This window comes from Geodermatophilus obscurus, assembly GCF_900115395.1.
Taxonomy (GTDB): Bacteria; Actinomycetota; Actinomycetes; order Mycobacteriales; family Geodermatophilaceae; genus Geodermatophilus; species Geodermatophilus obscurus_B.
Map to the genome: position 1 here is coordinate 230,687 of NZ_FOWE01000005.1, position 55,033 is coordinate 285,719.

General features: G+C 75.5%; 59 protein-coding genes (2 of these 59 cut by a window edge). 41 read left to right on the top strand and 18 right to left on the bottom strand.

Going from position 1 to position 55,033, the window contains the following annotated elements; genetic code table 11:
- Nucleotides 1-363 carry the 3' portion of a hypothetical protein gene (locus BM165_RS23855; RefSeq protein WP_083427273.1) on the top strand. Its footprint begins 270 nt before the window's first position, so the window shows 363 of its 633 coding nt (coding positions 271-633); its start codon lies beyond the left edge, outside the window; it ends in the stop codon at nucleotides 361-363.
- A 5-nt stretch (nucleotides 364-368) separates the two neighbouring features.
- Here the strand turns inward: BM165_RS23855 and BM165_RS11700 are convergent, their stop codons facing one another.
- The gene (locus BM165_RS11700) at nucleotides 369-1,823 is read right to left on the bottom strand and encodes an amino acid permease (protein WP_075013718.1); all 1,455 of its coding nucleotides are present in this window, start codon (nucleotides 1,821-1,823) and stop codon (nucleotides 369-371) included.
- Between the two features lie 146 nt (nucleotides 1,824-1,969).
- Here BM165_RS11700 and BM165_RS11705 point away from each other — a divergent pair, with 146 nt between their 5' ends.
- Together BM165_RS11705 and BM165_RS11710 are read left to right on the top strand one after the other, a co-directional pair.
- Nucleotides 1,970-2,347, top strand: coding sequence for a hypothetical protein (locus tag BM165_RS11705; protein ID WP_143108136.1), 378 nt, complete (start codon nucleotides 1,970-1,972; stop codon nucleotides 2,345-2,347).
- Nucleotides 2,348-2,373: 26 nt separating this feature from the next.
- Nucleotides 2,374-3,846, top strand: a complete 1,473-nt coding sequence (locus tag BM165_RS11710) for a protein adenylyltransferase SelO (RefSeq protein WP_075013876.1) — start codon at nucleotides 2,374-2,376, stop codon at nucleotides 3,844-3,846.
- A 6-nt stretch (nucleotides 3,847-3,852) separates the two neighbouring features.
- Here the strand turns inward: BM165_RS11710 and BM165_RS11715 are convergent, their stop codons facing one another.
- On the bottom strand, nucleotides 3,853-4,770 hold the full coding sequence (locus tag BM165_RS11715; RefSeq protein WP_075013720.1) for an EamA family transporter: 918 nt from the start codon (nucleotides 4,768-4,770) through the stop codon (nucleotides 3,853-3,855).
- 71 nt (nucleotides 4,771-4,841) lie between these two features.
- Between BM165_RS11715 and BM165_RS11720 the strand changes: the two genes are divergently transcribed.
- The 5 genes from BM165_RS11720 (at nucleotide 4,842) to BM165_RS11740 (ending at nucleotide 8,419) form a co-directional block, all read left to right on the top strand.
- Nucleotides 4,842-5,324 carry an Lrp/AsnC family transcriptional regulator gene (locus tag BM165_RS11720; RefSeq protein WP_075013721.1) on the top strand — a complete coding sequence of 161 codons (483 nt, stop codon included), beginning with the start codon at nucleotides 4,842-4,844 and terminating at the stop codon, nucleotides 5,322-5,324.
- Between the two features lie 216 nt (nucleotides 5,325-5,540).
- On the top strand, nucleotides 5,541-6,038 hold the full coding sequence (locus tag BM165_RS24765) for a hypothetical protein (protein WP_075013722.1): 498 nt from the start codon (nucleotides 5,541-5,543) through the stop codon (nucleotides 6,036-6,038).
- Entirely contained in the window at nucleotides 6,035-6,679 is a 645-nt protein-coding gene (locus tag BM165_RS11730) for an SIMPL domain-containing protein (protein ID WP_075013723.1), read from the top strand. The genes BM165_RS24765 and BM165_RS11730 overlap by 4 nt, the downstream gene beginning before the upstream one ends.
- A 154-nt stretch (nucleotides 6,680-6,833) precedes the next feature.
- Nucleotides 6,834-7,571: a hypothetical protein gene (locus BM165_RS11735; protein ID WP_075013724.1), complete on the top strand. Its 738-nt coding sequence runs from the start codon at nucleotides 6,834-6,836 to the stop codon at nucleotides 7,569-7,571.
- A 5-nt stretch (nucleotides 7,572-7,576) separates the two neighbouring features.
- The gene (locus BM165_RS11740; RefSeq protein ID WP_208976719.1) at nucleotides 7,577-8,419 is read left to right on the top strand and encodes an alpha/beta fold hydrolase; all 843 of its coding nucleotides are present in this window, start codon (nucleotides 7,577-7,579) and stop codon (nucleotides 8,417-8,419) included.
- 7 nt (nucleotides 8,420-8,426) lie between these two features.
- On the opposite strand, the gene BM165_RS11745 is transcribed toward BM165_RS11740, so the two are convergent.
- The 3 genes from BM165_RS11745 to BM165_RS11755 form a co-directional block, all read right to left on the bottom strand.
- A complete protein-coding gene (locus tag BM165_RS11745; RefSeq protein WP_244274177.1) occupies nucleotides 8,427-9,656 on the bottom strand; it encodes an HNH endonuclease signature motif containing protein in 1,230 nt (409 codons plus the stop codon).
- 454 nt (nucleotides 9,657-10,110) lie between these two features.
- Nucleotides 10,111-10,380 (bottom strand): DUF1905 domain-containing protein, encoded by a 270-nt coding sequence (locus BM165_RS11750; RefSeq protein WP_075013878.1) that lies wholly within the window; start codon nucleotides 10,378-10,380, stop codon nucleotides 10,111-10,113.
- A 43-nt stretch (nucleotides 10,381-10,423) separates the two neighbouring features.
- Nucleotides 10,424-11,248 carry an alpha/beta fold hydrolase gene (locus BM165_RS11755; protein WP_075013879.1) on the bottom strand — a complete coding sequence of 275 codons (825 nt, stop codon included), beginning with the start codon at nucleotides 11,246-11,248 and terminating at the stop codon, nucleotides 10,424-10,426.
- A 282-nt stretch (nucleotides 11,249-11,530) separates the two neighbouring features.
- Between BM165_RS11755 and BM165_RS11760 the strand changes: the two genes are divergently transcribed.
- From BM165_RS11760 to BM165_RS11800, 9 genes are all read left to right on the top strand, one after another.
- A complete protein-coding gene (locus tag BM165_RS11760) occupies nucleotides 11,531-12,223 on the top strand; it encodes a prepilin peptidase (RefSeq protein WP_244274178.1) in 693 nt (230 codons plus the stop codon).
- A gap of 185 nt (nucleotides 12,224-12,408) precedes the next feature.
- The gene (locus BM165_RS11765) at nucleotides 12,409-12,624 is read left to right on the top strand and encodes a Flp family type IVb pilin (protein ID WP_083427276.1); all 216 of its coding nucleotides are present in this window, start codon (nucleotides 12,409-12,411) and stop codon (nucleotides 12,622-12,624) included.
- A gap of 94 nt (nucleotides 12,625-12,718) precedes the next feature.
- A complete protein-coding gene (locus tag BM165_RS11770; RefSeq protein WP_075013725.1) occupies nucleotides 12,719-13,114 on the top strand; it encodes a TadE/TadG family type IV pilus assembly protein in 396 nt (131 codons plus the stop codon).
- Nucleotides 13,102-14,064: a pilus assembly protein TadG-related protein gene (locus BM165_RS11775; protein ID WP_075013726.1), complete on the top strand. Its 963-nt coding sequence runs from the start codon at nucleotides 13,102-13,104 to the stop codon at nucleotides 14,062-14,064. Before BM165_RS11770 ends, BM165_RS11775 begins: the two co-directional genes overlap by 13 nt.
- 8 nt (nucleotides 14,065-14,072) lie before the next feature.
- Nucleotides 14,073-14,861, top strand: a complete 789-nt coding sequence (gene cpaB / locus BM165_RS11780; RefSeq protein WP_075013727.1) for a Flp pilus assembly protein CpaB — start codon at nucleotides 14,073-14,075, stop codon at nucleotides 14,859-14,861.
- Nucleotides 14,858-16,048, top strand: coding sequence for a CpaE/TadZ family protein (locus tag BM165_RS11785; protein WP_075013728.1), 1,191 nt, complete (start codon nucleotides 14,858-14,860; stop codon nucleotides 16,046-16,048). The genes cpaB and BM165_RS11785 overlap by 4 nt, the downstream gene beginning before the upstream one ends.
- Nucleotides 16,049-16,076: 28 nt before the next feature.
- Nucleotides 16,077-17,507, top strand: coding sequence for a TadA family conjugal transfer-associated ATPase (locus tag BM165_RS11790; RefSeq protein WP_075013729.1), 1,431 nt, complete (start codon nucleotides 16,077-16,079; stop codon nucleotides 17,505-17,507).
- Nucleotides 17,507-18,448, top strand: coding sequence for a type II secretion system F family protein (locus BM165_RS11795; RefSeq protein ID WP_075013882.1), 942 nt, complete (start codon nucleotides 17,507-17,509; stop codon nucleotides 18,446-18,448). Before BM165_RS11790 ends, BM165_RS11795 begins: the two co-directional genes overlap by 1 nt.
- Nucleotides 18,448-19,338, top strand: coding sequence for a type II secretion system F family protein (locus tag BM165_RS11800; protein WP_075013730.1), 891 nt, complete (start codon nucleotides 18,448-18,450; stop codon nucleotides 19,336-19,338). Before BM165_RS11795 ends, BM165_RS11800 begins: the two co-directional genes overlap by 1 nt.
- Nucleotides 19,339-19,404: 66 nt before the next feature.
- Here the strand turns inward: BM165_RS11800 and BM165_RS11805 are convergent, their stop codons facing one another.
- Entirely contained in the window at nucleotides 19,405-19,767 is a 363-nt protein-coding gene (locus BM165_RS11805; protein WP_075013731.1) for a DUF8129 domain-containing protein, read from the bottom strand.
- 137 nt (nucleotides 19,768-19,904) lie between these two features.
- Here BM165_RS11805 and BM165_RS11810 point away from each other — a divergent pair, with 137 nt between their 5' ends.
- The 7 genes from BM165_RS11810 to BM165_RS11840 are packed head-to-tail and all read left to right on the top strand — an operon-like array spanning nucleotide 19,905 to nucleotide 24,256.
- On the top strand, nucleotides 19,905-21,038 hold the full coding sequence (locus BM165_RS11810) for a baeRF2 domain-containing protein (protein ID WP_075013732.1): 1,134 nt from the start codon (nucleotides 19,905-19,907) through the stop codon (nucleotides 21,036-21,038).
- An 11-nt stretch (nucleotides 21,039-21,049) separates the two neighbouring features.
- Nucleotides 21,050-21,307, top strand: a complete 258-nt coding sequence (locus tag BM165_RS11815; RefSeq protein WP_075013883.1) for a DUF2795 domain-containing protein — start codon at nucleotides 21,050-21,052, stop codon at nucleotides 21,305-21,307.
- Between the two features lie 10 nt (nucleotides 21,308-21,317).
- Complete coding sequence (locus BM165_RS11820; protein WP_075013733.1) at nucleotides 21,318-21,548, top strand: hypothetical protein; 231 nt, start codon at nucleotides 21,318-21,320, stop codon at nucleotides 21,546-21,548.
- Between the two features lie 26 nt (nucleotides 21,549-21,574).
- The gene (locus BM165_RS11825; protein ID WP_280140711.1) at nucleotides 21,575-21,934 is read left to right on the top strand and encodes an acyl-CoA thioesterase; all 360 of its coding nucleotides are present in this window, start codon (nucleotides 21,575-21,577) and stop codon (nucleotides 21,932-21,934) included.
- On the top strand, nucleotides 21,931-22,812 hold the full coding sequence (locus tag BM165_RS11830) for an alpha/beta fold hydrolase (RefSeq protein WP_075013735.1): 882 nt from the start codon (nucleotides 21,931-21,933) through the stop codon (nucleotides 22,810-22,812). Before BM165_RS11825 ends, BM165_RS11830 begins: the two co-directional genes overlap by 4 nt.
- A 5-nt stretch (nucleotides 22,813-22,817) precedes the next feature.
- Nucleotides 22,818-23,249: a ChaB family protein gene (locus BM165_RS11835; RefSeq protein ID WP_075013884.1), complete on the top strand. Its 432-nt coding sequence runs from the start codon at nucleotides 22,818-22,820 to the stop codon at nucleotides 23,247-23,249.
- A gap of 17 nt (nucleotides 23,250-23,266) precedes the next feature.
- On the top strand, nucleotides 23,267-24,256 hold the full coding sequence (locus BM165_RS11840; protein ID WP_075013736.1) for an SDR family oxidoreductase: 990 nt from the start codon (nucleotides 23,267-23,269) through the stop codon (nucleotides 24,254-24,256).
- Nucleotide 24,257: 1 nt separating this feature from the next.
- Here BM165_RS11840 and BM165_RS11845 read toward each other — a convergent pair whose 3' ends face one another.
- Together BM165_RS11845 and BM165_RS11850 are read right to left on the bottom strand one after the other, a co-directional pair.
- Nucleotides 24,258-25,547, bottom strand: a complete 1,290-nt coding sequence (locus tag BM165_RS11845) for a M24 family metallopeptidase (protein WP_075013737.1) — start codon at nucleotides 25,545-25,547, stop codon at nucleotides 24,258-24,260.
- A 69-nt stretch (nucleotides 25,548-25,616) separates the two neighbouring features.
- Nucleotides 25,617-26,783, bottom strand: a complete 1,167-nt coding sequence (locus BM165_RS11850; protein WP_075013738.1) for a GGDEF domain-containing protein — start codon at nucleotides 26,781-26,783, stop codon at nucleotides 25,617-25,619.
- A gap of 132 nt (nucleotides 26,784-26,915) precedes the next feature.
- Here BM165_RS11850 and BM165_RS11855 point away from each other — a divergent pair, with 132 nt between their 5' ends.
- The gene (locus tag BM165_RS11855) at nucleotides 26,916-27,101 is read left to right on the top strand and encodes a hypothetical protein (RefSeq protein ID WP_075013739.1); all 186 of its coding nucleotides are present in this window, start codon (nucleotides 26,916-26,918) and stop codon (nucleotides 27,099-27,101) included.
- A 22-nt stretch (nucleotides 27,102-27,123) separates the two neighbouring features.
- Here the strand turns inward: BM165_RS11855 and BM165_RS11860 are convergent, their stop codons facing one another.
- Nucleotides 27,124-28,239 (bottom strand): glycosyltransferase, encoded by a 1,116-nt coding sequence (locus BM165_RS11860; RefSeq protein WP_075013885.1) that lies wholly within the window; start codon nucleotides 28,237-28,239, stop codon nucleotides 27,124-27,126.
- A gap of 75 nt (nucleotides 28,240-28,314) precedes the next feature.
- On the opposite strand from BM165_RS11860, the gene BM165_RS11865 reads away from it, so the two are divergent.
- Nucleotides 28,315-28,683: a DUF2784 domain-containing protein gene (locus BM165_RS11865; protein WP_075013740.1), complete on the top strand. Its 369-nt coding sequence runs from the start codon at nucleotides 28,315-28,317 to the stop codon at nucleotides 28,681-28,683.
- A 17-nt stretch (nucleotides 28,684-28,700) separates the two neighbouring features.
- Here BM165_RS11865 and panB read toward each other — a convergent pair whose 3' ends face one another.
- From panB to BM165_RS11885, 4 genes are all read right to left on the bottom strand, one after another.
- Nucleotides 28,701-29,531 (bottom strand): 3-methyl-2-oxobutanoate hydroxymethyltransferase, encoded by an 831-nt coding sequence (panB, locus tag BM165_RS11870; protein ID WP_075013741.1) that lies wholly within the window; start codon nucleotides 29,529-29,531, stop codon nucleotides 28,701-28,703.
- Nucleotides 29,528-31,357 (bottom strand): NAD+ synthase, encoded by a 1,830-nt coding sequence (locus BM165_RS11875; protein WP_208976720.1) that lies wholly within the window; start codon nucleotides 31,355-31,357, stop codon nucleotides 29,528-29,530. Before BM165_RS11875 ends, panB begins: the two co-directional genes overlap by 4 nt.
- Before the next feature lie 93 nt (nucleotides 31,358-31,450).
- A complete protein-coding gene (locus BM165_RS11880; RefSeq protein WP_177225174.1) occupies nucleotides 31,451-31,984 on the bottom strand; it encodes a DinB family protein in 534 nt (177 codons plus the stop codon).
- An 81-nt stretch (nucleotides 31,985-32,065) separates the two neighbouring features.
- Complete coding sequence (locus BM165_RS11885) at nucleotides 32,066-32,545, bottom strand: GNAT family N-acetyltransferase (RefSeq protein WP_075013744.1); 480 nt, start codon at nucleotides 32,543-32,545, stop codon at nucleotides 32,066-32,068.
- 147 nt (nucleotides 32,546-32,692) lie between these two features.
- On the opposite strand from BM165_RS11885, the gene glnA (BM165_RS11890) reads away from it, so the two are divergent.
- From glnA (BM165_RS11890) to BM165_RS11905, 4 genes are all read left to right on the top strand, one after another.
- Entirely contained in the window at nucleotides 32,693-34,033 is a 1,341-nt protein-coding gene (gene glnA / locus BM165_RS11890) for a type I glutamate--ammonia ligase (protein ID WP_075013886.1), read from the top strand.
- Nucleotides 34,034-34,261: 228 nt separating this feature from the next.
- On the top strand, nucleotides 34,262-34,999 hold the full coding sequence (locus tag BM165_RS11895) for a type 1 glutamine amidotransferase (RefSeq protein WP_075013745.1): 738 nt from the start codon (nucleotides 34,262-34,264) through the stop codon (nucleotides 34,997-34,999).
- 2 nt (nucleotides 35,000-35,001) lie between these two features.
- Nucleotides 35,002-38,097 (top strand): bifunctional [glutamine synthetase] adenylyltransferase/[glutamine synthetase]-adenylyl-L-tyrosine phosphorylase, encoded by a 3,096-nt coding sequence (locus BM165_RS11900; protein WP_244274180.1) that lies wholly within the window; start codon nucleotides 35,002-35,004, stop codon nucleotides 38,095-38,097.
- A 40-nt stretch (nucleotides 38,098-38,137) separates the two neighbouring features.
- Nucleotides 38,138-38,455 (top strand): CDGSH iron-sulfur domain-containing protein, encoded by a 318-nt coding sequence (locus BM165_RS11905; RefSeq protein ID WP_083427277.1) that lies wholly within the window; start codon nucleotides 38,138-38,140, stop codon nucleotides 38,453-38,455.
- Between the two features lie 63 nt (nucleotides 38,456-38,518).
- Here the strand turns inward: BM165_RS11905 and BM165_RS11910 are convergent, their stop codons facing one another.
- Both BM165_RS11910 and BM165_RS11915 read right to left on the bottom strand, forming a co-directional pair.
- Complete coding sequence (locus BM165_RS11910; RefSeq protein ID WP_075013747.1) at nucleotides 38,519-40,078, bottom strand: methyl-accepting chemotaxis protein; 1,560 nt, start codon at nucleotides 40,076-40,078, stop codon at nucleotides 38,519-38,521.
- A gap of 156 nt (nucleotides 40,079-40,234) precedes the next feature.
- A complete protein-coding gene (locus BM165_RS11915) occupies nucleotides 40,235-41,245 on the bottom strand; it encodes an iron-containing redox enzyme family protein (RefSeq protein ID WP_075013748.1) in 1,011 nt (336 codons plus the stop codon).
- Between the two features lie 75 nt (nucleotides 41,246-41,320).
- Here BM165_RS11915 and BM165_RS11920 point away from each other — a divergent pair, with 75 nt between their 5' ends.
- The 5 genes from BM165_RS11920 (at nucleotide 41,321) to BM165_RS11940 (ending at nucleotide 46,505) form a co-directional block, all read left to right on the top strand.
- Nucleotides 41,321-42,166: an SDR family oxidoreductase gene (locus BM165_RS11920; RefSeq protein ID WP_075013749.1), complete on the top strand. Its 846-nt coding sequence runs from the start codon at nucleotides 41,321-41,323 to the stop codon at nucleotides 42,164-42,166.
- A 7-nt stretch (nucleotides 42,167-42,173) separates the two neighbouring features.
- Nucleotides 42,174-42,713, top strand: coding sequence for a DUF1353 domain-containing protein (locus BM165_RS11925; protein ID WP_075013750.1), 540 nt, complete (start codon nucleotides 42,174-42,176; stop codon nucleotides 42,711-42,713).
- Between the two features lie 134 nt (nucleotides 42,714-42,847).
- Entirely contained in the window at nucleotides 42,848-45,064 is a 2,217-nt protein-coding gene (locus BM165_RS11930; protein ID WP_075013751.1) for a carbon starvation CstA family protein, read from the top strand.
- Nucleotides 45,061-45,255: a YbdD/YjiX family protein gene (locus BM165_RS11935; protein ID WP_075013752.1), complete on the top strand. Its 195-nt coding sequence runs from the start codon at nucleotides 45,061-45,063 to the stop codon at nucleotides 45,253-45,255. The genes BM165_RS11930 and BM165_RS11935 overlap by 4 nt, the downstream gene beginning before the upstream one ends.
- Before the next feature lie 119 nt (nucleotides 45,256-45,374).
- A complete protein-coding gene (locus tag BM165_RS11940) occupies nucleotides 45,375-46,505 on the top strand; it encodes a 5-methyltetrahydropteroyltriglutamate--homocysteine S-methyltransferase (protein WP_075013753.1) in 1,131 nt (376 codons plus the stop codon).
- On the opposite strand, the gene yidD is transcribed toward BM165_RS11940, so the two are convergent.
- Nucleotides 46,496-46,792: a membrane protein insertion efficiency factor YidD gene (gene yidD / locus BM165_RS11945; RefSeq protein ID WP_244274181.1), complete on the bottom strand. Its 297-nt coding sequence runs from the start codon at nucleotides 46,790-46,792 to the stop codon at nucleotides 46,496-46,498. The genes BM165_RS11940 and yidD overlap by 10 nt on opposite strands.
- Nucleotides 46,793-47,079: 287 nt before the next feature.
- Here yidD and BM165_RS11950 point away from each other — a divergent pair, with 287 nt between their 5' ends.
- Complete coding sequence (locus tag BM165_RS11950; protein WP_075013754.1) at nucleotides 47,080-47,427, top strand: hypothetical protein; 348 nt, start codon at nucleotides 47,080-47,082, stop codon at nucleotides 47,425-47,427.
- 200 nt (nucleotides 47,428-47,627) lie between these two features.
- The gene (locus BM165_RS11955; protein WP_075013755.1) at nucleotides 47,628-48,968 is read left to right on the top strand and encodes a dicarboxylate/amino acid:cation symporter; all 1,341 of its coding nucleotides are present in this window, start codon (nucleotides 47,628-47,630) and stop codon (nucleotides 48,966-48,968) included.
- 67 nt (nucleotides 48,969-49,035) lie between these two features.
- On the opposite strand, the gene BM165_RS11960 is transcribed toward BM165_RS11955, so the two are convergent.
- The gene (locus BM165_RS11960) at nucleotides 49,036-49,812 is read right to left on the bottom strand and encodes a transglycosylase domain-containing protein (RefSeq protein ID WP_244274182.1); all 777 of its coding nucleotides are present in this window, start codon (nucleotides 49,810-49,812) and stop codon (nucleotides 49,036-49,038) included.
- A 653-nt stretch (nucleotides 49,813-50,465) separates the two neighbouring features.
- On the opposite strand from BM165_RS11960, the gene BM165_RS11965 reads away from it, so the two are divergent.
- Nucleotides 50,466-51,068: a dihydrofolate reductase family protein gene (locus tag BM165_RS11965; RefSeq protein ID WP_075013756.1), complete on the top strand. Its 603-nt coding sequence runs from the start codon at nucleotides 50,466-50,468 to the stop codon at nucleotides 51,066-51,068.
- A gap of 111 nt (nucleotides 51,069-51,179) precedes the next feature.
- Here the strand turns inward: BM165_RS11965 and glnA (BM165_RS11970) are convergent, their stop codons facing one another.
- Complete coding sequence (gene glnA, locus BM165_RS11970; RefSeq protein ID WP_075013757.1) at nucleotides 51,180-52,613, bottom strand: type I glutamate--ammonia ligase; 1,434 nt, start codon at nucleotides 52,611-52,613, stop codon at nucleotides 51,180-51,182.
- A gap of 199 nt (nucleotides 52,614-52,812) precedes the next feature.
- Here glnA (BM165_RS11970) and BM165_RS11975 point away from each other — a divergent pair, with 199 nt between their 5' ends.
- The 3 genes from BM165_RS11975 to BM165_RS11985 all read left to right on the top strand — a co-directional run.
- The gene (locus BM165_RS11975) at nucleotides 52,813-53,235 is read left to right on the top strand and encodes an RDD family protein (RefSeq protein ID WP_075013890.1); all 423 of its coding nucleotides are present in this window, start codon (nucleotides 52,813-52,815) and stop codon (nucleotides 53,233-53,235) included.
- A 51-nt stretch (nucleotides 53,236-53,286) separates the two neighbouring features.
- Entirely contained in the window at nucleotides 53,287-53,784 is a 498-nt protein-coding gene (locus tag BM165_RS11980; protein WP_075013758.1) for a GNAT family N-acetyltransferase, read from the top strand.
- 79 nt (nucleotides 53,785-53,863) lie between these two features.
- On the top strand, nucleotides 53,864-55,033 hold the 5' portion of the coding sequence (locus tag BM165_RS11985) for an MFS transporter (RefSeq protein WP_075013759.1). 528 nt of this gene lie beyond the right edge of the window; the window shows 1,170 of its 1,698 coding nt (coding positions 1-1,170); it begins with the start codon at nucleotides 53,864-53,866; its stop codon lies off the right edge, out of view.

Genomic DNA, 55,033 nt, shown 5'->3' on the forward strand with positions numbered 1-55,033 from the left:
GGGCCGCTCGACGTGCTCGTCAACACCGCCGGCGGCCCGCCGGTGCTGCGCCACCTGTTCCTCCCCGAGCCGCTGGGCCGGACGTTCTCCTCCGTGCTGCCCTACCGCACCGGCAGCGGGCGGCTGCTCCTCCTGGGCGCCCGCGACGAGGGCACGGGCACCAGCTGGGAGCTGCTCGCCGCGTCGCTCACCGGCTCCTGGACGCGCTGGGGACGGCTGACCCTGGGCCCGGTGCTGTCGGGCGCGGTGTCGGAGGAGCTCCGGTTCCGGCCGACCCTGGGCGCCGACGACCTGCAGCAGGTCGCGCTCTTCCGCGCCGTCCGCGACCAGTCCTACCGGGAGAGCCAGGCGCTGCGCCCCTGAGCCGGTCAGCCGCGGGCGGTCGGCGCGCGGCGGTGGTGCGGGCTGTCCGGGTTGAGCAGCGAGTGCTTCCGGCCGTAGGCGAAGTAGAGGACGAGGCCGATCAGCAGCCAGACCCCGAAGCGCGCCCACGTCTCCCACGGCAGCTGCCAGATGAGGAACAGCGACGCCAGCACCCCGAACGCCGGCACGAACGGCATGAGCGGCAGCCGGAAGGTGCGGGGCGCGTCGGGCCGGGTGTAGCGGAACAGGATGACGGCGACGCAGACGACGACGAACGCCGACAGGATGCCGATGTTGGTCAGGTCGGCCACCGCCCTGATCGGGAAGACGCCGGCGAGCACGGCCGAGCCGATGCCGGCGATCCAGGTGACCCGCTGCGGGGTGCCGTTGCGGTCGACCTTCGCGAACCACGGCGGCAGCAGCCCGTCGCGGCTCATCGAGAACCAGACGCGGGTGACGCCGAGCAGGAAGGTCAGCATGACCGTCAGGATCGACAGCACCGCGAAGACGGAGATGATGCTGGCGACCACCGACAGGCCCACGCCCTCGAAGGCGGACGCGAAGCCGGCGGTCGGGTCGATCTCCCGGTAGTCCTGCATCCCGGTGAGCACCAGGGTGGCGGCCACGTACAGCAGCATCGCGATGACCAGCGACAGGATGATCGCCTTGGGCATGTGCCGCTTGCCGTCCTCGGCCTCCTCGGCGGCGGTGCTCATCGCGTCGTAGCCGAAGACCGCGAAGAAGACGGTGGCCGCGCCGGTGAGCACCGGGCCGAAGCCCGAGGGCAGGAACGGGTCGTAGTTGCCGCTCTCGATGTAGAACACGCCGAGCCCGATGATGCCGAGGATCAGCAGGATCTTGACGCCGACGGCGATCAGCTCGAAGCGGCCGAAGGTCTTCGTGCCGCGGCTGAGGATGAAGGTGACCAGCAGGCAGATGAGGACGGCGGGCACGTTGACGACGCCGCCCTCCTCGGCCGACGCGGTGAGCGACGTCGGCAGGGTGGCCCCGAGGTTGTCGAGCAGTTCCCCGAGGTAGCCGGAGATGCCGATCGCCACCACCGCGACGATGGCGATGTACTCCAGCAGCAGGTCCCAGCCGATGAACCAGCCGATGACCTCGCCGAGGGCCACGTATCCGTAGGTGTAGGCCGACCCGGCGCGCGGGATCATGCCCGCGAACTCGGCGTAGGACAGCGCCGCGGCCGCCGAGGCCAGCCCCGCGATCAGGAAGGCGATGAGCACCGCGGGGCCGACGCCCTCGTTGTCCGCGTCGCCGGCGGCCACCAGCCCGGCGAGGGAGAAGATCCCGACGCCGATGATCCCGCCGACGCCGATGGCGGTGAGCTGCCAGAGCCCCAGGCTCTTGGCCAGCTTCCCGCCGGCGCTGGCCTCCTCGACGTCGTCCATCCGGTCGATCGGCATGCGCCGCCAGACCGACCGGCTCGTCGGAGTGCTCATGGGTCCCCTCCCGCCACCGGCCCCGCGTGGTGCCCGAGACTCCTCGCCCCGGACCGATCCCGCAGGGTCAGCCGGGTGTGACCGGCGTGGGTGACGGCGCGCCGCGCCTGCTGGCCGTCCGCGCCCGGGGAGCCGATCATGGGGCGATGACGGTGATCGCACTGCCGAAGCCGGGCCGGTGGGTGTGGGACGCGCGCGACCACACGCGCGCCGTCCGCGTCTCCACCCACCCCGAGCACGGCCTGCTCAACCTGAGCGTCTGGCGTGACGACGTCTGCGTCGGCACCGTCAAGCTGCGTCCCGACGAGGTATCGGGCCTGGTGGCCGCGCTGTCGGAGGGCCTCGCCCGCCTCGTCCCGCCGCCCCCGCCGGTGCCTCTCCGCGACGCCGACGTCGTCGCCCTGGAGACCCGGCTGGCCGCCGTCGAGTCACGGCTGGCCGCGCCGCGCCCGCCGGTGCGCGTGGTGGCCCGCTCCCTGGCCGCGCAGGTCCGCGGCCGCCTCGCCGACCTGATCCGCGGCTGAGCCGTTCCGCTCGTACATTGGTGGAGGTGACCGCCGCACCGCCGCTGACCGTCGCCCTGGGCGACCGCTTCGCCCGCGCGCTGCCGGAGATGGCCGTCGCGTGGCAGGCCGCGGAGGTGCCGCGTCCGCAGCTACTGGTGCTCGACGAGGAGCTCGCCGCCGACCTCGGCCTCGACCCCGACGCGCTGCGCAGCCCCGCGGGCGTCGGCCTGCTCACCGGCACCGCCGTCCCCGACGGCGCCCGCCCCGTGGCGCAGGCCTACGCCGGCCACCAGTTCGGCTACTACAACCCCCGCCTCGGCGACGGGCGGGCGCTGCTGCTCGGGGAGCTCGTCGACCGCGAGGGCCGGCTGCGCGACCTGCACCTCAAGGGCTCCGGCCGCACGCCCTTCTCCCGCGGCGGTGACGGGCTGGCCGCCGTCGGCCCGATGCTGCGCGAGTACGTCGTCGGCCGGGCGATGCACGCCCTCGGCATCCCGACCACCCGCGCGCTCGCCGTCGTCGCCACCGGCCGCCCGGTCCGGCGCGAGACCCTGCTGCCCGGCGCCGTGCTCGCCCGGGTGGCGAGCAGCCACCTGCGGGTGGGCAGCTTCCAGTACGCGCGGGCCACCGGCGACGACGACCTGCTCCGCCGCCTGGCCGACGAGGCGATCGCCCGGCACTGGGCCGGGGCGGGTGACGGTGGAGCGGCGGACGCGGAGAACCGGTACCTCTCGCTGTTCTCGGCCGTCGTCGCGGCGCAGGCGTCGCTGGTGGCGCGGTGGATGCTCGTCGGCTTCGTGCACGGCGTCATGAACACCGACAACGTGACCATCTCCGGCGAGACCATCGACTACGGGCCGTGCGCGTTCATGGAGGGCTACGACGCGAACGCCTGGTACAGCTCCGTCGACGAGGGCGGGCGCTACCGGTACGGCAACCAGCCGCTGGTGGCCGAGTGGGACCTCGCCCGGCTGGCCGAGGCGATGCTGCCGCTGCTCGCCGACGACCAGGAGCAGGCGATCGCGCTCGCCGTCGAGGCGCTGCACGGCTTCCGGCCGGCCTACGACGCCGCGTGGTCGGCCGGCTGGCGGGCCAAGCTCGGCCTGCCCGCGGACGTGGACGACGCCGTCGCCACCCCGCTCGTCGACGACCTGCTCGACCTGCTGCAGGCCCACCGGGTCGACCTGACCGGCTTCGCGCGCCGGCTGTCCGCGGCCGCCCGCGGCGACGCCGAGCCCGCCCGCGGCCTGGTGCTCGACCTCGCCGGGATCGACGCGTGGCTCGCACGGTGGCGGGCGCTCGGTCCCGACGCCGACGCGATGGACCGCGTCAACCCGGTGTACGTCCCGCGCAACCACCTCGTCGAGGAGGCGCTGGCCGCCGCGACCGCCGGTGACACCGGCCCCGTCGAGCGGCTGGTCGAGGTGGTGAGCCGCCCGTTCGAGGAGCGGCCCGGCCTGGAGCGCTACGCCGAGCCGGGACCGGAGGGCCCCTACGTCACCTTCTGCGGCACCTGACCACCCTCACCCGGCTGGGGCGTCCGCCTCGTCGGTGCGCGTGGACCCTTCCCGGTGCAGCGCGACCCCGACGACGACGAGGAGGACGCCGGCCACCTCCGGGGCGCTCGGGACCTGGGTGAGCACGACGACGCCGATGACGGTCGCGGTGGCCGGGAGCAGGGACACCATCACCGCGTAGGTGGCGCGCGGCAGGCGGGCCATGGCGAGCTGGTCGCTGACGTAGGGGATGACCGAGGAGCAGATCCCCACGCCGACGGCGGCGGCCAGGGCGACCGGGTCGGTGAACGCGGGTGCCGCCTGCCCGATGCCGAGGGGCAGGGCGATGACGGCGGCGATGACCATCGAGAGCGCCAGGCCGTCGATCCCGGCGACCTGGTCACTGCGGGCGACGCGGTGCCCCAGCACGACGTAGAGGGCGAAGAGCACGGCGTTCGCGACCGCGAAGGCGAAGCCGAGCGGCTCGGCGACCAGCCGCACGTCGGTGAGCAGGTAGACCCCGGCCACGGCGGCGACGAGGGCCGTGGCGTTGCGCCGGGTCCGGGCGGCGAGAGCGGCCAGCAGGACGACGGGCAGGAACTCGATCGCGGCGACGGTGCCGAGCGGGAGCCGGTCGATGGCCAGGTAGAAGGCGCTGTTCATCACCGCGAGCACGCCCGCCCAGGCCGTCAGCAGCCATCGCGTGGAGCGGTCGAGGCGCTGCCAGAGGCGCCACGGCCGGCGCCAGAGCGCGAACACGAGCGCCGCGGAGGCGATGCGCAGCCACGCCACACCGAGGACGTCGATGCGGACGAACAGCAGCACCGCCAGCGCCGGGCCGAGGTAGTGGAAGACGGCGCTGACGACGAAGTAGGCGTGCGGCGGCACCCGGCGGACCGCGCCCACCGGAGCGGGGCCGCCGTGGCTGCGAGCTGCGGTGGGCATGTCCTCATCCTCGGAGGAGGATCACCGGGACACCATGCACGATCGAAGGTGCAGAGGGGAGAAGAGCGACGATGTCGCAACCCGGACCGCGCAACGGCTTTCCCGAGAGGAGATCGCTGCTCGACGAGGTCAACGTGCGCCTGCTGGCCGCGCTGGACGCCGATCCGCGAGCCGGTGCCGCCGAGCTCGGCCGGCGGGTCGGGATGTCCGCGCCGGCGGTGCGCGAACGGCTCGCCCGGATGGAGGAGGCCGGCGTCATCCGCGGCTACCGCCTCGACGTCGACCCGGCCGCCCTCGGCCTGCCCGTCACCGCCTGGGTGCGGATCCGGCCGGGACCGGGTCAGCTGCCCAGGATCGCCGAGCTGGCCGCCCGCACCCCGCAGGTCAGCGAGTGCCACCGCATCTCCGGTGAGGACTGCTTCCTGCTGAAGGTCCACGTCCCCGGCATCGAGGCCCTGGAGGCGGTCCTCGACCAGTTCCTGGTCCACGGCCAGACGCACAGCTCGTTCGTGGTGTCCACCCCGGTGCCGCCCCGGAACCCCTCGCCCGGCTGAGGTCCTCGGGGCGTCCGTCAGGCCGACGCCGACAGCCACACCTCGCCGCTGACCTCGTGCCGCGCCTGCCTGCACCGCGCCCAGGCCCGCGACGACCGGATGGTGCCGGACGTTCCTCATCCGTTCGGTCCCGGACGGGGGTCGCAGGGGCTGCCCGTGGCGGCATCCGGACCTACGCTCGGACGGTCGCGGTACCGGCGGAGGGGGACGCACACCATGGACCGGATCCCGGACTCGTTGCCGGTGCTGAGCCGGGGACGGCACCGCAGCCCCGTGCGCGGGGCGTGCTTCCTGGAGTACACGTCGCTGCTGGCCGGCGAGCCGTTCAGCGACGCCCCAGGCTGCGTCGACGCCGAGCTCGCGGCGGTGCTGCGGCACGCCAACGACGTCCTCTCCACCGCCGACCGGCCTCGCCTGCTGCCGCTGCTCGGGCGGGCGATCGGCCTGGTCGCCGCCGGCCCCGGGGCGGCCCGAGTCCGGCTGGAGGTCGCCCGGCGGTTCGCGGCCGAGGTCGGCAGCGCGCTGTCACCGGAGGAACGGCGGTGGGCCGGGACCGGCGCGGTGGACCGGCTGTTCTGGTCGCTGATGCTGGAGCCGGCGCCGGTGAGCACGTCGGCGGCCTGGGTCGACCGGCTGGTCGAGCGGCTCGACCTGCTGCACGGCTGCTACCAGGCGGCGCTGGCGGTACGGGTCGGGGCCGGCCCCCGCGGGTGAGCGCCCCCCGCGCCGTCGTCCGGGTCCGCGGCGAGGCCACCGCCGACTCCCCGCCCGACGTCGCGGTCCTGTCGGTGTCGGCGGCCGAGGTGTCGACCGTCAGCCGCGCCGACGCCCTCAAGCGGGCCGCCGCCGTGGTGGCCGCGCTCCGGTCGGCGCTCGACGGCGCGGCCGGGGTGCGCCGCGTCGCGCTGTCGCGGGTGTCGGTGCACGAGCGCTCCGAGTGGGACGAGCTCGCCGGGCGGTCGAGGCGTGCCGGGTGGGAGGCGACCGTGGGCGGCTGGGTGCGGGCCGACGCCGGGGCGGCCGAGGCGCTGGCCGGGGTCGTGGCCGCCGCCGGGGCGGGGATCGCCGGCGTCGGGTGGGAGCTCGAGGACCCCGCCGTCGCACGCCGGGCGGTGCGCCGCGCCGCCGTCGATGCCGCGCGGGAGGCCGCCGCCGACCTCGCCGACGCCGCCGGCCGGTCGCTCGGGCCGCTGCTCGAGCTGGCCGACGCCGGCCTGTCCTCGGGTGTCGCCGCCCCGGAGTCGACGGTGCTCATGGCCCGCGGCGCGGCGGACGGCGGTCCCGAGCTGCACCTGGACCCGCGGGACGTGACCGTGTCCGCCGTCGTGGAGGCCACCTACGTCCTGGAGAACTGACCGTCCCGTGCCATGATCGGACGGGTCGGCGCCGGCCCCCGCCCGGGGACACCCGCCGGCCCCGACCCGCGAGGCGCTCCGCGGGACCTGCGCCGGCCCGGCAGCCCGCTGCCGGCACCCCGCGGGGACCGCGCGGCGCCCGCGCGAGGACGCCATGACCGCACCCGCTCCACGCCCGCCGTCGCCCTGGCCGGGCTCCCGCCACGAGACCGTGCACCGCTGGCAGCTCGACGACGTCGGCTCGCTGGCCGAGGCCGTCGAGCGGCTGACCGCACTGGCCGCCGAGCTGCGGGCCGCGCACGCCGCCGGCTGGGCGCCGGCCCGACCCATGCGCGACGGCCACCTGCTCGCCACCCGCCCCTCGCGCCGCGAACGGGCCCGCGGCGACGTCGTCGTCCCGCTCGGGGCGGGAGAGGCCCCGCCGCTGCCGCGGTGGCGGGTCCGCGTGGTCGACGAGCCGCTGACGCCGGGTGACGAGGTGCTCGACCTCGCCGCGGTCCCGTCCACGGTGGTGGTGGCCTGGGCGGACGGGGCGCCGCGGCAGGTGGCCGGGCCCGCCGCCGACCTGTCCCTGCTCGGCGAGCTGGGGCGCCAGGTCGCTGCGGCCGAGGCGGCCGGCCGGCGGTGGGCGGTCGTGCCCGCCCGCGTCGGCCCCGTCCACGACCTGGTGGCCGAGGGCAGCGCGCTGCGGGTGCACGGGATGGTAGGCGGAGCGCTGGTCCGCACGGTCGAGGCGCTGACCTTCCGGCACGCCGCCGACCGCGCCGCCACGCTGGCCGACGCCGCGGCCGCCTACGAGCGGCTCGCCGGGGCCGCCGCCACGATGGCCGCGGCCGGTGGGCGACTGACCGACTCCGACGACGGCCTGCTGCACGTCCGGTACGGCCGCTGATGTAGGTGCACCGCGGCGCCGACGGGGCGGTCCTGCACTCCGCCGTCTTCGGCCGGGAGGACGGGCCGACGCTGCTCGTGCTGGCCGGAGGTGCCGCCGCCCACCCGCGGTACCTGGGGGACCTGGCCGGCCTGGGGGAGCGGTACCGGCTGGTGGTGCCGCACCTGCGGGGGGTGGGCCGCTCCGCGGAGGCGCCGCCGACCTCGCGGTGGGACCAGGCCGACGACCTCGACCGGCTGCGGGCGTCGCTCGGGCTCACCCGCTGCGCGGTCGTGGCGCACTCCGCGGGCACCCGCCTGGCGATCGCCTTCGCGGCCCGCTACCCCCAGCGGACGTCCGCCCTCGTGCTGGTGGCACCGCCCGCCGAGTACCTGGTCGACGTGCCCTCCGACGTCCCCGCGCTGGTCGCGGCCCACGCGGGGGAGCCGGCGGTCGCGGCGGCGGTCGAGGCGCTCCAGGCGGGGCCCGACCTCACCGACGACGACACCTTCACCGCCTGGCGGCTGCGGGCCGCGCCGCTCGGCTACGCCCGCTGGGACGCGACGACGCAGGCCCACGCGCGGGGGATGCGCTACTCCCTGGCGGCCGCGCGGGCGTTCATGGCGGGGGAGACGCCGGCGGACCTGGGTGAGCGGCTGCGCGCGGTCACCGCGCCGACCCTCGTGGTCGCGGGGGCGCAGGACGCCTCCGCCGGGGGCGCGCCGGTGCTCGCGGTGGCCGGGCTGTTCCCCCGCGGGGAGAGCGCCGTCGTCGAGGGCAGCGGCCACTTCCCGTGGGTGGAGCGTCCCGATGCGTTCCGCGCCGTCGTGGACCCGTTTGTCGCGCGCACCGTGCACCCGCCGGTGTGAGCACCGGTCAGAAGGGCGGCGGGTCGTGGTCCGGGTCGGTCTGTGGTGGCCCGGCCGCCTCGGGTGGCGGGTCGGGTGCCGCCGGTGGTGGTCGCATGCCCGGTGGGCGGGTCGTGCTGGTGATGCCGGACGGTGTGGTGACGGTGAGGATCCCGTCGGCGTCCATGGTGAAGCGCCAGCCGCGGGCGAAGGTCTTGAGCCGGTGGTGGCTGCGGCACAGGCAGCAGAGGTTGGCGCAGTCGGTCGGGCCACCTGCGGCGTGCGGGATGACGTGGTCGGTGTCGGCCCAGCCGACGCGTTGGCCGCAGGTGGGGAAGCGGCAGGTGCGGTCGCGGGTGCGCACGAACGCCTGCTGGGCCGGCGAGGGGGTGTAGCGGTCGACCCGGCCGGGCCGGTCGAGCACCGGGCAGCCACAGCCGGTGTCGGTGTCGCCGGCTGGGTGGTCGGGGCAGCCGCGGGCGGCGAGCCGGCGCAGCCGGTCGAGGGTGCCGGTGGCGCGCAGGGCGCCGTCGCCGTCGGTGACCGCCACCGTGACCGACGGGCCGTCGGGGGTCTGCAGGCCGAGGGCGTCGAGCCGGGCGAGCAGGTCGCGCAGGTGCGCGGCGGTGACCGGCAGCCCGTTGACCGCACCGCACCCGGTCGAGGACCCGGCCAGCGAGGCGAGGGTGGCGGTGAGCTGCAGGTGCGCGGTGACCGGCGGGCGGCTGTCGTCCCAGGGGCGCAGGATCAGGTCGGCGACCACCTGGGTGCGCAGCTGCCCGATCGGGCGGGGATCGCCGTCGGCCTTGAGCATCGCCGCGAGTGCGTCGATGACCGCGTGGCAGGCCGCGGCCACCTCCGCGGGCAGGTCGGCGGTCAGCTGGGCCATCCCCTCGTCGGGGGAGGGATCGAGGCGGACGTCGGCGTGGCGCTGCGCCTGCGCCCGGCGGCGCCCGGCCGAGTCAGGGTCCAACTCCAGCAGCAGCTCCAGCGCCCGCTTCCTCAGCCTCCCCGCGGTCAGCTGCACGGCCTCGGGCAGCAGCCGCGCCTCCACCCGCCGCGCCAGCCCCGGGTCGGCGTACTCCAAGACCTCGACCAGGATCCGCGCCCGGTACTCGTCCAGGTCCCCGGCGGCCAGCGCCGCCCACGTGGCGGGCAGGCTCTCCCGCAACGTCCAGGCTCGGTGGGCCAGCTTCGCCGCCGCCACCCGGCCGCAGTTGAGCACCAACGCCAGCTCGGCGGGAAAGAACTCCGACACCCCCGGGCAGCTCGGTATCGGGCTTCCACGACCGCGCACCAGGCGTGCCGGGCGGCGGGTCGTCGCAGTCGGGGCGGAGCTCGGCCAGCCGCAGCACCAGCTCCGCCTCGTAGGCGGCCTCCATCGCCCGCCGTGCCTGCACCCGGGCCAGCTCGGCGGCCACCTGGTCGTCCGACAGCAGCTCCACCGGCAACCGAGACACCCGCACCGGCCGCGCCACCAGCGCACCGGCCAGCGCACCCTCGAGGCGCGACCCGCGGACGGCGACCTCCTGCACGACACCCAACCTACGCACGGGATACGACAGAAACCGCAGGTCAGAACGGTGGAGTCGAAGACCGCCCGCCCACTGCGCGCAGCGCACCGACGGTGGGAGTGCACCGTCGCGCACTCGGTCGCCGGACCGTCGCACCGGGACCGGCAGGGACCGCAGCCCGAACGGGGTGTGCAGGTCTCACAGCCGGGAGGTGTCGACGGCGACCTCGGCGGTCACCACGTCGCCGTCGTCCTTGCCCCGCCGGATCCGCGCCGGGACGGGCAACAGCCAGCCGCCCCGGCTGTCCCGCCAGACGCTCGTCGTCCAGGTCCGGCCGTCGACCGTGGCGGTCACCGGCACGCGACCGAAGGAACCTGCCCTGTCGGGTGCGTGCTCGTCCGGGACGGGGGCGAACACCCAGCTCGCCGCACCGGGCCAGCGCACGAGCGTCGCGTCGAAGGGGGTCACGGGCGCACCCTGCCCCACGGGTGCGACATCCCCCGGCGACGGGTCAGGGAGTGGTGAGCGCCGTCAGCACGTCGCGTGTCCGCGTCCACAGCAGCGCACCGGCCTCCCCGTCGAGCACCGTGCGCCGCACGTCGGGGATGCGGGTGGCCAGCGCGGCGCCGAGGTCGGGGGAGTGGACGGTGCTGGTGTCGCCGGCGCCGTACCAGAGGTGGACCGGGACGGCGATCTCCTCGGCGGGCACCGGCCAGGGGCCCAGGGCGGTGACCAGGTCGCGGGCGTAGCCGGCGGCGCCCTGCGCGAAGCCGTCGGTGAGGGCGGCCCGGACGGCGGCGCCGAGACCGGTCCCCTCGTACCGTTCCCGGTCGACCGGCGCGGCGGTGGCCAGGATGACGCCCCACAGCCAGTCGGCGTCCGCGACCCGGGTGATCTCCCGCTCGAAGCCCGCCGGGTCGGCCTCGACGGCGTCGAGCATGCCGGCCACCTCCGGCACCAGGAGGTGCCGCTGGGCGCGGAGGTCGTCCTGCCCGGCGACCAGGGCGACGGCGTCGAGGAGGCCCGCTCCGGCCAGCGCCACCGCGAAGGGGGCACCCTGGGAGAAGCCGACGCCGAGCACGGAGCGCAGGCCCAGCCGGTCGACGAGGCACCGCACGTCGCCGGCCCACGAGGCGTACGTCTTGCCCGGGTCGGGGGAGGAGCGTCCCAGCCCCGGCCGGTCGAGGGCGAGGAGGCGCAGGCCGAGCTCGGCCAGGACGTCGGTGCCGAACCCGAGGACACCGCTCATCCCGGCGCCGGGCGCGAAGAGGACGGGGCGTCCGTCCGGGAGGCCCCACTCGGTCCAGGCGAGGTCGCGCCCGTCGGGGAGTCGCACCGACCGCGCGATCCCGTCCCTCCCCGCAGCCGGCCCGTCCACGATGTCCTCCCGCTGCGTCGTCCGCCCGTCCCGCCCGATCGTCGCAGGGTGCAGTATCTGCTCGCCGAGCCGGACGGATCTGTCGTCGTTTGGGCTTGAGGCGGACGCGGGCCTGGGACGACAGCGCAGTCCGTGACGGGCGTGACGACGCGTCGGACGGGCCTCCGGCGCCGGCCGGGACCGTCCTCGCGGCTGTGTCACCGTCCTCGCCGTGCCCGCCTCCCGCCCCCGGACCGCCCGGTGACCGGCCTCGTGCCGGCGCTCGTGGTGGCCGGCGCGGCGCTGGCCGGCGCGGTCGTCGGCCACCTCGTCGACCGCGCGGCGGCCCGCTTCCCGTGGCCGCGCCCGGCGACCGTCGGCGCCGTCCTCGGCGGCGGTGGGGGAGCGGCGCCCCGGGGCCTCCTGGAGGTCGCGACGGCGGCGCTGTTCGTGCTCGCCGCGCTGCGCTTCGGCCCGACGGCGGAGCTGCCGGCCTGGCTGTGGTTCGTGGCGGCGGGCGTCCTGCTCAGCGTCATCGACCTGCGCGAGCGGCTGCTGCCCAACCGGGTGCTGCTGCCGGCCACGGTCGGCGCGCTGCTGCTGCTCACCGTGGCCGCGGCCGCCGGCGACCGCTGGGACGACCTGCTGCGCGCCGTGCTCGCCGGAGCCGCGGCCTTCGGGGCGCTGCTGGTCATGGCACTGGTCTCCCCGGCCGGGATGGGCATGGGCGACGTCAAGCTGGCCGGCCTGCTCGGGCTGCTGCTCGGCTGGCTCGGGTGGCCGGTCGTGGTCACCGGCCTGCTCCTGGGCTTCGTCATCCAGGCCGTCCTCGGGTTGGCCCTGATGGCGCTGCGGCGGGCCGGTCGGGACACCGAGCTGCCCTTCGGCCCGGCGCTGGCCGGAGGCGCGCTGGCCGCGGCGGTGCTCGCCGGCACCTGGCACGGGCCACTGTGAGGCCCTGCGGCCGATCACGGTGCGTCATCTCGGCTCCCTGAGCTGCCTCGTCCGGCGGAACGGCGTCGCCTGATCCGGCGAAGGGTGCTCAAGCTCGGCTCTCCCGGGCCCGACATCCCTGACGTCCGCCGCGACGCCGGGTCGACCGACCCCGGCCGGACGGCACCGTGTCCCAGGGAGTCCCCGTGCTGAACCTGCTCGCCAACCCGATCGCCGCCGTCGCCACGCTCTACGCCTTCGCCGAGGAGCGTCTCAAGAGCGAGAAGGGCGCCACCGCCGTCGAGTACGGCCTCATGGTCGGCCTCATCGCCGTCGTGATCATCACCGTCGTCGCCACCCTCGGTGAGCAGCTGGGGGCCCTGTTCCAGGACGTCAGCGACGAGCTGCCGGCCGCTCCCTGACCGACCCCGTTCCCCCGCACCGGCGCAGCGGCCCCATCCGGGGCCGCTGCGCCGCGGTGCACCCGACGAGCCGTACCCCCGGAGGTGAGCACGGATGTGGAGACGACTGCAGGACCAGCGTGGTGCGGCAGCGGTGGAGTTCGCCTTCATCGTCCCGCTGCTCGTCCTCCTCGTCCTCGGCATCGCCGAGTTCGGGCACGCCTTCCAGGTGCAGGGCACGCTCTCGGCCGCCGCCCGTGAGGGCGCCCGCGTCATGGCCCTGCAGAACGACCCGGCCGCGGCCCGCGCCGCCGTCCGCGATGCCGCCCCGACGCTCGACCCCGCGGTCACGAACGCGCAGATCACCGTGACTCCGGCCGCCTGTCCCACGACGGACGCGACGGCCTCCAACGTGCGCGTGACCGTCGAGTACCCGATGCCGTTCCTCACCGACTTCTTCGGCGCCGGCATCACCCTGACCGGGACGGGGGTCATGCGGTGCAACGGCTGAGCTCTCGCACCCGGCGCCGGCTCGCCGGCGAGCGCGGCGCCACCGCGGTGCTCCTGTCCCTCCTGCTCGTGCCGGTCCTCGGCTTCACCGCCGTCGCGGTCGACATCGGAGCCCTGTACGCGGAGCGCGCCAAGCTCCAGGTCGCGGCCGACGCCGCGGCGCTGGCCGTGGCCGCCGACTGCGCCAGGGGCGCCTGCGGCGACATGCAGGCGACCGCCCAGGGCATGGTCGACGCCAACCTCGGCGACGCCACCGCCGCCCCGCCGGTCCTCGCGTCGAACCCCAACCGCGTCACCGTCTCCGGCCGTACGCCGCGGGAGCACTGGTTCGCTCCGGTCATCGGGCACGACGCCACCGAGGTCTCGGCCACCGCCACGGTGGCCTGGGGCGGCCCGAGCGGGGGCACCGCCGTCCTGCCGCTCACCTTCTCCTGGTGCGAGTTCGAGCAGCAGACCGGCGGTGGGCTGCCCTCGGGCACGATCCAGCGGACCATCTACCTGACCAAGTCCTCCACCACGATCCGGGACTGCACCGGCCCGTCGGACAACGTCGTTCCGGGCGGCTTCGGCTACCTGGTCAGCGACCCCGGTGACTGCCGCGCGTCGAGCGCCCGCGACGAGCGCTCGACGTCCTCCACCGGCAACACCCCGCCGTCCGAGTGTTCGGCCGCCGACTTCGCCTCCTGGGTGGGGAGGACGGTGCTGCTGCCGATCTTCGACGAGTTCGGCGGCACGGGCAGCCACGCCTGGTACCGCGTCTACGGCTACGCCGCGTTCCGGCTGACCGGCTACCACCTGGGCGGTCACTTCAGCACCACGCCTCGACCGTGCGGCGGCAGCGAGCGCTGCGTCACCGGGTACTTCACGCGCTTCGTCGATCTCGGCGAGGCCTTCGACTACGACTCCGGCGCACCCCAGATGGGCGCCTGGGTCCTCCGACTCGTCCGATAGGGGCTCCCGTGAGACGACGACTGCTCGCCGCCACCGTGGCGCTGCTCCTCGCCGCCGCCGGCGCCGTGGTGCTGCTGGCCTACGTGCGCGGCGCCGACGCCCGCGCCCTGGCCGGCACGCGCACCGTGGACGTCCTCGTGGTCGACCAGGCCATCCCCGAGGGGACGCCGGGCGAGGAGGTCGCCGACCTCGTCCGCACCGAGCGGCTCCCGGCCAAGGCCGCCGTCGAGGGCGGGATCACCGACCTCGCCCAGCTCGCCGGGCAGGTCGCCACCGCCGACCTGCAGCCCGGCGAGCAGCTGCTGGCCGTACGCTTCGCCGCCCCCGAGGACCTCGCCGTGCCCGGCACCGTCCCCCCGCCCCCGGGCGCGTCGGAGGTCAGCATCCTGCTCGAGCCGCAGCGCGCCGTCGGCGGCCGGCTGGCGGCCGGTGACGAGATCGGGGTCTACGTCTCGATGAAGCTGGAGAACGAGGCCGGCAAGACCGTCGGCACTACCCACGCGACCCTGCACGGCGCGCTGGTGACCCAGGTCCAGGGCGCACCGGCACCGGCGGGTGAGGACGTCGACACCGAGACGGTCTCCTCGGGCGGGGCCGCGCCGACGGGCAGCCTGCTGGTCACCGTGGCCCTGCCCGCACGGGACGCCGAGCTGGTCGTCTTCGGCATGGAGCACGGCACCGTGTGGCTGACCCTCGAGCCCGAGGGCGCCGACCTGGACGACACACGGATCGTCACCCAGGGCAACGTCTACGGGGACCTCTCCGGCCTGGGCACCGTCTACGGGGAGTCGGAGTGAGCCGCGTGGTGCTCGGCGCGGCGGGCGAGGAGCTCGTCCTGCGCGTGAAGGAGGCGACCGACGGCGACGTGTACGTCCTGCCGCCGGGCCGGCTGCCCGCCGATCCGGCGCGGCTGTTCGAGCAGCTGGTCGACGGCGAGCTGCCCGAGGTCCTGCTGGTCGGCCCGCAGGCGGCGTCGCAGGAGGTGTTCGGCCTGGCCGCGCGCCTGGACGTGCAGTGCCCCGGCATCACCGTCGTCCTGGTCGCCGACCCGACCCCGGAGATCTGGCAGGAGGCCATGCGCGCCGGGGTCCGCGACCTCCTGCCGCCGACCGCGGACGCCGGTGCCATCCGCGCCGCCGTGGAGCGCGCCGGCTCGGCCGCGGCCGAGCGGCGGCGGGTGCTGCGGCCGGTCGAGGAGACCGCCCGGTACACCGGGCGGGTCATCACCGTGGCCTCTCCCAAGGGCGGCGTCGGCAAGACGACGGTGGCCTCGAACCTGGCCATCGGGCTCACCGAGACCGCACCGCAGTCGACCGTGCTGGTCGACCTCGACGTCCAGTTCGGCGACGTCGCCTCGGCGCTGGGCCTGGTGCCCGAGTACGTGCTGCCCGACGTCGCCCACGGTCCCGCGGCCGAGGACACCATGGTCCTCAAGACCTTCCTCACCCAGCACCCCAGCGGCCTGTACGCCGTGTGCGGGGCGGACTCGCCGGCCGCCGGCGACACCGTGACGGCGGCCGACGTCACCCGGCTGCTCACCTCGCTGGCCCGCGAGTTCCGCTACGTCGTCGTCGACACCGCGCCGGGGCTCTCCGAGCAGACACTGGCCGCCCTCGACCGCGCCACGGACGTCGTGATGCTCAGCAGCATGGACGTCCCCGGCGTCCGCGGGCTGCGCAAGGAGCTCGACGTGCTGCGCGAGCTGTGCATGATCCCGGCCGGCCGGCACGTGGTCATGAACTTCGCCGACGCCAAGGGCGGTCTGTCGGTGCGCGACGTCGAGACCGCCATCGGGACCGGGGTGGACGTCGTCGTCCCGCGCTCGGCGGCGGTGCCGGCGTCGACCAACCAGGGCGTGCCGATCGTCGCCGGCAGCCGCCGCGACCCCGCGGCCAAGGAGCTGCGCCGGCTCGTGGCCCGCTTCGCCGCCACCCCCATCGTCCGGCCCGGCCGCTACCGGGCCAAGCACCGGGCGGCGTCGTGACCTCCGCCTCGATGCACCGGGCGGCATCGTGAACCTGGCCTCCCGTCTCGCCGCCGCCCAGGGCCGGCACTCCGCCCCCGAGGCGGCCACGTCGGCGTCGGTCCCGCTGCCCCGGCCCGTGGCGCGCACCGTGACCCCGGCGCTGCCGTCGCCGCCGCCCACCCCGCCCACCGACGCCCTCGCCCGGCTCAAGGACCGGGTGGCGAAGGCGCTCTTCGAGCGCATGGGCAACCGGATGAACGACCCGTCGCTGTCCGAGGAGCAGCTGCGCACCCTCGTGCTCGGCGAGCTCGACCAGGTGGTCGAGGAGGAGCGGGTCCCGCTCTCGGCCGAGGAGCGGGCGCGGCTGACCGCCGAGCTGGCCGACGACGTCCTCGGCTACGGCCCGCTGCAGCGGCTGCTCGACGACCCGAGCGTCACGGAGATCATGTGCAACGGCCCGGACGCGGTCTACGTCGAGCAGGAGGGCCGGCTGGTCCGCACCGGCACCCGGTTCACCTCCGAGGAGCACCTGCGCCGGGTCATCGACCGGATCGTCTCCCGGGTGGGACGGCGGATCGACGAGTCCTCGCCGCTGGTCGACGCCCGTCTCGCCGACGGCTCCCGTGTCAACGCGATCATCCCGCCCCTGGCCTTCAGCGGCTCGACGCTGACCATCCGCAAGTTCGCCAAGGACCCGTTCACCGTCGACGACCTGATCGGCTTCGGCACCCTCACCCCGGAGATGGCCGAGCTGCTGCACGCCTGCGTCGAGGCGCGGCTCAACGTCATCGTCTCCGGCGGCACCGGCACCGGGAAGACGACGCTGCTCAACGTGCTGTCCTCCTTCATCCCCGAGGGCGAGCGGATCGTCACCATCGAGGACGCCGTCGAGCTGCAGCTGCAGCAGGACCACGTGGTCCGGCTGGAGTCGCGGCCGCCCAACATCGAGGGCAGGGGCGCGATCACCATCCGCGACCTGGTGCGCAACAGCCTGCGCATGCGGCCCGACCGGATCGTGGTCGGTGAGTGCCGCGGCGGGGAGTCGCTGGACATGCTCCAGGCGATGAACACCGGACACGACGGCTCCCTGTCGACGGTGCACGCCAACTCGCCGCGCGACGCGATCGCCCGGCTGGAGACCCTCGTGCTCATGGCCGGCATGGACCTGCCGCTGCGGGCGATCCGCGAGCAGATCGCCTCGGCGGTCGACCTCGTCGTCCAGCTGACCCGGCTGCGCGACGGCACCCGGCGGGTCACCCACGTGACCGAGGTGCAGGGCATGGAGGGCGAGACGGTCACCCTGCAGGACGCCTTCCTCTTCGACTACTCGGCCGGGGTCGACGCCGCGGGCCGATTCCTCGGCAAGCCGGTGCCCACGGGCGTCCGGCCGCGGTTCACCGACCGCTTCGACGAGCTAGGCATCCGCGTCTCGCCGCGGGTCTTCGGCACCGTCGAGCCGCGGCGGGGGTGGGCCTGATGTCCCCCCTGCTGCTGGCCGCCGGGCTCCTCGCCGTCACTGGCGCGCTGCTGCTCCTGGCGCTCGCCGTCCTGCCGGCCGGGCCGCAGCGGGTGCCGCTGTCCCGGCTCGACCCCACGGTCGCCCCGCCGTCGTCCGCGCTCGCGGGGGCGTCGGCCGTGGCCGGTGCCGCCGTGGAGCGGGCGCTCGCCCGCCGGGGCCGGGTGGCCGCCGGCACCGCCGCGCTGGAACGGGCCGGGGTCGCGATGGCCCTGCCGGACCTCGTCCTGCTGGTGGGCCTGGCCAGCGTCGTCCTCGGCGCGCTCGGCTTCGTCGTCGGCGGGGTCCTGCTCGCCGTCGTGCTCGCCGCGCTGGCCCCCCTGGGCACGAAGGGGGCGCTCGCGTTCCGCCGCGGCCGGCGGCAGTCGGCCTTCGCCGACCAGCTCGACGACTCGCTGCAGCTCATGGCGTCGAGCCTGCGGGCCGGGCACAGCCTGCTGCGCGCGGTGGACGCCGTGTCCACCGAGGCCGCCGCCCCGACGTCGGAGGAGTTCGCCCGCATCGTCAACGAGACGCGGGTGGGCCGCGACCTCGCCGACGCCCTCGACGAGGTCGCCGAGCGGATGGCCAGCGACGACTTCCGGTGGGTCGCCCAGGCCATCGCCATCCACCGCGAGGTCGGCGGGAACCTGGCCGAGGTGCTCGACACCGTCGGGCACACCATCCGGGAGCGCAACGCGATCCGCCGCCAGGTCAAGGCGCTGGCGGCCGAGGGCAAGCTGTCGGCGGTCGTGCTGATGGCCCTGCCGTTCGGAATCGTCGGGTTCCTGGCGATCAGCAACCCGGGCTACCTGGCCGGCTTCACGGAGGGCCTGGCCGGTTACGTCATGGTCGCGGTCGCCGTCCTGCTGCTGCTCGTCGGCGGGCTGTGGCTCAAGAAGACCGTGGCGATCCGGTTCTGATGAGCGCCGTCCCGCCCCCCGTGCTGGCGGCCGCACTGGCCGTCGCCCTCGCCGTTCCCTTGCTGGGCTGGGCGCTGCTCGCCCGCCCGCAGGACGCCACCGCCCGCGCCCGCGCCAACCTGATCCGCGGCATGGAGCTGCCCACCGCCGCCCGGCCCCGGGCGGGGCTGCCGTCCCGGCTGGCCCGGGCTCTGACCCCGGCCGGCACCGTGGACCGGCTCAACCGGCTCGCCTCGTCGGCCGGCCGGCCCGCGGAGTGGCCGGTGCCCCGGCTCGTGGCCGCCAAGCTGGTGCTCGCCGCCGTCGCGGCGGTGCTGGCGCTGCTCGTGGTGACCGCCCGCCCCGGCCTGCTGACCGTCCTGATGGCCGTGGTCGTCACCGGCGTGGCCTACGTGCTCCCCGAGCTGCTGCTGTACAGCCGCGCGCAGGAGCGGCAGCAGGCGATCGCGCTCGAGCTGGCCGACACCCTCGATCAGATGACCATCGCGGTGGAGGCCGGGCTCGGGTTCGAGTCGGCGATGTCGCGGGCCGCGCGCAACGGCCGCGGCCCGCTGGCCGAGGAGCTGGTGCGGACCCTGCAGGACATCGGCGTGGGACAGCCGCGGCGGGAGGCCTACCTCGCGCTGGCCGAGCGCACCGGCGTGCCGGATCTCGCCCGCTTCATCCGCGCGGTGGTGCAGGCCGACGCGTACGGCGTCTCGATCGCCGACGTGCTGCGCACCCAGGCCGCCGAGATGCGGCTCAAGCGGCGGCAGCGCGCCGAGGAGAAGGCGATGCAGATCCCCGTCAAGGTCATCTTCCCGTTGATCCTGTGCATCCTGCCGACGCTGTTCATCGTGCTGCTGGGCCCGGCGGCCCTGGACATCGCGGCGACCTTCGGCGGCGGCTGACCGGCCGGACGCAGACGACGGCCGCGCACCCGGTGGGTGCGCGGCCGCCGCCGTGTGCGGGAGGGGTCAGGTGCCCTTGCGGTGGGTGCCGCTGGACCGCGGCTGGGCCGGGTTGGTCGGGTCGCCGTGCGAGGGGGCGTTGATCGCCGGGCCGGTGGTCGCCTCCGACACCTTGGACCCCGCCGCGGCGGGCACCGGGTCGTCCGCGGCCGGGGCCGCCGGGTCACCGCCGGAGGGCTGGGCGCCCTCGTGCAGCGACCGCAGCCGGTTCTGCATCGCGGTGACGACCTGCAGCCGGTCGGCGTGGGCGCGCTCGTAGTCCAGCAGCGTCTGCAGGCCGGTGGCGTCCAGCGTGCGGATGCGCGAGATCAGTCCCTGCACGGGCAGGTGGTCGTAGTCGGGCAGCGGCAGCTGGTCGTGCTCGGTCATGGGGCACCGCCTACCCCCGCCTCCGGGATCCGACACGGTGTGTGGCGGTCGGGTCGGTGGGTAGGCGGGCGGGCAGTGCGCGCCCCGCCGAGGGCGCCCTCCCGCACACGATCAGCACCGAGGAGTGGTCCCCACCCATGGACGTGTCCTTCCTGGCACCGGTCTTCGAGGCCCCAGGTCCCTACGCCACCGTCACGGCCGACGTCACCCACGTCACCGAGAACGCCGACACCGAGCTCGACCTCCGCGTCCGCGCGGTCGCCGAGAAGCTCACCGAGCAGGGCGCCCCGGAGGCCGTCGTCGAGGCGGTCCGGAGCCGGCTGCTCGAGGGCAACGACGGCGGCGAGGCGGGCACCATCCGTGGCCGCGCGGTGATCGTCGCCGCCGACGGCACGGTCGTCTTCGACTCCCAGCTCGGCGACGTCCCGCGCCAGGAGCTGGCCCAGTGGTCGCCGCAGCCGGAACTCCTCCCGGTGCTGCGCGCGCTGCCCGGCCGCATCCCGCACGTCGTCGTCCTCACCGACCGCGTCGGCGCCGACCTCACCCTCGCCACCCTCCCCGGTCACGCCGACGCGGAGGAGACGGTGGAGGGCGACAGCTACCAGATCCGCAAGTTCCAGGGCGGCGGCTGGGCGCACCACCGCTACCAGCACAACGCCGAGAACAAGTGGGTGCACAACGCCGACGACGTCGCCGAGCACATCGCCTCGGTCGTCCGCCGGGTGCACCCGCGCTTCGTCCTGCTCGCCGGCGACATGCGGGCCCGGCAGATCCTCACCGACCGCGCCAGCGCCCTGTGGTCGGACCTCATCGTGAACATGGACGAGGGCGGCCGCGCCGCCGGCGCCGACCGCGAACCCGTGGAGCGCAGGGCCGCCGAGCTGGTGGCCGAGCACGAGGCCCGCGACGAGGCCGAGGCCGTCGAGAAGATCGCCTCCGCCGGGGCCCACGGCCTGGCCGTCACCGGCACCGCCAACGTCGTCGAGGCGCTGCGCAAGGCGCAGGTGGAGACGCTCCTGCTCGCCGACCCCGCCGACGACGAGAAGCTGTTGGTGGGGGCCTCGCCGCTCGAGCTGGGCGTGGACCAGGGCGACATGGACGCCCTCGGGGTCCAGGAGGTCCACTCCGTGCCGGCCGAGACCGCGCTGCTGGCCGCCGCGGTCGCCAGCACCGCCGGGGTCGTCGTCGTGCCCCGCGCGGCCATGCCGGGCGACATCCCGGTGGCGGCGATCCTGCGCTACACCGACGACTCCACCCCGACCCCCCAGTGACGGAGACCGCCATGACCGATCCGCACCAGTCAGCCACCTCGCCCGGCATGGGCCAGGGGGACGTCGAGCACCGCGCCGCGATCGCCGAGGCGCTCGGGAAGGAGGTCTGGCCCGCCGACCGCGAGACGCTCGTCGCCAAGGCCCAGGAGTCGAACGCGCCCGGCCGGGTGCTGGCCGACCTGCGCCGGCTGCCCGAGGGGCAGCGCTTCGAGAACGTGCAGGAGGTCGCCCGGGCGCTGGGCATCGGCACCGAGCAGCACCGGTTCTGAGGAGGCCCGCGTGGTCACGCAGAAGGAGCCCAGCCCCGAGGCGCTCGCCAACGTCACCGAGCACAACATCGAGACGCGCGCCGACCTGCTGCCCGAGGAGGCGGCCATGAAGGGCAGCGGCATGGAGGAGGTCGCCGCCGAGATCATCCTCGCCGAGTCCGAGGAGCGCACCGTCCACACCGACCCCGACGACGCCCAGGGCGCCCACCGGCAGTCGGCGGAGACGGCGGACCTGCCCTGAGCGAGCGGCACGAACACCCCGTCCAGCTGCGCTGGTCGGACACCGACGTCTTGGGGCACGTCAACCACGCCCGCGTCCTCGGCCTGCTCGAGGACGCGCGGCTGGCGATGGTCGACCCCACGCCGGGCGCGGGCATCATCCTCGCCCGGCTGGAGGTCGACTACCTGCGCCAGGTCCGCTACCGGGCCGGCGAGCACCTGACCGTCGTCGGCACCGTCACCCGGCTGGGCCGCAGCTCCATCGGCCTGCGCCAGGAGCTCGCCCAGGACGGGGAGCCGGCGCTGCGCGCGGAGATGGTGCTCGTCAACTACGACTACGCCGCCGACGCCAGCGCACCGCTCACCGGCGCGCAGCGCGCGCACTGGTCGCGGTGGCTGGTGGAGTGAGCGAGGCCTCCGGCGTCCGGTACGTCGACGTGACCGCCGACGTCCGGCTCCGCGTGCGCGTCGCCGGCTCCGGGCCGCCGGTGGTCCTGCTGCACGGCCACCCGCGCACGCACACCACCTGGCACCGGGTCGTCCCGCTGCTGGTGGCCGCCGGGCACACCGTCGTCTGCCCCGACCTGCGCGGCTACGGCCGCTCCACGGGGCCGGCACCCGACGCGGAGCACCGCGCGTACGCCAAGCGGGCGGTCGCCGGTGACGTCCGTGCGCTGATGCGGCTCGTCGGCCACGAGCGGTTCGCCGTCGTCGGCCACGACCGGGGCAGCTACGTGGCGCTGCGGCTGGCGCTCGACCACCCGGAGGCGGTGACCGCCCTCGCGGTGGTCGACTGCATCCCGATCGTCGAGCACCTCGACCGCTGCGACGCGCGGTTCGCCGGCGCCTGGTGGCACTGGTTCTTCTACGCCCAGCCGGAGAAGCCGGAGCGGGCGATCGGCGCCGACCCCGTCGCCTGGTACGGCCTCGACCGGCCGGGTGTGGCCGCCGCGCTCGGGGAGGACAACCACGCCGACGTCGTCGCCGCGGTGCGCGACGCCGCCACCGTGCGCGCGATGCTCGAGGACTACCGCGCCGGCCTGACCGTCGACCGCGCCGACGAGGAGGCCGACCGGGCCGCCGGCCGCAGGGTCACCTGCCCGACGTTGGTGCTGTGGTCGTCCCGCGACGACCTCGAGGACCTGCACGGCGACCCGCTGGCCATCTGGGCCGGCTGGACCACCGACCTGCGCGGCGGCGGTCCGGTCGACAGCGGCCACCACGTCGCTGAGGAGGCGCCGCAGGAACTGGTCGTCGCGTTGCTGCCCTTCCTCGCGGGTAGGTGAGCGTCATGCCGAAGACGACGAGGAGCGGTGACGCGAAGGCCGAGGAGCTCCCCAGCACCCTGCAGCGCTCCGACGAGAAGGCGCAGCGCACCTGGGCGAAGACCCACGACTCCGCCGTCGGGACCTACGACGGCGACGAGCAGCGGGCCAACCGGGTGGCGTGGGCCGCGGTCAAGCACACCCACGAGAAGGTCGGCGACCACTGGGAGGAGAAGGACCACAGGGGGCCGAGCGACGCCCAGGCCGAGGGCGGCGCCGACACCGACCGGGAGACCAAGGGCGGCGTCGACGCCAACGCCACCAAGGAGCACCTCCTGGACGTCGCCAGGCGGCTCGACGTGCACGGCCGTTCCCGGATGACGAAGGACGAGCTGGTCGACGCCATCCAGAAGGCGAACGACAGGAAGACCGCCGAGGCCCGCAGGAACCAGCGCTGACGGGGTACCGGAACGGCATGAGCAGCCCACGTCCCCTGACCGACCAGGTCGTCGTCGTCCTCGGTGCCTCCAGCGGCATCGGCCGGGCGACGGCGCTCGAGTTCGCTCGGCAGGGCGTGCCGCGCATCGTCGTCGCCTCCCGCGGCGTCGAGGCGCTGGGCACCCTGGTCGACGAGCTGACCGGCCTGGGCACCGAGGCCGTCGCCGTGCCGACCGACATCAGCGACGAGACGGCGGTGCACGACCTCGTCCGGTCGACCGAGACGCGGTTCGGGCGCATCGACACCTGGGTGACCGTCCCGGGGGTCAGCGTCTACGGCAACGTGGTCGACATCGACCTGGCGGAGTTCCGGCGGGTGCTGGAGGTCAACGTGCTGGGCCACGTCGCCGCGGCCCAGGCCGCGGTCCCGGCGCTGGAGCGTGCCGGCGCGGGCGGGCTGATCGGGATCGGCTCGGTGCTCGGCTACCGCGCCGTCCCCCTGCAGGGCCCGTACGCGGCGAGCAAGTTCGCGCTGCGGGCGTTCTACGACGTGCTGCGGATGGAGCTCGCCGAGGCCGGGTCTCCGGTCTCGGTGTCGACGATCCTCCCGGCCAGCATCGCCACCCCCTTCTTCGAGCACTCCCGCAGCAAGACCGGCTTCGTGCCCAAGCCCCCGCCGCCGGTGTACGCGCCGGAGGTCGTGGCGGACGCGGTCGTCCGGGCCGCCACCCACCCGCGCCGGGAGGTCCCCGCCGGCGACGCCGCACTCGGCTTCATCGCCGGGCAGCGCTTCAGCCCCGCCCTCACCGACGCCGTCCTCTCCGTCGCCGGCCGGCCGACGCAGATGACCGACCGGCCCGACGACGGCACCGACATCCTCGACACCCCCACGCCCGGCCCCGGCAGCGTCCGCGGCAGCCACGCCGACCAGGCGATCCGCACCAGCCCCGTCACCCGGCTGGCCGGGACCGTGCTGCGGCCCGGGGAACTGCTGCTGCGGGCGCGGCAGCGCATGCCGCGCCGCTGAGTCAAGCGGCGGGGACCGTCCACAGCTCCCGCTGCGGGCAGCCCAAGAACGACGTGCCCGCCGGGGTGAGGACGACGGCCTCCTCGACCGCCAGCCGCAGCGCCTGCCCGCCCCACTCGGGGACGGTCGTGCGCACCGCCAGCTCCAGCGCGTAGACGGTGTCGGGGTGCAGCACCCGGTCGCCGTCCCCGCGCACGCCGCGCTGGGCGTCCCACCGGCCGATCGCCGGCCCCGCCCCGTGCCCGTGCACGCCCACCGGGTGCGAGTACACCTCCGCGGTCAGCCCCTCCGCGTCGGCGGAGGCGCGGGCCGCGGCGAGCACCTCGTTGCCGGTGCGGCCCACCGCCATCGCCTCGGCGGTCAGCGCGCGCATCCGCGTGGCCGCCGTCCAGGCCGCCTGGAGGCCGGGCGGAGGAGCGGACTCCCCGGGACGCAGCAGGTAGGCGCTGCGCTGCAGGTCGGTCACCAGGCCCAGGCTGGCCAGGCCTGCGTCGCAGGTGACGAGGTCACCGGGCTCGACGGCGGCGTCCTGCGGCAGGGCCGGCAGCGCCACGTCGCCGTGCCCGCGCAGCCGGACGCCCGCCCGCTGGACGGTGACGCCGGGGTGGAACCACGGGGGCACGCCGCGGTCGGCCAGCTCCTGGTGCAGCCACCACGCCAGGTCGGCCGCCGTCGTGGTGCCGGGTGTCACCGCGGCGGGGGAGAGGGCGCGGGCGAGCACGTCGTCGGTGAGCCGGTTGAGGGCGTCGAGGGCGGCGACCTCCTCGGGCAGCCGGGTCTCCAGCCAGCCGACGACGAGGTCCTCGGCCGGGACCAGCCGCTCCGCCCACGGGCCGAGGGCGTCGGTGAGCGCGCGGTGCTCGGTGACCGACAACCCGTCGGCGAGGGCGCAGGAGGCCGAGACGTCGATCCCGATCCGGCGTGGCGCGGCCTGCTCGACGATGCGGCGCACCGCGGCCCACTGGTCGCCCTCGCCGGGCGACCACCCGGGCAGGTACTGGCCGACGGGGTAGCGGGACACCGCGACCGGCGTGACCCCGTCGTCGCTGCGGTGCAGCACGAGCACGGTGCGCCGCCGGGCGGACAGCCACGCGGCCGGGAGCAGGGTGGCCAGCACCGGGTCCTCGTTGTTCTCCCGGCCGACGACGACCCACAGGTCGATCCCGGCGCGGTCCATCAGCCCGGGCAGCAGGTCGAGCAGGCGCTGGGTCAGCCACCGGTCGCGGACGTCGGCCTGCTGCCGCAGCGGCAGCGGCACGGTCCGCGTCGGGTCCGGGACCACCAGCGTCATGCCGACCAGGGAAGCAGAGAAACGCCGTTCCCACCGGGTGGAACGGCCCCGCTGCAGGGGCGTCCTCCGTCAGCCGGCGTCGGAGGGCGCGTGCCCCGGCAGGGCCGGGCCCGGGACCGTCGGGGGTCCCAGGCGCTCGCCGTCGGGCGTCGGCCGGGGCCGCGGCGGGCTGAAGCCGGCCACCCGGTCCCGACCGCCCTGCTCGGCCGTGTACATGGCCGCGTCGGCGCGGTCGACGAGCCACCACAGCGCCGCGGCCGCGTCCTCGCCGTCGACCGGCCGGGTCAGCGCGATGCCGATCGAGGCGGTGACGGCGGGACCGTCCTCGGTCCGGGCGCCGGCCACCGCCAGCCGCAGCCGCTCGGCCAGGCGGCCGGCCTCGCCGGGGTCGCCGACGATGCCGAGCACCACCAGCTCCTCCCCGCCGAGGCGGGCCAGCACGTCGCTGGGCCGGACGGTGTCGGCCAGCGCCCGCGCCACGCTCTGCAGCACCGCGTCCCCGACGGCGTGCCCGTGGACGTCGTTGACCTGCTTGAAGTGGTCGAGGTCGATGACCATGGCCGCGACCCGCAGGCCCCCGCGACGGGCCTGCCGCCAGGTGCGCGGCGCCTGCTCGACCAGGTGCCGCCGGTTGGACAGGCCGGTCAGCGGGTCGCGCAGGACGAGCGCCTCGGCCGCCGCCAGCAGCCGCCGCTCCCGGCGCCGCAGGACGCTCACCGCGAAGGAGACCAGGTCGAGCATCCCGGCGCTCACGCCCACCTGGACGGCCAGGGCCACCGGGTCGGGGTAGCTGCTCCACATCGCGACCAGCACCGCCAGCGGCGTGGCGACCATGTTCACCGCCAGCATCCACGGCCGCAGGAACCAGGCGGCGACCAGTGCGGGGAACAGCAGCATCAGCGGCGTCGCGTAGCGCACGGGGTCGTCGATGCACAGCGCGACGACGACGTAGACGAGGTCGCCGAGCAGCACCAGGGCGAAGGTCTGCCACCGGCCGATGCGCCGCCGCACCAGCAGCGGCACCGCCATGAGGACCAGTGCGGCCATCGTCGCCGCGTAGACGGGGCGGCCGGGACCGTCGCGGACGACGTCGTCGAGGGCCAGGTTCACCAGGCCCGTGCCGCCGCCGGTGAGGAGCAGCACGGCGAGCAGGACGGCGGCGACCCCGCTCTCGGTGCCGGGGCGCCCGGCGGGGGGCGGCCGACCGTCCGGGCCAGCGGGTGACGCGGGACTCACGCGCAGGAGGATGCCCCACGTCAGGGGCGGAGCGGGCGACCACGCGCGCGACCTGCGGCGGTGCGGGAGGGTGGGGCCCGGATGCCGTCCGGGCAGGGTCCCGGCGACGGCCGACGACGAGGAGGTGCGCCCGTGGCGCAGGGACCGTGGTTCTACTGCCTCAAGCACGACACCGTCGAGGACCGGGACGGGTGCGCCGAGCGCCACCGGCTCGGCCCCTACGCCACCCGGGAGGAGGCCGAGCGCGCGCTGCAGTCGGTCGCCGACCGCAACGAGAAGCTCGACGCCGAGGACCGGGAGTGGCGGGAGGGCGACTGACCCGTTACCGGCACGGGCCTCCTCAGCGCCCGGCGCCGGCCAGGTCGAGCAGGCGCGGCACCACCTCGGCCGGCGCGGGCATGGCGGCCATCTCGGCGGCGACCTCGCGCGCGGCTCCGGCCAGGCCGGGGTCGCCGACCAGCCGCTCGAGCACCGCCGCGGTGACCCCGCCGGGGTCGACCGCGATGCCGGCCCCGCGCGCGGCCACCAGGTCGGCGTTGGTACGGCGGTCACCGGCGCCCCGCACGACCAGCTGCGGCGTCCCGGCGGCCAGGGCGGTGAGCAGCGTCCCCGCCCCGCCGTGGTGCACCACCCCGGCGGCGGCCGGCAGGACCCGCGGGAACGGCAGCCAGTCCGTCGTCGTCACCTGGGGCGGCAGCCGGCGGCGGGTCACCCACCGCTCGGGCCGCACGAGGACGACGTCGAGGCCGGTGCCCGCGGCCGCGGCGGCGACGTCGGCCATGAGCCGGTCCCGGCCCGGCGAGGACACCGTGCTGCGGCTGACCAGCACCCGCGGCCGGATCCCGGGACGGGCGTACCTCTCGTCGAAGGGACGGTCGGGCGCCCAGGGGAGGAACCGCACGGGCCGGCCCTCCCGCGGCCCGACGAGGCTGGGCGGTGCCGTCGTCACCGTCTCCACGGGCGGCGGGGGAGCGGTCAGGCCCCGGGCGGGCGCGTAGACCGCCAGCGCGGCGTCGCGCAGCCGGCCGGCGTCGAAGAGGTTGCCCTCCACGAGCACGGCGGGGACGTCCAGCCGTGCGGCGGCCTCCACCCCGGCCGGGGCCAGCGGCTCGTGCACGACCAGGTCGGGCCGCCACCGGTCGGCCAGCGCGACGGTGCCGGCGGCGGTGCGGGCGCCGAGCGCGCCGAACAGCAGCCCGACGGCCGTGGTGCCCCCGCGCCCGGCCAGTTCGCGGCGGGCCAGGAGCGGGTGCCGCAGCATGATCCGGCCGAACAGCGGCCCCAGCCGCAGGCCCGGCGCGACGTCGGTGGGCGAGAGCTGCGGCGGGCAGACCGCGACGCCGTCACCGGCCGTGGCGACGACCACCTCCGCGCCGGCGTCCCGGAGCGCGAGGGCGAGGGGGACCAGCGGCAGGACGTGTCCGGTCAGCGGGGAGGCCACCACCAGCACGCGCACGGCGGCCAGGCTGGCCCCGGCACCGTCCCGGCACAAGGCGTTCCGCCGCGGCCCGGACCGCGCGACGATGGGCCGGTGGTGCTCGCGCACGCCGTCGCCGTCCTGCACGCGGCGGTGGTCCTGTTCATGCTGACCGGCTCGCTGCTCGCGCTGCGCCGGCCCGTGCTCGTGCGGCTGCACGCGCCGGTGGCCCTGGTGGTGCTCGGCATCAACCTGGCGGGTGCCCCATGCCCGCTGACGACGGTGGAGCTGGCCCTGCGCGAACGGGCCGGGGCGCCGCCCTACGACGGCGGGTTCCTCGGGCACGTCGTGTTCGGCCCGGTCGGTCTCGACGTCGGGTCGGCCGCCGTCCAGGTCGGGATGTACACGGTGGCGCTCGGCCTCAACGCCGTCGGCTACGGCCTGCTGTTCCTGCGGACCTCCCGGCCGGTCGCCCGGCGGTGACGCCGCCCCCGGGAGGACTACTCGAAGGAGTGCTCGGGGCCGGGGAAGACGCCGCCGCGGACCTCGTCGGCGTACTCGCGCGCCGCGCGCAGCAGCTCCCCCCGCAGGTCGGCGTACTTCTTCACGAACTTCGGCACCCGCCCGCCGTTGAGCCCGGCCATGTCCGGCCAGACCAGCACCTGCGCGTCGCAGTCGGGCCCGGCGCCGATGCCGATCGTGGGGATCGACAGCTCCTTCGTCACCTGGGCGGCCAGCGCCGCGGGCACCATCTCCAGCACGACGGCGAACGCGCCGGCCTCCTGCACCGCGTGCGCGTCGGCCAGCAGCTGCTCGGCCCCGGCGCCGCGGCCCTGCACGCGGAACCCGCCGAGCGCGTGCTCGCTCTGCGGCGTGAAGCCGATGTGCGCCATCACCGGGATGCCGTTGTCGGTGAGCAGCCGGGTCTGCGGCGCGACCCGCACCCCCCCCTCGAGCTTGACCGCCTGCGCGCCGCCCTCCTTCATCATCCGGACGGCGCTGGCGAAGGCCTGCTGCGGACCGGACTCGTAGCTGCCGAAGGGCAGGTCGGCGACGACCAGCGCACGCTTCGTCGAGCGGGTGACCGCCTTGGTCATCAGCAGCAGGTCCTCGACGGTCACCGGCACGGTCGAGGAGTGCCCGAGGACGACGTTGCCGGCGGAGTCGCCGACGAGCAGCACCGGGATGCCGGCCTCCTCGAAGACGGCGGCGGCGTAGGTGTCGTAGGCGGTGAGCATCGCCCACCGCTCGCCGCGCTCCTTGGCCTGCAGGAGGTGGTGGATGCGCACCCGGGCGGTCGACGTCCCGCCGTACAGCACCGACTCCGTCATGCCTGCGCTCCCTCGCGGACGCTGGGCAGGCTCTCCCGCCAGCGGTTGGTGACGGGCAGCCGCCGGTCGCGGCCGAACGCCTTGAGGCTGATCTTGGTACCGGGCGCGGACTGCCGTCGCTTGAACTCGGCGACGTCCACCAGCCGCAGCACCCGCGCCACCACCGCCGGGTCGTGGCCGCGCTCGAGCAGCTGGGCCATCCCGAGGTCGCGGTCGACGTAGTCGGCGATGACGGCGTCGAGCTCCTCGTAGGAGGGCAGCGAGTCGCTGTCCTTCTGCCCGGGGGCGAGCTCGGCCGACGGCGGCTTGTCGATCGAGTTCTGCGGGATCGGCTCGGTCTCGCCGCGCTCGCGCGCGTACCGGTTGCGCCAGCGGGCGAGCTCCCACACCAGCGTCTTGGGCACGTCCTTGATCGGCGCGAAGCCGCCGGCCGCGTCGCCGTAGAGCGTCGAGTAGCCGACGGCGACCTCGCTCTTGTTGCTGGTGGCCAGCAGCAGGTGCCCGTGCTGGTTGGACAGCCCCATGAGCAGCGTCCCGCGCACCCGGGCCTGCAGGTTCTCCGCCGCCGTCCCCGACAGCTCCACCGAGGACTCGAACGCGTCGACCATCGGCGCGATCGGCACCGTGGAGAAGTGCAGCCCCAGCCGCCGCGCGCTGTCCTCGGCGTCGGCGAGCGAGTGCTCCGAGCTGTACCGCGACGGCAGCGCCACGCCGTGCACCCGGTCGGCGCCGAGCGCGTCGACCGACAACGCGGCCACCAGCGCGGAGTCGATGCCGCCGGAGAGGCCGAAGACGACCGAGGGCATGCCGTTCTTGTCGATGAAGTCCCGCAGGCCCAGCACCAGCGCCCGCCAGACCTCCTCGGGGTCCGACAGCGGCTCGGCCACGGACGCCGGCCGCGGCTCGAACGCGGCCACCGGCTCCTCGGAGAGGACCGTTCGGGTGACCGTCATCGGCCCGATCCGGCCCTCCCGCCGCTCGGGCACCCGGCCGCGGTCGAGCACGAGGTCGACGCAGAGCAGGTGCTCGACGAACTGCGGCGCGCGGGCCAGCAGCTCGCCGTCGGCGGAGACCGCGAGCGAGTCGCCGTCGAAGACCAGCTCGTCCTGCCCGCCCACCAGGTTGCAGTAGACGATCGGGGCGCGGGCCTCCGCGGCGCGGCGCTGCACCAGCGGCAGCCGCAGGTCGTCCTTCGCCCGCTCGTAGGGCGAGGCGTTGGGGGAGACGACGAGGTCGACGCCGGCCTGCCCGGCCACCCCGCACGGGCCGCCCTCGACCCAGAGGTCCTCGCAGATGGTCAGCGCGACGTCGGCGCCGTGCAGCCGCACGACCGGCAGTTCGGTGCCGGGGACGAAGTAGCGCGCCTCGTCGAAGACGCCGTAGTTAGGCAGGTGCCGCTTGGCGTAGCGGGCCACGACCTCCCCGCCGTGCAGCAGCGCCGCGGCGTTGCGCGGGGCGCCGCGACGGGGGTTGGCGTCGCCGGGCCGGTCGCCGTCGGCCGGCACCTGGTCCACCGGTGCCGGGCCGGCGCCGTGGGTGTGCGCCAGGTACCCGACGACGACGGCGACCCCGCCGAGGCCCCGCTCGGCGAGGGTGGCGGCGAGGTCGGTGAGCGCCCGCTCGCTGGCCTGCGCGAACGACTCGCGCAGCACGAGGTCCTCGGCCGGGTAGCCGGTCAGCGTCATCTCGGGGAACACCACGAGGTGGGCGCCGTCACCGGCCGCCTTCTCCGCCCACTCGACGACGAGCGCGGCGTTGCCCTCCAGGTCGCCGACGCGGGTGTCGACCTGGGCCATCGCCACTCGGAGCTGCACGGGTCCGCTCACGCCGTTCATCCTCGTCCTGCGCCCCCGGGGACGGACGGTGGGGCCGTGTGACCCATGCCACAGCCCGCCCTGCACCGGGGGCGCCGACCGGCCTCAGCCGTCGGCGAGCGCCGCCAGCTGCTCGGCGTGATCGCGCTGGTGGGCCGGGAGGAACGCGAGCAGGTCGGCGAGGCTGACCGGGCCGTCGACCTCGTGCACCCCGACGGCGCCGAGCCGGTCGGACCGCACGGCCGCGACGGTGCGCAGCAGCTCCGCCTGTGCGGCGGCCAGCCCGGCCGCGAGGACCGCCGGCGGGGTGGCGCGGTAGCCGGCGACCCGATCCGGCTCGTCGGGGACGAAGTCGGCCAGCGCCGGCCGGTCCTCCAGACCGATCCGCCGGATGCGGTCGGTGAACACCCGGGCGCTGTCGCGCAGGTGGCCGGCGACCTCCTCCGGGGTCCAGTCCAGCTCGCTCGCGTAGGCGGGGAAGTGCCCGAGGGCGACCAGGCGGCGGCGCGCCTCCGGCGACAGCGGCCGGGAGCGCCCGGCGGCCCGGGCCAGCAGGGCGGCCACCCGGTCCTGCTGCGCGGCGAGTTCGGTCACGGCGGCGGCCACCGAGCCGGCCAGGGGAGGAGGCGTCGTCGTCACGTCGGGCAGCCTCGCCGACCGCGGGCCGGCGCCACCAGCGGCAGGACGGCCGTCGTCCGCGGGGATCCTGCCGGCCCGGGGTCAGTCGCCGAGCAGGCCGCGCTGGGCCTCCGGCGGCCACCACGCGACGACCTTCGTCCGCAGCTGGGCGCCCAGCCGGCGGTAGAAGCGCTGGGCCGCGGTGTTGTCCTCGCGCACCTCCCAGCGGACGACGAGGTCCTCGGCCGCCACCCGCCGGGCCAGCTCGGTCATGAGGAACCGCCCCACCCCGGCGTCGCGGTGCCCGTCCCGGACGAACAGGTCGTCGAGCGCCAGGACGTCGGTGCCGAGCCACAGGTGCAGCCGCCGCAGGGCGGAGACGTAGCCGACCGGCTCGCCGTCGCGCTCGGCGAGCAGCACGAGCACGTCGGGCCGGGCCAGCATCGCCGCCCAGGTCCGCTCGTCGCTGCCGACGTCGGACACGTCGCCCTCGGCGGCGGCGATCTCGCGCACCAGGCGGAGCACGACGGCGGCGTCGGCGGGGCCGGCGCGGCGGGCGGTCGGGGTCGGGCCGGTGGCCACGGGAGCTCCTCCAGGGGGACGTCGGGCGGGGCGGGGGTCCCCGCACCACGCGGGCGGCGGGGCGGTCGTGTGCCGGCGGCCTGGACCGGGCACGCTGTGGGCGGCGACGACACACGCAGGAAACGGGCGGACGCGATCATGGCCAGCATGGACCGGCAGCAGGAGTTCGTCCTGCGCACCCTCGAGGAACGCGACATCCGCTTCGTGCGGCTGTGGTTCACCGACGTCTCGGGCTATCTCAAGGCCGTGGCGGTCGCGCCCGCCGAGATCGAGGCCGCCTTCGCCGAGGGCATCGGCTTCGACGGGTCGGCGATCGAGGGCTTCGCGCGCGTCTACGAGTCGGACATGCTCGCCAAGCCCGACCCGGCCACGTTCCAGGTGATGCCGGCGTCGAAGGGGCAGCCGAGCGACACCGCGCGCATGTTCTGCGACATCACCCTGCCCGACGGGTCGCCGGCCTGGGCCGACCCGCGGCACGTGCTGCGCCGGGCGCTGTCGAAGGCCGCCGACATGGGGTTCACCTTCTACACCCACCCCGAGGTCGAGTTCTTCCTGCTGGAGGACCTGCCCACCGACGGCAGCCCGCCGAAGCCGGCCGACAACGGCGGCTACTTCGACCTGTCCACGCACAACGTGGCGCACGACTTCCGGCGCGAGGCGGTCTTCGCCCTGGAGGCCATGGGCATCTCGGTGGAGTTCAGCCACCACGAGGTCGCGCCCGGGCAGCAGGAGATCGACCTGCGCTACGCCGACGCGCTGTCGATGGCCGACAACGTGATGACGCTGCGGCACGTCGTCCGGGAGGTCGCGCTGGCCCAGGGCGTGCACGCCACCTTCATGCCCAAGCCGTTCACCGACCTGGCCGGCTCGGCGATGCACACCCACGTGTCGCTGTTCGAGGGCGACCGCAACGCGTTCCACGACCCGTCGGACCCGATCCGGCTCTCGACCACCGGGCGGCAGTTCATCGCCGGCCTGCTCACCCACGCGCGCGAGCTCACCGCCGTCACGAACCAGACGGTCAACTCCTACCGGCGGCTGCTGGCCGGCACCGAGGCCCCGACGGCGGCCACGTGGGGCCGGGCCAACCGCTCGGCGCTGGTGCGGCTGCCCTCCTACAAGCCGAACAAGGGGCAGTCGGCGCGGATCGAGGTCCGCTCGCCGGACTCCGCGTGCAACCCCTACCTGACCTTCGCCGTCCTGCTGGCCGCGGGGCTGCGCGGGATCGAGAAGGGCTACGACCTGCCGCCGGAGGCCGAGGACGACGTCTGGTCGCTCACCGACACCGAGCGCCGCGCCGCCGGCTACGAGGACCTGCCGGTGTCGCTGGGAGAGGCACTCACGGCGATGCAGGGCAGCGAGTTGGTCGCCGAGACCCTCGGTGAGCACGTCTTCGAGTTCTTCCTCCGCAACAAGTGGGAGGAGTTCAACTCCTACCGGCAGAACGTGACGCCCTTCGAGCTGAAGCGCTACCTGCCCGGCCTCTGAGGGACGCGCGGGCGCACGGACCTCGGGACGGGTGCCCGACGCCGCCCGCCCGTCCGCTCGCCGTCGCCGCGGACGGCGCTCGACCCGGCCTCCTGGGGCGTTCCTCGTGCTCCGGGAGCCCTGCAGGACCCCGATTCACGAACGACGCCCCAGGAGCGGCGCCCGAGCCGTCTCCCGCGCGCGGACGGCGGAACGGTGGCGGGGCGGCGCCGAACTAGGCTCGGCCCCGTGCCCGACCGCCCCGCCCGCCTGCTCGTCGTCGTCCCCAGCGAGACCGCCCCGCCCGCGCGGCTGGGGGAGTGGCTGCGCGCAGCCGGGCTGGAGCTCGACGAGCGGCACCTCGACGCCGGCGACGAGGTCCCGGCCGACCTCACCGGCCACGACGGCCTGTTGGTCACGGGCGGCCCGCAGTCCAGCCTCGACGACGACGCCACCGAGCTGGCCCCCGTCCGCGCCCTGCTCGCCCGCGCGATCGCCGACGACGCCCCGACGCTGGCCATCTGCCTCGGCGCGCAGCTGATGGCCCAGGCCGGTGGCGGACGGACGCGGGTCGGCGCCGACGGGCCGGAGGTCGGCGCGGCGCTGGTGGCCCGGCGCGACGCCGCGGAGTCCGATCCGCTGTTCGCCCCCGTCCCGCTGAGCCCCGACGTCATCCAGTGGCACCACGACGAGGTCAGCGAGCTGCCCGCGGGCGCCACCCTCCTCGCGAGCAGCCCGCGCTACCCGCACCAGGCGTTCCGGGTCGGCCGGCGCTGCTACGCGCTGCAGTTCCACGTCGAGACCACGCCGGAGATCGTGCGGCGCTGGGCCGAGAGCGACCCCGACGGGGTCGCGTCCACGCCCTTCGACGCCGCCACCGTCGCCGAGCGGGCCGCCGCGGTGCACCCCGACGTCGAGGAGGTCTGGGCGCCCTTCGCCGACCGCTTCGCCGACCTGGTGCGCTCGGCCCGCGGCGCCCGGGTCTGACGGTGACCGTCTCCCGCGAGGTCCCGCGCCGCGCGGTCGTGCGGCTGGCCCGCTTCGGGTTCCTCGACGGCGAGCGGGCCGCGCTGATGCTGTCCGACCCCGCGCTGGGGCTGTGGGACCTCGAGCGCAACGAGCCCGCCGACCCCGAGGCCGGCCCGGTCGTGGCAGCACTCGCCCGGGCCGGCGACCCCGACCTCGCCGTCCGCTCGCTCACCCGCCTGGTCGAGGCGCTGGACGCCGCCGACCCCAGCGGCGGCTCCGCGGCCGGGCTGCTCGCCCGGCTGCGCGGCTCGGCGGCCCTGCGCAGCCGGCTGCTGGCGGTGCTGGGTGCCAGCGCGGGCCTGGCCGACCACCTCGCCGCCCACCCCGGTGACTGGACCGTCCTCGACGACGACGAGAACCGTGGCGCGCTGCGGCCCACCGCGCAGGCCCTGCAGCGGCAGCTGCTGGTCGCCGTCGGTGCCGACCCCGACGACCCGCCCTGGGGTGTGCGGCTGGGCAGGGCCGCGCCCGACGCCTCCCCGCAGCGGGTCGCCGCCCTGCGGCTGGCCTACCGGCGGGCGGTCCTGTCCCTGGCCGGGCGCGACCTGGGGGAGGGGCTGCCCGCCGAGGACGCCGCCGCCGAGCTCGCCGACATCGCCGCCGCCGTGCTCACCGCGGGGCTGGCGATCGCCGTCGCCGAGCAGCCCGACGGCGCCGCCCCGTGCCGGCTGGCGGTCATCGGCCTGGGCAAGTGCGGCGGCCGGGAGCTCAACTACGTCAGCGACGTCGACGTCGTGTTCGTGGCCGAACCGGTCGACCCCACCGACCCCGAGGCGCCTGCCGTGCAGAGCGCGACCCGGGTGGCCGCCGCCCTGATGCGCATCTGCGGGGAGGCTGCCTGGGAGGTCGACGCCGCCCTGCGTCCGGAGGGGAAGGCCGGCGCGCTGGTGCGCACGCTGGCCAGCCACGCCGCCTACTACCGGCAGTGGGCGAGCACCTGGGAGTTCCAGGCGCTGCTGAAGATGCGCCCCGTCGCCGGCGACCCCGACCTGGGCCGCGCCTACGTCGACGAGCTGTTCCCGCTGGTGTGGCAGGCCGGCGACCGCCCCGGCTTCGTCGCCGAGGTGCAGGCGATGCGCCGCCGGGTCGAGGACAACATCCCGCCGGCCCAGGCCGACCGGGAGCTCAAGCTCGGCCGCGGCGGCCTGCGCGACGTCGAGTTCGCCGTCCAGCTGCTGCAGCTGGTGCACGGCCGGGTCGACGTCCGGCTGCACGTCGGGGGCACCCTGCCCGCGCTGGCCGCGCTGCGCTCCGGCGGCTACGTCGGCCGCGACGACGCCGACACCCTCATCGCCTCCTACCGGTTCCTGCGCACCGTGGAGCACCGGCTGCAGCTGCTGCGGTTGCGGCGCACCCACCTGCTGCCCACCGACGAGCAGCAGCTGCGCTGGCTGGGCCGGTCCCTGGGCTACAAGCCCGACGCCCGCGGCGACGCCGTCGACGTGCTGCGCGCCGAGCTGTCGCTGCACACCCGTGAGGTGCGCCGGCTGCACGAGAAGCTGTTCTACCGGCCGCTGCTGTCGGCCGTGGCCAAGGTGCCGGCCGAGGCCGCGCAGCTGGGCAGCAAGGCCGCCGGCGACTGGCTGCGGGCCCTCGGTTTCGCCGACCCGCCCGGCGCGCTGCGGCACATGGGCGCGCTCACCGGCGGGGTGTCGCGGTCGGCGTCGATGCAGCGCTACCTGCTGCCGGTCGTGCTGCAGACCCTCGCCGACTGCGCCGACCCCGACGCCGGGCTGCTGGCCTACCGCCAGGTCAGCGAGGCGCTCGGCGGCAACCAGTGGTACCTGCGGCTGCTGCGCGACGAGGGGCAGGTCGCCGAGCGGCTGGCCCGGCTGCTGGGCTCGAGCCAGTACGTCGCCGCGCTGCTCACCCGCACGCCGGAGGCGCTGCGCATCCTCGCCGACGACGACGAGCTCGAACCGCGCGGTACCGCCGCCCTGGCCGGGGCGTGGCGCGCCGCCGCCGCCCGCTCCGCCGACCCGCAGGCCGCCGTCGGGGTGCTGCGCGCGCAGCGCCGCCAGGAACTGCTGCGCATCGCCTCGGCCGACCTGCTGGGCCGCCTCGACGTCGAGCGGGTCGGGCAGGCGCTGACCGACGTCGCCGTCGCGACCCTGCAGGTCGGTCTCGACGTCGCCGTCCGCGCCTGGGTACGGGACTCCGGCACCGCGGTCGAGGACGTGCCGATGGAGCTGGCCGTCATCGGGATGGGCCGGCTCGGCGGCGGGGAGATGGGCTACGGCTCCGACGCCGACGTGCTGTTCGTGCACCGCCCCCGGGAGGGCGTGGAGGACGGGAAGGCCACCCAGGCGGCCAACGCGGTCGCGCACACGCTGCGCCGGCTGCTCGGCGAGCCAGCGCCCGACCCGGCCTTCGAGGTCGACGCCGACCTGCGCCCCGAAGGGCGGCAGGGCGCGCTGGTGCGCAGCCTCGACGCATTCCGCGAGTACTACGAGCGCTGGGTGTCGGTGTGGGAGGTGCAGGCGCTGCTGCGCGCGGTGCCGGTGGCCGGCAGCCCGGAGCTCGGGGCGGCCTTCGTCGAGCTGGTCGACCCGCTGCGCTACCCGGCCGCCGGGCTCACCGACGCGCAGGTCGCCGAGATCCGCCGGATCAAGGCCCGGGTCGAGCGCGAGCGGCTGCCACGCGGCGCCGACCCCGCCACGCACACCAAGCTCGGCCGCGGCGGGCTGGCCGACGTCGAGTGGACCGTGCAGCTGCTGCAGCTGCAGCACGCGGGGGCGGTCCCCGCCCTGCGGGTGCCCTCCACGGTCGGGGCCCTGGCGGAGCTCACCGCGCACGGCCTGCTCGAGCAGGCGCCGGCCGACGCGCTGTGCGAGGCGTGGGAGCTGGCCAGCCGGGCCCGCAACGCCGTCTTCCTCGTCCGCGGCCGGCCCAGCGACCAGCTGCCGCGCCCCGGGCTGGAGCTGGCCGGTGTCGCCCGGGCCAGCGGCGCCGGCCCCGACGTCGACCCCGGCCGGTTCCTCGACGAGTACCGGCGCACCACCCGGCACGCACGGACGGTCGTCGAGCAGGTGTTCTACGGCCTGCCGCCCGGGTGACCCGGGTGTGCCGCCCGCGCCGCCGGGGCACGCTGGGGGAGTGAGTTCAGCCGTGCCCGCCGACGCGACCGCCGACCCGCCCGACCCCGCCGACGAGGGTGCCGCGGACGCCACCATCACGCCCTACCGCGACGGCCCGCTGATCGTCCGCGGGGACTTCCGCCTGGTCGACCAGGACGGCGCCGAGATCGACCCGGGTCGCAAGACGGTCGCGCTGTGCCGGTGCGGGAAGTCGGGCATCAAGCCCTTCTGCGACGGCACCCACAAGCGCTCGGGCTTCTCCGCGCCGAGCGCCCCCAGCCGGCCGCGCCCCGCCGCGGCGATCGTGCGGGAGGCCCGCCGGCCCGACCCGGCCTGAGAGCGGCGGTGGCGCGGGCCGGCCCCGTGCCCCGCCCGCGCCACCACCACCCCGCGTTCGGCGTCAGGCGTGCGTCTGGATGGCCTGCGCCATCCGGACCTGCTCCTCGAGCACGTCGGTGATCCGGGTCTGGACGGCGTCGAGGCGGCCGATCACCTCGCTGGTGGCGTGGATGCCCGCGGTCACCTGCTCGCTGCTGGTCTGGATGCCGGCGATCTGGTCCGACACCTGCTGGGTGGCCGCCGCGGTCTCCCGCGCCAGGTCCTTGACCTCGCTGGCCACGACGGCGAACCCGCGGCCGAGCTCCCCGGCCCGGGCGGCCTCGATGGTGGCGTTGAGGGCCAGCAGGTTGGTCTGGTCGGCGATGCCGGAGATGATCCGGATGACCTCGCCGATCGACGTCGACGCCTCGCTCAGCGCCGCCACCTCGCTGGTCATCGTCGACGCCTGCGCGACGGCGCTCGCCGCGACCTGTCCCGCGGCCGCGGCGGCCTCGCGCAGCCGGTCGACGGTGTCGAGGAGCTCGCGCGAGCGCTGCGCGTCTGCCGCGGCGCGGCGCAGCACGTCCAGCCGCTGCGACACCAGCTGCTGCACGTTGCGCAGCGCGTCGGCGCGGGAGGCGGACAGCGCGATGGTCTCGGTCACGAAGAAGTCCATCGTCCCGATGACCCTGCCGCCGGCGGTGACGGGGAAGCAGACGCCGGACTTCACCCCGGCCCGCTGCGCGGCGGGGCGCCGCACGCAGTCGGTGACCTCGGCGAGGTCGCGGACGAAGACCAGGTCGCGCCGCTCCCACGCCCGGCCCGACAGGCCGACGCCCTCGGCGAAGCTGGCCGCCAGGGTGACCCTGCGGAACTCCTCGCCGGCCGAGCCGGACTCGGTCTGGAAGCGCAGCACGTTCTCGGTCTCGTCCAGCGCCCAGAACGAGCCGTACGCCCAGCCGAAGGCGGTGCGCACGGTCTCCAGGGCGGTGCGGAGGGCCGACGCCTCGTCGACGGCCTCGCCGACCCTCGTGACGACGGTGGTGACGGCGGCCCGGTCGTCGAGCGTCTCGCGCAGGGCGGAGGTGGCCAGCGCCGACCGCCGGGCGTGGCCGAGCAGGCGGGCGATCGCCCGCCACTTCTCGCGGCGGACGCCGAAGAAGGGCAGCGGCGTGGCGCTGTGGAACTCGAGGACGGCGCTGACCTGCCCGTCGTCGACGGCCGGGTGGAAGCAGCCCTCCCGGGCGCCGGCGGCCCACGCGGTCTCCCACCGGAGGCACTGGCCGCGACCGGCGGGGGCCGTCGTCAGGTGGACGGTCTCCCGGTCGCGCAGCGCACGCCCGCCCATCCCCGCGGACTCGGTGAGCCGGCCGTCGTGCGGCCAGGACGCGGACATGGCCGGGGTCAGCGGACCGGTCTCCCACGCCAGCGAGAAGGCGCCGGTCGCGTCGGGCAGCCAGACGGCGCCGTACCCGAGGCCGCAGGTCTCGACGATCGTCCGGACGCCCACGACGTGTGCCTCGCGCACCGTGGAGACGCCGGCGTCGAGTGCCAGGACCACCTTCTCGAGGGTCTCGACGTCGCGCGGCATCTGCCGGGGGTCGAGGGGCCCGGCCGCAGCCGGGTCGTTCCGCCGCCACATGCGAGACCTCCGGGGTCGAGGACCCCGGGTCCTGCTCCTCGGGTGTCCACCCCGGAGGTTCGGCGGCGACCGGCGGATGTGCAGCCGGGAACCCGGACGGCGTCGTCCGTGACCGTCCGGGCGGTCAAGCGGTCAAGCGGTCAGGCGGTCAGGTGGTCAGGCGGCCAGTGCCGGCTCCGCGTACAGCGCCGACCGCCCGCCCTCCCAGGCGCCGAGCAGGTGGGCGGCGGCCAGGCCGTCGAGGGCCAGCGAGCAGGCGGCGCCGAAGAGGACGTCGTCGGTCAGCGAGGGGTCCTCGGCGACCAGCGAGCCGCACATGTCCACCGAGGCGATCTGCTCGTGGACGGCGTCGGCCTCGACGTGCTCGTCGTAGAAGACGGTCGTCCGCTCGTCGTGGCCCAGGCGGCGCAGCCCCGAGGAGTAGCGGCGGCTGGGCTCCGACGACGTCATCTCCACGCAGGCCAGGTGCCCGAGGGCGGCGCCGCGCCAGCGCCGGTGCAGCCCGAACAGCGACATCGTGTTGACCGAGGTGAAGGCGACCGCCGGGGCGACGTCCCACAGCTCCCCGTAGCCGGCGTCGAGGCCGAGGTCGCGCATCATCCCGGCGAACAGCTCGCTGTGCATGCGCTCGGCCGAGCCGCCGCCGTACTCGTCGGCCTGGATCTCGACCATCGCGGCCTTGGCCCGGCCGGACAGGCGCGGGATGGCGAAGGTGTGCGGATCGGCCTCCTTGAGGTGGTACACCGACCGCAGCGACAGGTACTCGCGCCACTGCTCCGGCGTGCCGTGGCGGGCCATGTGGCGCGACAGCGACGGGCCGTCGTCGGCGGCGATCAGCGCGGTCAGCTGCCGGTCCACCGGCTCCGCGGTGGCCGTCGTCGGGCCGGTCAGCTCGCGCAGTGCGGCCAGGTGCCGGCGCTCCAGGTGCGCGCGCAGGGTGAGCAGGTCCGGGTCCCACTCCAGCGCGTCGTCGACGCCGTCGAACCCGCGGTAGTGCAGCTCGTAGCAGACCGCCAGCGCCAGCTGCAGGTCGTCGTCGTGCAGCGGGTCGGCGGTGGCCCCGGCCGTGCTGCGGGCGAGGTCGACGGCGGCGGCGGAGACCTCGCCGGCGAGCAGGTCGTCACGGAGGGCGGCGGTCAGGGGACCCCTGGGCTCGGGCAGGCGCATGGAGCCGACATGCCCAGCGGCCCCGACTTCGATGCACCGTGCACGATGTGATGTCGCACCGGGTAGTGGCCGCCCATGGCAGACCTGCGCGACCGCGTCGTCCTCGTCACCGGCGGCAGCGCCGGCATCGGCCGGGCCACCGTCGCCCGGCTGGCGTCCGCGGGGGCGCGGGTGGTCACCTGCGCCCGGGACGGCGACCGGCTCGCGGAGGCGCTGGCCGGGCTGGACGGCGTCACCGGGGTGGTCGCCGACGTCGCCCGGGCCGGCGACCGGGAACTGCTGGTGCAGCGGACGCTGGCCGCGCACGGCCGGCTCGACGCCGTCGTCCTCAACGCGGCGGTGGGCTGGATGGGCCTGGTCGAGGACACCCCCGGCGACGTCGTCGAGCGCATCGTGGCCACCAACCTGACCGGCGTCGTCGAGCTCACCCGGCTGTCGCTGCCGCACCTGCTGCGGGCCGCCGCCGAGCACGGCCGGGCCGACGTGCTCACCGTGAGCTCGTCGGCCGGGCTGTCGCAGGTGCCGCCGCTGACCGTCTACTCGGCCACCAAGGCGGGCGTGCAGGGCTTCGTGTCCGGCCTGCGCCGCGAGGTCACCGCCCGCGGGGTCCGGGTGCACACCGTGATGCCCGGGCCGGTGTCCACCGAGTGGATGGCCCGCGGCCACGGATCCCCACCGGCCTCCGACGACGACGCCCGCGGCCGGCTGTCCCCGGGCATCTCCGCCGAGCGGGTGGCCGACCGGGTGGCCGGCTGCCTGACCTCGTACTGGTCCCGCTCGGTCGCCGTGCCCCGGGTCATGGGCCTGGCCCGCCTGGGCGAGACCTTCCCGGTCAACCGGGTGCTGGACGTGGTGGTGTCCCGGCAGACCGACCGGGTCCGGCGCGTCTCGGCCCGGATGGTCGACGAGCGGACCGGGTGAGGCGGCCGTGCCCTTCGACCCGCCGGTCGCCGTCCTGCGCACCGAGGGCGCCGACGGCTGGACGCTGGCCGAGCCGCTGACCTACCTCGGCCGCCGCGACCGGTTCGTCGTCCCCGCCGGGTTCGGGACCGACCTCGCCACCGTGCCCCGGCCGGTGCTGTGGCTGGTCCCGGAGTCGGGGCGCTACACGCTCGCGGCGGTCCTGCACGACTGGCTGTGCACCGTCGGCATCGCCAGCGGCGTGGTCACCTCCCGGGACGCCGACGGGATCTTCCGGCGGGCGATGCGCGAGGCCGGCGTCCCGGTGCTGCTGCGCTGGCTGATGTGGACCGGCGTCCGGTGGGGGGCCCTCGCCGACGCCGATCCCGCGCGCCGGCGCGGGTGGCTGCTGTCCGCGCCGGGCGTCCTGGCGATCTCGGCGCTGGCCGCGCCCCTGGTGCTGCCGCCGTCACTGCTCGTCGTCCCGGGGCTGGCCGTCTACGCGCTGCTCGAGCGCCTCGTGTCCGGGCGCGCCGGCGTCCGGCCGTGGTCGCGCCGGCGCCGCTGAACGGGCACCTCCAGGGTCACGGGCCGGTCACGACCGGACGCCTCACCGGGCGGGCGGTGCGCGCTCTTGGCATGCTCGCCGCGTCTCCAGGACGGCGTCGTCCGGGCGCCGTCTGCGCACCGAGGAGGATGCCCGTGTCCACCACCGTCAGCAGGCCGGACACCGGCGGAGGACCCCCTCCGAGGGCCGGCCGCCGCCTCCCGCTGAAGAGCGTCCTGGTGTGGACGGCGGTCGCCGTCGTCGGTGCCGTCTGCTGGGGCGTGCTGGCCATCGCCCGCGGCGAGACCATCTCCGCGCTGTGGCTGCTGTTCGCCGCGCTGTGCTCCTACGCGATCGCCTACCGCTTCTACTCGCGGTTCATCACCTACAGGGTGTTGCGGGCCGACGACGCACGGGCCACCCCGGCCGAACGGCTGCAGAACGGCGTGGACTTCGACGTCACCGACCGCCGCGTCCTCTTCGGGCACCACTTCGCCGCGATCGCCGGCGCCGGACCGCTGGTCGGACCGGTGCTGGCCGCCCAGATGGGCTACCTGCCCGGCACCATCTGGATCGTCGTCGGCGTCATCTTCGCCGGCGCCGTCCAGGACCTCGTCGTCATGTTCTTCTCGATGCGGCGCAACGGGAAGAGCCTCGGCCAGATGATCCGCGAGGAGATCGGCGTCGTCGGCGGGGTCGCCGCGCTGATCGCCGTCTTCGCCATCATGATCATCATCCTGGCCGTGCTGGCGCTCATCGTGGTGAACGCGCTGGCCGAGTCGCCGTGGGGGGTCTTCTCCATCGGGCTGACCATCCCCATCGCCCTGTTCATGGGCGTCTACCTGCGGCGCCTCCGGCCGGGCCGGGTGCTCGAGGCCACCGGCATCGGCGTCGCCCTGCTGCTGCTGGCCATCGTCGCCGGCGGCTGGATCGAGGACACCGCCCTCGGCGACACGCTGACGCTGTCGCGGGAGTGGCTGGTCCTCGCCCTGGTGGTCTACGGCTTCGTCGCCTCGGTGCTGCCCGTGTGGCTGCTGCTCACGCCGCGGGACTACCTGTCGACGTTCATGAAGATCGGCGTCATCGTCCTGCTGGCGATCAGCCTGGTCATCGCCCGCCCGGTGCTCCAGGCCGACGCGGTCAGCGACTTCGCCGTGGCGGGCACCGGCCCGGTCTTCGCCGGCTCGCTGTTCCCGTTCGTGTTCATCACGATCGCGTGCGGGGCGCTGTCCGGCTTCCACGCGCTGATCTCCTCCGGGACGACGCCGAAGATGGTGGCCAAGGAGAGCCAGGTCCGCCTGATCGGCTACGGCGGCATGCTGATGGAGTCCTTCGTCGCCATCAGCGCGCTGATCGCCGCCGTCGTCATCGACCAGGGCCTCTACTTCGCGATGAACAGCCCCGCCGGCGCGACCGGGGGCACGGTGGAGTCCGCGGCCACCTACGTGCAGGGGCTCGGCTTCGACACCACGGCGCAGGACCTGGCCGCCGCCTCGGCGGCGGTCCAGGAGGACACGCTCATCTCGCGGACGGGCGGCGCCCCGGCACTGGCGGTCGGCCTGGCCCAGGTGTTCAGCCAGGCGTTCGGCGGCGGCGGCCAGGCGTTCTGGTACCACTTCGCGATCATGTTCGAGGCGCTGTTCATCCTCACCGCCGTCGACGCCGGCACCCGCGTGGGCCGGTTCATGCTGCAGGACACGATCGGCAACGTGTGGAAGAAGTTCGGCGACCTGTCGTGGCGGCCGGGCAACGTCATCGCCAGCGCCGTCGTCGTCGGCCTCTGGGGCTCGGTGCTCTACATCGGCGTCACCGACCCGCTGGGCGGGGTCAACCAGCTCTTCCCGCTGTTCGGCATCGCCAACCAGCTGCTCGCCGCCATCGCCCTGACGCTGTGCACCGTGCTGCTGGTCAAGCACGGGAAGCTGCGCTACGCCTGGGTGCCCGGGATACCGCTGGTGTGGGACCTCGTGGTCACCATGACCGCGAGCTGGCAGAAGGTCTTCTCCGGTGACCCGCGGGTCGGGTACTTCACCCAGGCGGGGGTGTACCGCGACGCCCGGGACGCCGGAGAGGTCCTGGCACCCGCCGCGGACGAGGGTCAGATGGACCAGATCGTCTTCAACTCCACCCTCAACGGCGTCCTGCAGGCGGTCTTCGCGCTGCTGACGCTGGTCGTGGTCGTGCACGCGGCCGTGGTCATCGCGAAGGCGATCCGCAACCGCGGTCTGCCGACCACCGAGGAACCGGCCGTGCCGTCGAGGCTCGTCGAGCCGGCCGGGCTCTTCGCGACGCCGGAGGAGAAGCGGGCCATCGCCGAGCACGAGCGGCTCGTCGGCGCCGGCGCCGGCCGCTCCGAGGCGGAGGAGAAGTGACGGCGACCGCCGCGGTCGCGCGCGCCTGGCGGGGCGTGCGCTGGTACCTCAAGGAGTTCACCGGCGAGGCCCGCTGGGACGACTACCTGGCGCACTGTGCCGAGCACGGGCACCAGCCGGTGTCCCGGCGGGAGTTCGAGCGGCGCCGCGCCGACGCCCTCGAGCGCAACCCGGTCAGCCGCTGCTGCTGAGCCCGTGACCCCGGCCCCCACAGGGGGCCGGGGTGCGGCCCCGGCCGGCCGTCGCCGCGGCGGCGCACCGGAGGCCCGCCGGCGCGCGTCCGCGCCGTGCGTGCGCCAGGCTCGCGGGCATGACCGACTCCTCCGGCCCGCCGTTCCGCGCCGACCACGTCGGCAGCCTCCTGCGCCCGCAGGCCCTCCTCGACGCGCGGGCGCGGGCGGCGGCCGGCGAGATCGACGCCGACGAGCTCCGCAGCACCGAGGACGCGGCGATCGCGGACGTGGTCCGGATGCAGCAGGACGTCGGCCTGCGGACGGCGACCGACGGGGAGTTCCGCCGTGCGTCCTGGCACATGGACTTCATCTACGCCATCGACGGGATCACCAAGGTCACCGGTGAGGACATCGTCGTCCACTTCCGCAACGCCGACGGCACGATCGACTACACGCCGGCCGGGCTGCACGTCGACGGGCCGCTGTCGATCGACGAGCCGGTCTTCGGGCGCGACCTGGAGTTCCTGCAGAGCCGGGTGACCGACGCCCAGACGGCGAAGCTGACCATCCCCTCGCCGTCGATGGTCCACTACCGCGGCGGCGCCGCGGCCATCGACCCGGCCGTCTACCCCGACGAGGACGCCTTCTGGGACGCGCTGTCGGCGGCCTACGCCCAGCAGGTGCGCGGCGTCGCCGAGCTGGGCTGCCGCTACCTGCAGCTCGACGACACCAGCCTGGCCTACCTCAACGACCCCGCCCAGCGCGCCGAGCTGGCCGCCCAGGGCCGCGACGCGGAGCACCAGCACGAGCGCTACATCCGCCAGATCAACGCCGCGCTCGCCGGCCGCCCGGAGGGCCTCACGGTCACCACCCACATGTGCCGGGGGAACTTCCGCTCCTCCTGGGTGGCCGAGGGCGGCTACGACTTCGTCGCCGAGGCGCTGTTCGGCGGCCTGGAGGTCGACGGGTTCTTCCTCGAGTACGACGACGCCCGCTCCGGCGGCTTCGAGCCGCTGCGCTTCGTGCCGCCGGGCAAGCGGGTGGTCCTCGGCCTGGTGACGACGAAGCGCCCGCAGCTGGAGTCGAAGGACGACCTCAAGCGGCGCATCGAGGAGGCGTCGCGCTTCGTGCCGCTCGAGCAGCTGGCACTGTCCCCGCAGTGCGGGTTCTCCTCGACCGTCGAGGGGAACGCGCTGACCCGCGACGAGCAGGTCGCCAAGCTGGCGCTCGTCGTCGAGGTCGCGCAGGAGGTGTGGGGCTACGCCTGAGCCCGGGCGGGCACGGGGTCGACGCCGCCCGCGCCCGGCCCGCAGCGGCGCAGCCGGCGCACGGTCAGCCACCCGCCGCGCAGGGCGCCGTGGGTGCGCAGCGCCTCCAGCCCGTAGGTGGAGCAGGTCGGGGTGAACCGGCAGACCGGCGGGCGGGTGGGGCTCACCCGGGTGCGGTAGGCGACGACGAGGCGGGTCAGCAGGCGGGCGCCGCGGGGCGTCCCGGCCGGTGCCGGCGACACCAGTGCCGCGGGGAGCGCCAGCCAGAGCAGGCTGAGCAGGCTCACGGCGTCGCAGCCGTGCTCGCAGCCGTCGCACGAGGAGTCACCGGACCCCCTCGACCGTCGTCGGGACGTCCGGCGTCGGGTGCACCCGGGGCGGCTGATCACGGGGCGGCATGCTGCACGGCCCCGGGCCGGAACGGAAGGGCCGCCCGCGCGGGTCGGGCGTGCAACGGTTCGTCCCGCGTGTCCCCACCCGTCGCTGCCGTCCCACGCGTGCTCCGGTCGGGCGGCCGGAGTGCCGAGGCTGGGGACAGGACCCGTACCCGCGGGCCACGTCCGAGGAGATCCCCGTGTCCGAGCCGTCCTCGCCCGACCACCACCGCCGGCTGACCGAGCTGCGCGCCGGCATGTCCGTGCTCACCAGCGCCGCCGCCGACCTGCACGTCGGCAGCCAGCCCGAGGTGCGGGTGCTCTCCGACGGGCGGTTGTGGCTGGCCGAGCAGGAGGTCGCGGTCACCGCCGCCGCCGTCTACCAGGCCGCCCGCGGGCTGGTCGCCGCGCAGCTCGACGCGATGGCCCAGGTCACCGGCCGGCCGGTCGAGGACCACGCGCTCGCCTGGCTGGTCACCCTGCAGACCAACGAGGTCATGGTCGGCCTCGACGCCGCGGCGCAGCTGGAGGACGACGCCGCCGCCTGACCGGGGACGGGCAGGCCGGCCGGATGACTCTGGCCACAGTCGGGACTGCACCGGGGCCGCCGCCGCATTGACCCTGCCGTGCCGAACCTCTGGGGACTCACGCGCTGCCGTGAGCTGGACCTCTGCCGGGTGACGACCGACCTGTGTCGCCGCCACCCGCGCCGTCGTCCCCGAACACCTCCCCGGAAAGGCACCCCCCCGTGCTCGCACGTCTCCGCCGCGTCCCCTTCGCGGCGCAGGTCCTCCTCGCCCTCGTCGTCGGCGTCGCCCTGGGCCTGGTGGCCCGCGACCTCGGCCCCGTCGCCGACGGCACGCCGAACTGGCTGACCAGCACCCTGCAGACCATCGGCGACACCTTCGTCACGCTGCTCAAGGCCCTCGTCCCGCCGCTGGTCGTCACCGCGGTGATCGTCAGCATCGCCAACCTCCGGCAGGTCTCCAACGCCGCTCGGCTGGCCGGTCAGACCCTGCTCTGGTTCGCCATCACCGCGCTGATCGCGGTCGGCATCGGCATCGGCATCGGCCTGCTCACCCAGCCGGGCCGCAACAGCTCCGTCGACGCCGCCGCGGCGCAGGCGCCGGAGTCCACCGGCTCCTGGTGGGACTTCCTCGCCGGTCTCGTCCCGCAGAACGTCCTGGGCCTGCAGGGCTCGCCGGACGGCTCGCTGTCGTTCAACGTCCTGCAGCTCATCGTGCTGTCGGTGGCGATCGGCGTCGCCGCGCTCAAGGTCGGCGACGCCGCCGAGCCCTTCCTCGGCTTCGTGCGCTCCGCCCTGGCGATCGTGCAGAAGGTGCTCTTGTGGGTCATCCTGCTGGCCCCGCTCGGCACCGTCGGCCTCATCGGCACCGCCGTCGCCACCTACGGCTGGGACTCCCTCGGCTCGCTCGGCGTCTTCGCCGGCTCCGTCTACGCCGGCCTCGCCCTGGTGCTGTTCGTCGTCTACCCGGTGCTGCTGCGGCTGCACGGCCTCTCGCCGCTGCGGTGGTTCGCCGGTGCCTGGCCGGCCATCCAGCTGGCGTTCGTCTCGCGCTCCTCGATCGGCACGCTGCCGGTGACCGAGCGGGTGACCGAGCAGAGCCTGGGCGTCCCGCGGTCCTACGCCTCGTTCGCCGTCCCGCTGGGCGCGACGACGAAGATGGACGGCTGCGCCGCAATCTACCCGGCGCTCGCGGCGATCTTCGTGGCCCAGTTCTTCGGCGTGGAGCTGTCGGTCACCGACTACCTGCTCATCGCCCTGGTGTCGGTGGTCGGTTCCGCGGCCACCGCCGGCGTCACCGGCGCGGTGGTCATGCTGACCCTCACGCTGTCCACGCTCGGCCTGCCGCTGGCCGGCGTCGGCCTGCTGCTGGCGGTCGACCCGATCCTCGACATGGGCCGCACCGCGGTGAACGTCGCCGGCCAGGCGCTGGTCCCGACGATCGTCGCCAAGCGCGAGGGCATCCTCGACCTCGAGCGCTTCCGCTCCGGCCGCGCGGCCGCCCCGGTGGCCGCCGCGACCGGCGGGGTCGACGCCGACCTGCGGCAGCCCGCCGCCGTCTGAGCGCACGCCCCGCCCCGACGGGCCGGTGACCTCCGCGCGGGGTCACCGGCCCGTCGTCGTGCCGGGGTCAGGCCGTGCCCTGCTCGGCGATGAGCTCGGCGACCTCCTCGGGCCGCTCGGAGCAGTCGTCGTCGGCGGCGGGCTGGTCCTGGGCCAGCCCGGTGACGCCGGCGTCCTCGACCGGCTCGAAGCCGCGCGCCTCGATGTGCCGCGGCACCCGGTTCTGCGCGTTGACCACGTGCGAGCGCGACAGCCAGCCCAGGCCGTCGTCCACCTGGAAGTCCAGGCCGCCGCCGGGTGCCCGCTGCACGTGCCCGGGGGAGGGCAGCAGCCCGACCAGCTGCACGGCCTGGTCGACGGTCAGCGTCGACGGCGGGGTGTCGAAGTAGTACCAGCTGGCCGAGCAGATGCCGTAGAGCTGCGGGCCGAGCTGCGCGTAGTTGACGTAGAGCTCCAGCATCCGGCGGTCGTCGACCACCAGCGCCAGCTCCATCGACAGGCCGGCCTCGATCGCCTTGCGCCAGGCGCTCATCGACTGGTTGAGGAAGAGGTTCTTGGCCACCTGCTGCGGGATGGTCGACCCCGACGGGTCCTCCTCGCCGCGCAGGCGCGCCTCCGCGCGGCCGGAGAGCTCGTCCCAGGTGAAGGCGCCGTCGCGGTAGGGGAGCGGCTGGTCCTCGTGGGCGATGACGGCGGCGAGGAAGTTCCGCGAGACGTACTCGACCGGCACCGACTGCTGGATGGCGCCCTGCTCGTTGGCCAGCATGAACGCCGTCGTCGGCGGGTCGACCCAGCGCAGCGACACCATGACCAGCGCCTGCAGCACGAAGACGACGGCCAGCACGCGGCCGACGCGGCGCAGCCGACGTCGCCGCCGGGGCCTCGGGACGTCCGAGGGCGGTGCCGCGTCCCGGCGCTGTCCGGTGTCGGGACGGGGCGGGGCCGGGGGAGGCGGACCCCAGGCGCCGGGCGGCGGCGCCGTCGGGCCGGGCGGCGGAGGTGCTCCCCACGGGTCGCCGTACGGCCGGCCCCGGTCGTGGTCGGGCACCGGCTGCGACATGCGCCGGGTGGGTGCGGGGTCGGTCCACCGCTGCTCGGGCGGAGGCTCACCGGAGGAACGGCGGTGGCGCGGCGCGAAGGGCATGCGGTGCTGTCCTCCCGGGGACCGACGGGAGTCCCCAGGGTACGGCCGGGTCCGGCGGAGGAGGACCACCGCGGCCGTGCGCGTCCCCGCCGCGCCGGACCCGGCCGAGGGGTGGAGGCGGTGACTGCCCCACGCCCGGCCCGGTGGAGGTCCTGCACCGCTGGGCCGTCCCGGGACCGGGCTCGGCCGGGCGATGAGTTCAGCCGGGGTCGCGGGTCTCCACTGCACGAGGAGCCGGGCCGCGTCGGGAGGCTCCCGCGAGGGGCACCTCGAGCTCGTCGAGGCCCACCCGTCCCCCAGCGGCACCGTCGCGCTGGTCCACCGGCCGGAGCGCACCTGAGGAGTGAGGAACCGTGGGCAGAGTGGTGGCGAACGCGATCACGTCCCTGGACGGGTACGTCGCCCGGCAGGACAACAGCATCGGCTCGTTGTTCGACTGGCTGCAGAACGGCGAGGTCGCACTCCCGACCCCCGCCGGCGACTTCACCGTCCAGCTGACCCCGCCCAGCGCGGAGCACTGGCGGCGGTGGACCTCGTCGCTGGGGGCGCTGGTCTGCGGCCGGACGCTGTTCGAGGTGGCGGGGGGCTGGCAGGGCCGGCACACCCTGGACGTCCCGGTCGTCGTCGTGACACACCGGGTTCCGGCGGACTGGGTCGAGGCGCACCCCGACGCTCCGTTCACCTTCGTGACCGATGGGGTCGAGGCCGCGGTCGCCCGGGCGCAGGAACTCGCCGGCGACCGCGTCGTGGCGATCACCGGTGGCACCATCGCCCGGCAGTGCCTCGAGCTGGGGCTGCTCGACGAGGTGGCCGTCGACCTGGTCCCCGTCGTGATGGGCGGAGGCAACCGCCCGTTCTTCGGCGAGCTGTCGTCCGGGGACGTCCTGCTCGGCAACCCGACGGTCTGCGTGCAGGGCGACAGGGTCCTCCACCTGGTGTTCCCGGTGCAGCGCTGATCCGGCGGGACACTGCCGGCGTCCGCCCGGCCGTGGCAGTCCGGTCCGAGCGCGCGAGAGGGGCCGGTGACCCGTGCAGGTCACCGGCCCCTCGTCGCCGCCGTGGGTCGATCAGATGTCGTAGTACATGGCGAACTCGTGCGGGTGCGGGCGGAGGCGGATCGGGTCGATCTCGTTCTCCCGCTTGTACTCGATCCACGTCTCGATCAGGTCGGGCGTGAAGACGCCGCCGTCGATGAGGTACTCGTGGTCGACCTCGAGCCGGTCGAGGACGGCGTCCAGCGACGCGGGCACCTTGTCGATGCCCATGGCCTCCTCGGGCGGCAGCTCGTAGAGGTCCTTGTCCACCGGAGCCGGCGGCTCGATCTTGTTCTTGATGCCGTCGAGGCCGGCCATCAGCATCGCCGAGAAGGCGAGGTAGGGGTTGGCCGACGGGTCGGGCACGCGGAACTCGATGCGCTTGGCCTTGGGGTTGTCGCCGGAGATCGGGATGCGGCAGCAGGCCGAGCGGTTGCGGGCCGAGTAGACGAGGTTGATCGGGGCCTCGTAGCCGGGCACCAGGCGGTGGTAGCTGTTGACCGTCGGGTTGGTGAAGGCCAGCAGCGACGGCGCGTGGGCCAGCAGGCCGCCGATGTAGTGCCGGGCGGTGTCGGACAGGCCCGCGTAGCCGGTCTCGGCGTGGAAGAGCGGCTCGCCGTCCTTCCAGAGGCTCTGGTGGCAGTGCATGCCCGAGCCGTTGTCGCCGAACAGCGGCTTGGGCATGAAGGTCACGGTCTTGCCGTGCGCCCAGGCGGTGTTCTTGATGACGTACTTGAACAGCATCAGGCTGTCGGCCGACCGCAGCAGCGTGTCGAACTTGTAGTTGATCTCGGCCTGGCCGCCGGTGCCGACCTCGTGGTGACCGCGCTCGAGCTGCAGGCCGACGCCGGTCAGGTTGGCCATCATCGTGGCGCGCAGGTCGCTGTAGTGGTCGAAGGGCTCGACCGGGAAGTAGCCGCCCTTGGCGCGGGTCTTGTAGCCGAGGTTGGGGCCGCCGTTCTCGCCGGTCGGCGACCCGGAGTTCCAGGAACCCTCGACCGAGTCGATGTGGTAGTAGCCCTCGTTGATGCCGGTCGAGTGCCGGATCGAGTCGAAGATGTAGAACTCCGCCTCGGGGCCGAAGTAGGCGGTGTCGGCGATCCCGCTGCTGGCCAGGTAGGCCTCCGCCTTCTTCGCCACGTTGCGCGGGTCGCGGCTGTAGGCCTCGCGCGTGATCGGGTCGTGGATGAAGAAGTTGACGTTGAGCGTCTTGTGCTTGCGGAACGGGTCCAGGAACGCGCTGTTGGCGTCGGGCAGCAGCAGCATGTCCGACTCGTTGATCGCCTGGAAGCCGCGGATCGAGGACCCGTCGAAGCCCAGGCCGTCGGAGAAGGTGTCCTCACCGAACGTCGACGCCGGGATGGTGAAGTGCTGCATGACGCCGGGCAGGTCGCAGAAGCGGACGTCGACGAACTCGACGTCGTTGTCGCGGATGTAGGCGGCGACCTCGTCGGGACTGGTGAACATCGATCCTCCGGGAGTGGGCGGTCTGCCGCTCGAACGCTATGGCCGGGGAGTTGCCCGGGGGTGTCCCGCCTGTTTCCGGGCGGTAACAAGGCCCTCGGCGTGTCGGCGCGGTGAGGTGCTGGAACGGCCCTCCTGCAGGGCACCGCCGGGAGCCTGCGAGCGTCGGGGGCAGGAGGGTCATCTGTCTACGCTGGTGGGCATGGTCGGGGACGCGCAGCCACCCTCTCAGGCGCGCCGGCGCGGCGCCTCCCTGGGCCTGCCCGCCGACGGACCGGGATCGCTGGCTCCCTTCGGCACCCGGGTGCTGGCCTTCCTCGTCGACGCGTTCCTGTCCGCGGTGGTCGCCGGCTTCTTCACCGCCCCCGACCTGCCCGGCAACTGGAGCCTGCTGTCCCTCGCCGTGGTGTACGTCGTCTCGCTGCTCGCCGTCGGCCAGACACCCGGCATGCGGCTGCTCGGGCTGCGGCTGGCCCACCCGCGCCCCGCGGCCCGTCTCGCCCTGTGGCGCGCGGTCGTGCGCACCGGGCTGCTGTTCCTCCTGGTGCCCGCCCTCGTCGTCGACGCCGACGGCCGCGGCCTGCACGACCGGCTCACCGACACCGCCGTCGTCCGCGACCGCTGACGGACCACCGTGCCCCCCACCGCTCCCGGGCCCGCGGCGGGACCCCGCGCGATGGCCGTGCGGCGCGAGCGGCCCGCCGAGCACGCCGCCGTCGAGGCCCTCCACCGGGCGGCGTTCCCCACGGCGGTGGAGGCGCGGCTGCTCGCCGAGCTCCGCGAGGACGTCGGCTTCCTGCCGCACCTCTCGCTGGTGGCCGTCGAAGGCGCGGACGTCGTCGGCCACGTGATCGCCACCCGCGGCTGGGTCGAGCCCCTCGGCGCCGCCGCGCTCGGCCTCGGGCCGGTCGGTGTGCGGCCCGACCGGCAGGGGCGGGGGATCGGCACCGTGCTGGTGCACGCGCTGCTCGCCGTCGCCGAGGCGGCGGGGGAGCGGCTGGCCGTCCTGCTCGGCGACCCAACCTACTACCGGCGGTTCGGCTTCCTGCCCTCGACCGAGCTGGGCGTCGAGCCGCCGGACCCCGGCTGGGGCGCGCACTTCCAGGCCCGGGCCCTGGCCGACGGCGCCCCGCGCGGCACCTTCCGCTACGCCGCGCCCTTCGACGACCTGTAGCCGGCGGGGGAACCAGGCCGTCCGCATACCGGGGTCGCGGCGGCCCGGCCGGCGGTCCCGTCGGCGGTAGCGTCGCCCGATGGGGCAGCGAGGCGGCCGGAGCAGGCTCGGCGATGCCGCGGCCGCGTTCGCGAGCAACACCCGGAACCGCGACCTGCGCCGCGCCCAGCTCAGCTTCCTCGGCGCGTGGACGGCCGAGTGGGCGTTCACCGTGGGACTCGGGATCGTGGCCTACCGGGACGGCGGGGCGACGGCCGTCGGACTGGTCGGTCTGCTCCGGATGGTGCCGTCCGCGGTCCTGACCCCGCTGCTGTCCCCGCTGGCCGACCGGGGACGACGGGAACGCGTCCTGGTCCTGGTGTCCACCGTCCGCGGTGTGGCCACCGCCGCGACGGCGGTCGTCGTCGGCGTGGCCGGCCCACCGCAGGTCGTATACGCGCTGGCCGTGGTGTCGACGGTCGCCGCCACCCTCTACCGGCCGGCGCACTCGGCACTGCTCCCGTCGCTGTGCCGCACCGGGTACGAGCTGGCCAGCGCGAACGTGGTGCGCGGCCTGCTGGACTCCGTCGCGACGCTGGCGGGTCCGCTGCTGGCCGCGGTGCTGCTCCGGTTCGTCGGCCTGACCGCGGTGTTCGCCGTCTCGGCGGGAGCCTCCTGCTGGGCCGCCGTCCTGCTGCTGCGGCTGCGGTACGACGCGCCGCCGCGACCGTCCGCCCCGGTGGAGGTCCACCTGGTCGGTGAGGCGGCCGACGGCGTCCGCGCCGTCGTCCGCAACCGCGACCTGGCGCTCATCGTCGGCCTCGCCGCGGCGCAGACGTTCACCCGGGGGGCGCTGACCGTGCTCACCGTCGTGGTGGCGATCGACCTGCTGCGCACCGGCGAGCCCGGCGTCGGCACGCTCTCGGCCGCCATCGGGGCCGGTGCCGTCCTCGGCTCCCTCGCCGCCTCGCTGCTGGTCGGGACGCGCCGGCTCGGTGCCTGGTTCGCCGTCGGGGTGGCCCTGTTCGGCCTGCCGGTGACGCTCATCGGCGTCCTCCCGTACCAGGCCGCGGCGCTCGCCCTGCTGGCCTGCGTCGGCGTCGGCAACGCCCTGATCGACGTCGGGGGGTTCACGCTGCTGGCCAGGACGGCACCCGACGACGTGCTGGCGCGGGTCTTCGGCGTGCTGGAGTCCCTGGTCGCCCTGTCCACCGGGACGGGGGCCGTCGTCGCGGCGCTGGTGGTCGAGCAGGCCGGCGTGCGCACCGCG

Bases quoted from the DNA above. Each gene is read 5' to 3' on its own strand.
- BM165_RS11700 (WP_075013718.1), bottom strand. From the start codon at position 1,823: ATGAGCACTCCGACGAGCCGGTCGGTCTGGCGGCGCATGCCGATCGAC.
- BM165_RS11705 (WP_143108136.1), top strand. From the start codon at position 1,970: ATGACGGTGATCGCACTGCCGAAGCCGGGCCGGTGGGTGTGGGACGCG.
- BM165_RS11715 (WP_075013720.1), bottom strand. From the start codon at position 4,770: ATGCCCACCGCAGCTCGCAGCCACGGCGGCCCCGCTCCGGTGGGCGCG.
- BM165_RS11720 (WP_075013721.1), top strand. From the start codon at position 4,842: ATGTCGCAACCCGGACCGCGCAACGGCTTTCCCGAGAGGAGATCGCTG.
- BM165_RS24765 (WP_075013722.1), top strand. From the start codon at position 5,541: ATGGACCGGATCCCGGACTCGTTGCCGGTGCTGAGCCGGGGACGGCAC.
- BM165_RS11735 (WP_075013724.1), top strand. From the start codon at position 6,834: ATGACCGCACCCGCTCCACGCCCGCCGTCGCCCTGGCCGGGCTCCCGC.
- BM165_RS11770 (WP_075013725.1), top strand. From the start codon at position 12,719: ATGTGGAGACGACTGCAGGACCAGCGTGGTGCGGCAGCGGTGGAGTTC.
- BM165_RS11795 (WP_075013882.1), top strand. From the start codon at position 17,507: ATGTCCCCCCTGCTGCTGGCCGCCGGGCTCCTCGCCGTCACTGGCGCG.
- BM165_RS11800 (WP_075013730.1), top strand. From the start codon at position 18,448: ATGAGCGCCGTCCCGCCCCCCGTGCTGGCGGCCGCACTGGCCGTCGCC.
- BM165_RS11805 (WP_075013731.1), bottom strand. From the start codon at position 19,767: ATGACCGAGCACGACCAGCTGCCGCTGCCCGACTACGACCACCTGCCC.
- BM165_RS11810 (WP_075013732.1), top strand. From the start codon at position 19,905: ATGGACGTGTCCTTCCTGGCACCGGTCTTCGAGGCCCCAGGTCCCTAC.
- BM165_RS11815 (WP_075013883.1), top strand. From the start codon at position 21,050: ATGACCGATCCGCACCAGTCAGCCACCTCGCCCGGCATGGGCCAGGGG.
- BM165_RS11835 (WP_075013884.1), top strand. From the start codon at position 22,818: ATGCCGAAGACGACGAGGAGCGGTGACGCGAAGGCCGAGGAGCTCCCC.
- BM165_RS11840 (WP_075013736.1), top strand. From the start codon at position 23,267: ATGAGCAGCCCACGTCCCCTGACCGACCAGGTCGTCGTCGTCCTCGGT.
- BM165_RS11845 (WP_075013737.1), bottom strand. From the start codon at position 25,547: ATGACGCTGGTGGTCCCGGACCCGACGCGGACCGTGCCGCTGCCGCTG.
- panB (WP_075013741.1), bottom strand. From the start codon at position 29,531: ATGACGGAGTCGGTGCTGTACGGCGGGACGTCGACCGCCCGGGTGCGC.
- glnA (WP_075013886.1), top strand. From the start codon at position 32,693: ATGGACCGGCAGCAGGAGTTCGTCCTGCGCACCCTCGAGGAACGCGAC.
- BM165_RS11910 (WP_075013747.1), bottom strand. From the start codon at position 40,078: ATGTGGCGGCGGAACGACCCGGCTGCGGCCGGGCCCCTCGACCCCCGG.
- BM165_RS11915 (WP_075013748.1), bottom strand. From the start codon at position 41,245: ATGCGCCTGCCCGAGCCCAGGGGTCCCCTGACCGCCGCCCTCCGTGAC.
- BM165_RS11920 (WP_075013749.1), top strand. From the start codon at position 41,321: ATGGCAGACCTGCGCGACCGCGTCGTCCTCGTCACCGGCGGCAGCGCC.
- BM165_RS11940 (WP_075013753.1), top strand. From the start codon at position 45,375: ATGACCGACTCCTCCGGCCCGCCGTTCCGCGCCGACCACGTCGGCAGC.
- glnA (WP_075013757.1), bottom strand. From the start codon at position 52,613: ATGTTCACCAGTCCCGACGAGGTCGCCGCCTACATCCGCGACAACGAC.
- BM165_RS11975 (WP_075013890.1), top strand. From the start codon at position 52,813: ATGGTCGGGGACGCGCAGCCACCCTCTCAGGCGCGCCGGCGCGGCGCC.
- BM165_RS11980 (WP_075013758.1), top strand. From the start codon at position 53,287: ATGGCCGTGCGGCGCGAGCGGCCCGCCGAGCACGCCGCCGTCGAGGCC.